Here is a 57,671-nt window from a genome sequence, read left to right as displayed (position 1 = left end):
GGGCTAAACCTGTAAGTGGTTTTGCTGGCAACAGGGTACAAAAGGAATTGGAGAACTCACTGGTTTTTGGCGTTGATCGTATGGGCGGTGGCCAGGTCATCTACATGTCCGACAATCCATTGTTCCGGGCATTTTGGGACAACGGAAAGCTGCTGTTTGCCAATGCTGTTTTCTTTGTCGGCCAATAAGTGATTATCAACTAACCTAAATAATATGAAAAAGCTATTATTCGTAGGACTTCTAGGGGTTATTACTGCCTGCTCGTCGGGTACCTCCAACACAAAGGAAGGTGCCGATACACTGAAAGCTCAGGTAAGCGGTCCTTCGGACTATGATCCGGAAGCAAAACTAAAAGAGCTCGGCATCGAGTTATCAACTCCTTCGGCACCGGTAGCCAACTATGTAAATGCCGTTCGTACTGGAAATCTAATTTTCCTTGCCGGCAAGGGCCCATCCAAACCCGATGGCAGCTACGTCACCGGGAAAGTGGGCGTTGATTTAACTATCGAACAAGGCTACGAGGCTGGAAGGCTTACAGCCATTAGCCAGCTTGCGGTATTGAAAGCAGAGCTTGGCGACTTAAGAAAAGTAAAACGTATTGTAAAAGTGTTGGGAATGGTGAACTGTGCACCTGACTTTGCCGATCAGCCAAAGGTGGTCAATGGCTACTCCGATCTGATGGTGGCAGTGTTTGGAGAAAGAGGGAAACATGCCCGTGCCGCTGTTGGGATGGGCTCACTGCCAAACAACATTGCTATTGAGGTGGAAATGATTGTTGAGGTCGAATAAAAACACCTCGTATAAAGAAAATGGAAACCCGGTGCTGTTGCTTCGGGTTTTCTTTTTTTATCGTGCTTGGGGTAGTAGCATCAACACCATTCGCCGATTCTTGGATGCCAATAGGGCCTGGCGAAAATTTATTCTTCCAATGGAGCTTGTTTTTGCAACCGATAGTGAACGGCTACGTCTATAGAACTGGGCAAATGATGTAATTAAAGCTAAGAACAACTATTTGGGAAGTGGCTGTTTTTTTTAGTTGCCAGGTTGGTGACAAGAAGAGATGGTTCCCCGTTTTATCTCAATACACCCAACTTTATGAACATCATCGGAAATTTGCTATGGATTATTTTTGGGGGAGGCATCTTCCTGTTTTTCGGCTACGTGATCGGTGGCATTGCCCTCTGTCTCACCATCGTAGGCATCCCATTTGGTTTTCAATGTTTTAAAATTGGCATTCTAGCCCTAAGTCCTTTTGGACAAAAAGTAGTGACGACCGAAAGTAACTCTGGCTGCCTGGCTGTGATCATGAATGTAATTTGGCTTCTCACCGGTGGTCTTTGTGTTGCAGTTACTCACCTGGTGTTTGGGCTGCTGATGTTCATTACCATTATTGGCATTCCCTTTGCAACGCAACATATGAAATTAGCTTCGCTGGCATTGACGCCATTTGGGAAAGACCTTAGGTAGCTTCTGTAGATTCCAGAAATCGTTAGTTTCTCATTTTTCGCAAGCCAGCCGAGTTGGTGATCTTGATATTGCTTCCTTTTATTTCGATGAGTTTTTCATCTTTGAAATCGGAGAGTGTTCTTATTACCGACTCCGGCGCAGTGCCAACAATATTGGCGAGATCCTCCCGGGGAATGTTCATGTTGAACTCCTCTCCTTCATTCTTTTCTTTGAACTTATCTTCCAGCATCACCAGAGCCTCAGCCACTCTTTTTCTGACCGAGTTGTAGGCAAGCTTCAGGATTCTTTCCTCCATTTCCACCAAATTGTTGGAAATCATTTTGATGAACCTGATGGAAACATCCCGGTTGCTGTTCAGCAGTTTGTAGAAGTCTTGTTTTGGGATAAGGCAAATCTCCGAGTCCTCCATGGCCATGGCCGACTCAGTGTAGTTAGAATTCTGCAAAAGATCGATGTATCCGATAAAATCACCCTCTTTAAAAAGGCCGGTAATGTATTCTTTGCCGTCGTCGTTGGTTTTGTATGTTTTAGCTTTTCCGCTATTGACAAAAAAGAGTCCGTGTGGAAGATTACCTTCGTAAAAGATTATTTCTTTCTTCTTAAATTTTCTGATGGTGCGGTCAGCCGACAAATGGCTCAATTCATTTAACGCCTTTGCGTCATTCATAAAATCTGCAATGCCATCCACATCATTGGAATACTCCTTTCTGGCAATCTGGTTTTTGCGAAGCCGTAGTTCTATGATATCCAGCAACTCCACATCGTCAAAAGGCTTGGTCAGATAGTCGTCGGCACCCATACTCATTCCTTTTCTGAAGTCTTCTTTTTCAGATTTTGCGGTAAGAAATATAAACGGGATGCCGGCCGTTTCAGGCAATTTGCCTAAAACACGTAGCACGCCATAACCGTCCAGCTCAGGCATCATGATATCACAAATAATCAGATGCGGCAATTCCTTCTTGGCCTTCTCAATACCCTCCTTGCCATTCGCTGCTGTTATCACTTCGTAATCAGAAAGCTCGAGAATTTCAGCGGTATTCTCCCGCATTTCCATATTGTCCTCTATCAGCAATACTTTAGTCATGGCTAGGTTGTGTTATTGGTATCGACACCTTGAATTCGGTGCCTTTGTTTTCTTCACTGCTAAATTCAATATGTCCGTTCATTAGTTCAATATATTTCTTGACAATATTGAGCCCCAAGCCTGTTCCCTGTATGTTGATGGCATTGTTGGCCCTGAAAAATCTGTCGAAAAGGTGCTGCTGATCTTTTGCCGGTATACCAATACCATCATCTTTGACCTTGAAGACAAGTTGGTTTTTTTTCGCTGTTAAACTAAGCCGGATACTCTTTCCCTCATCAGAATATTTTGATGCATTGTTAAGAAGGTTGATTAGCACGTTTTTGATCATCTGCTCGTCAGCATATACGTTTCCTACGACTGGAGAAGAAGGATCAACGACAATCTTCTGATCCTTCTTTAGTGTAGGACCGATTTGAGAAATTGTTTCCTCAATAAATTCTTCAAAATCAAAGATCGTTGGGTGAAAAGTAGTTTTACCCTCTTCCAACTTACCAAGAGAAAGAAAATCGTTGAGAATATAGGTCAGGTTGTTAACGGACGATTTAATCCTCATCACATGTTTCTCTATTTTGTCAGCAACTTCGGTTTCGCCAACATATCGGCCAATAAGCGATGCCGACGAGAGGATTGTACTGAGTGGCGTGCGAAATTCATGCGAAGCCGTGGTGACAAAGCGGCTTTTCAACTCATTGAGCTCTTTTTCCTTGTTCAGCGCATTAAGTATCTCTTTTTCTGCCTTTTTCCTTTCCGTTATATTTTTACAGACAACAAGCAGGTTCACAATCTTGTCATCATCATCGTAGAGAGGCACAGCGTTTACCTGGTATTCCCTGGCTCCGTCCGATACTGTCATTTCCATGTCGAGAGGCAGACCTGTAAGGGCCTGCTTCAGTCCTTTGATAAATTCGTCCTTTTGGTCTATGAAATTCATAGAGGTAGCATAAGAACCAACCCAATCTTCCTTCTGACCCATTGCAGGTTCATTTTCCATTCCGTCTATGAGAAGATATTTTAGGCTTTTGTCAAGCACACATAAAATCCCGTCTGGAAAATTCTTGGCAATTGTTTTGTATAGCTTCTGGCTCTCTCTCAACGCCCTTTCCACCTGGCGTCTTTCTTCAATCTCCTTTTGAAGTGATTCATTGGAATAGGAAAGTCCTTCATTTGCACGGGCAAGATCTCTTGTTCTTTCTATCACCCTTCTTTCCAGCTCCCGGTTGCTCGTTTCTAACTCTTCGGAATATTCTTTCAGCTTACTCTGCGAAAGTTTAAGTTCCGAAATGTCGTGAATGATCCCTGTGAAAATCATTTTTCCTTCAAATGGAGTTTCGGTAATGCTCAAATACAATGGAAACTGAGTGCCATTCTTTTTAAGCCCTTTCACCTCTCTCCCAATACCAATGATTTTTTTGTGACCTGTTCTGTGATAGTTATCCAGGTACTGATCATGCTGAGAGTGGTCTGGCTCAGGCATGAGCATCTTAATATTCTTACCCAAGACCTCTACAGGCTCATAGCCGAACAATCGGGCGGCCGCAGGGTTCATTGACTCAACCAGGCCTCTTTCATCTATCGTTATGATCCCGTCTATCGCATGATCGAAAACAGCACTAAGCCGGGCCTCGGATTCTCCTTTGGAGTAATTTAACATTGAAAACGGTTCGTGTGTGAAAAACGCTGTCTCTGGTAAATATAAAATGATTTGCGCAGACATGCTCGGCCACGAGGCCACAAGTGCATGAAATAAAAAAGCATCGAAAGTTAATCCCGATGCCTTTAGCTTATCGTTATTGCTGTTTGGTTAATTAAGCAGCTCGAAAATACCAGCTACGCCCTGTCCTCCGCCTACGCATGCGGTAACCATACCGTACTTTTTCTTCTGCCTTCTCAATTCATTGAAAATCTGAACCGACAGCTTTGCCCCTGTGCAGCCAAGTGGATGACCAAGTGCTACGGCTCCACCATTCACATTTAATTTCGACATGTCGAAATCCAGGTTTTTGGCAACAGCCAATGCTTGAGCGGCAAATGCCTCATTCAATTCAATCAAGTCAATGTCTGCCATTTTCAGGCCAGCTTGTTTCAGTGCCTTTGGCACTGCGGCCACTGGCCCAATCCCCATGATTCTTGGTTCCACACCGGCTGCTGTATACGCCAGCATTCTGGCGATAGGTTTCAGGTTGTATTCCTGCACCATTTTTTCTGACATCACCATCACGAAAGCTGCTCCATCAGAGGTTTGCGAAGAGTTACCTGCAGTAACCTTTCCGCCAACTCTAAAGACAGGTTTTAGTTTTGCGAGAACCTCCAGGCTGGTATCTTCTCTTGGCCCTTCGTCGGTATCAACCACAAAGCTTCTCGTTTTTTTCTTGCCGTCCTTGTCCACATATGTCTCGTGAACATTAATCGGAACTATCTCGTCTTTGAATTTTCCGTCCTTTATTGCCTTGATGGCTTTCTGATGAGAGTGATAAGAAAATTCGTCGGCGTCTTCCCGGCTGATGTTGTAGTCTTTTGATACTTCCTCGGCTGTTAAGCCCATGCTGATATAATAGTCTGGGTTTTCGTGGGCTATTTTCCAGTTGAGTGCGGTTTTATACCCCATCATTGGCACCATCGACATCGATTCGGTACCCCCCGCAATAATACACTCTGCTGTCCCTGCGTGAATTCTTGCCGCAGCAATGCTTATCGCCTCCAGGCCTGAGCCACAATACCGATTCACTATCATGCCGGGTACTTCCATCGGCAAAGCCAGCAGCGAAATCATTCTGCCCATTTGCATACCTTGCTCGGCTTCGGGTACCGCATTTCCCACGATAAGGTCGTCTACCCTTTTGGCATCAAATCCCGGAACCGAGGCAACCAGGTGTTTGATCACATCTGCTGCCAGGTCGTCGGGGCGGGTAAAGCGAAAGCCCCCTTTTTTCGACTTTCCAACTGCCGTTCTGTAGCCGGCCACTATATATGCATTCATAATTGTAGTACTTTATCTGGTTAACAAAACTTAGTTCCTCAAGGGTTTCCCTTTGAATAAAATGCTGTGAATTCTTTCCACCGTTTTCGGCTCGCCAGTCAGGCTGAGGAACGCCTCCCTTTCCAAATCAAGCAGGTATTGCTCCGACACTTCCGTCGGAGAAGAAAGATCTCCTCCGCTCATGATGTAGCCGAGCTTTCTGGCGATCAGGGCGTCGTGCTCTGAAATGTATCGTCCGTACAGCATTCCTGTTATTCCTGCTTCAAACAAAGCCAACGAAGATTGACCATGTACTTTGATGTCCTTTCTCTCCAGAGGCTGAGTATAACCAGCTTCCGAGAGCTCGATAGCTTTCATTTTTGCGTCGGCCAAAAGGCGGGCCCGGTTCAGCGTGATTTCGTCCGACGGTTTGATATAACCCAATGCCTTGCCTTCGTGTGCCGAGGTGGCCACTTTGGCTGTAGCGATGGTCATAAAATATTCCTGCAAATGATTCAGCTCCGGATCGCCAGGGGCATACGAGTCGCTGGCCCGAAGGGTCATTTCTTTGGTGCCACCTCCTGCCGGAATTAAGCCAACGCCAAATTCCACAAGCCCAATATAGGTTTCGGCGTGTGCCTGAATAGCGTCACAATGAAGTGAAAGCTCGCAGCCTCCACCCAGCGCCATGCCCGAAGGGGCTGAGATTACAGGCACGGAAGAAAAGCGGGCTCGCATCATGGTTGTTTGAAACTGACGAATCATCAAGTCGATTTCGTCAAATTCCTGGTCGGAGGCATACATGAACAGCATGGCCAGGTTGGCGCCAGCTGAAAAGTTGGCTCCCTCGTTGCCAATCACCAGGCCCCGGTGGTTTTCTTCTGCTTTCGCTATCGCCAAATTGATTCCCTCAATTACTTCCTGACCGAGAGCATTCATTTTTGTATGGAACTCAAGATCCAGAATGCCATCACCAATGTCATAAAGTGTTGCGCCAGCATTTGACCAAACTACCTTGTTTTCTTTAAAGGCATCAAGAATAATCAGCCCTTCCTTGCCAGGGATAGGTTTGTATGCTTTCGACGGAATGTCGTAGTAAAGCTTCTGGCCTTTTTCAAATTTATAGAAAGAGGCATTGCCGGCTGTCAGCATTTCATGAACCCACGGAGCTACTTCCATTCCAGAAGCTTTCATCTTTTCGGCAGTCGCCTTTACACCCACCAGATCCCATGTTTCAAAAGGACCAAGCTCCCAGGCAAAACCAGCGCAGACAGCCTGATCGATTTTGTAAAGCTCGTCAGCAATCTCCGGAATTCTCATGGAGCAATACCTGAACACGTCGTAGAAGGTTGCCCTGTAAAACTCACCGGCTTTGTCCGACGCATTGATCAACTTGGGCAAACGCTCTTTTACGCTTTCAATATCTTTTACTTCTTCAAGCGATTTAAATGACGCCTTTGTTCTTGGCCCATATTCGAATGTCTTGAGGTTCAGTTCGAGAATTTCCTTCTCGCCTTTTTCGCTCACTGTCTTTTTGAAGAAGCCCTGTTTGGTCTTATCTCCCCACCATTTTTTGTTGTAAAGCTCCTCTACAATTTTTGGCAGTTTAAACGTGTCCTTCGACTCGTCCTTAGGCAGACCCTGCAACAAATTTCTCGATACGTTAACTGTGGTGTCCAGGCCAACTACATCCATGGTTCGAAAAGTAGCCGATTTCGCCCGGCCGATAATCGGGCCAGTCATTCTATCAACTTCACCAACGGTGAGTCCCATTTTTTCCACCACATGCATACCCGACATCAGAGAATAGACACCAATTCGGTTGGCGATGAATGCTGGTGTGTCCTTGCATAGCACAGTTTCCTTACCAAGGTACAAATCCCCATAGTGCATCAGGAAGTCGACTACTTTTTGATCGGTTGCCGGGGTCGGAATAATTTCCAACAGCCTCAAATACCGAGGCGGGTTGAAAAAATGTGTGCCCGCAAAATGTTTCCTGAAATCCTCGGTTCTTCCTTCAGCCATTAGGTGGATTGGAATACCTGACGTGTTGGAAGTAACTAAGGTGCCAGGCTTACGAAATTTTTCCACCTGATCATACACCTTCTTCTTGATGTCGAGATTTTCAACCACAACCTCCATTACCCAATCACATTCGGCAATAGATTTCATGTCGTCGTCAAAATTCCCTGTTTTTACCAGGCTCGCTTTCCTGGAGTCAAAAAGGGGAGCTGGCTTTGAAAAAATTGCAGTTTGGAGGGCGGTGTTTACAATCCGGTTACGAACAAATGGATGCTCCATTGTTAAGCCTTTCTTTTTCTCATCATCCGAAAGTTCTTTCGGGACAATGTCTAAAAGCAGAACCTGAACACCAATGTTCGCAAAGTGACATGCGATCCTTGAGCCCATTACACCTGAGCCAAGAACTGCCACCTTTTTAATAACTCTGTTCATAAATTTTCTCTTCGTTAATGTAAGTATGGATCAGTTGTTTATCCTCTATGAGTTGATTAATCTGTGTGATGACGTCAAAGAATACCTTGAGCTTTTCAGGGTCGACCTGATCGATCACCATTTCGTTGAATGCTATAACTACCCTTTTTGAGAGAGTCTTCTGATATTTTCCCTTTTCAGTTAAAAATATCCGAACCGACCTGCCATCGTTGGGGTCAGGCATTTTGTAGATGAGCTCCCGCTCTTCCATATTTTTGAGCATCCTTGTGAGACTCCTTGCTTCCAGCCCCATAAGAGGAGCTATCTTGGTGGCCGGGGTGCCCTGTTCGCTTTCTATATTGAGCAACACAAATCCAATCGATGTGGTAATGCCATCATTTTGGCCTGCCTGGTTATACATCCTGGCAATGCTATGCCATGCTACTTTAATATTATAGTCAATGGTGTCTTCTCTCTTCATTCTTAAGGGATAACGGGAGTATATCAAATATAGCAAAATTTGTTATGCATGCATACTATTTTTGCCCGGCATTTGATCAATGTAGAAAAGTGTATTTATTGATTGAGGTCACCCCGAAGCTCCCGGAATCTTTTGCGGGCCTCGGCGGTGTAAATACTTCCCGGGTAGGTCGTAAGCAGTGCTTGAAAAGCTTCCATGGCAAGTTGCTTGTTCCCTAGTTGCTTGTCGATAATTTTGCCCTTTAGAAATAACGCATCATCTCCAAGGATATCTGTAGGGTAGCTGGCAAGTACCTTGTCAAGAAGTGCAATGGCTACTTCCGGATGCCCCAACTCCTGATTGATTTGTGCCATTTTGTACCAAACCTCATCTGTAATTCTGTGGTTAGGAAATTGGCTAAGCAACGAGTCAAACCCCTGTAGGGCTTCAATTTTCTTGTTTTGGAAAAGCATCAAATCAACAGCGGCAAATTTCTTCATTGCCCGCTCCGTGGTATCCATAAGTGTATTGTCCTGAATCAACAAGCTAAGGGCCATGGCGTCATTTGAGATTTCCCGGGAAGTCGCAAGTTTCAAGATATCGAGGTGGGCTTTCGCAAGTTCAAAATCACCATTATAGTAATTAAGCTTCGCATTCTTGAGTTTTGCTTCATAGCCAACCAGGCTTTCTTTGCTGTCTTTTTCCACCTGCGAATAGAGTAGCGTTGATTCCCACGGCTCTCCTATCAGGAGATAAATATCCCCAAGATCGAGTTTGCAACTGGAAACCAATTGCGGCTGAGCCCTCGGAAAATTGATAATGTCTTTTAGCGTAGAAATTGCCTGATCCTTTTCATCGAGATAAAAAGCATATAACAAAGCCTTGCTTCTGAGCGCTTCCAGGGTGTTGCTGTTCAGCCCCGAATCTTTGATAAGATTATCGTAATCGGCGATCAAAGTTCTGATGGCGGTGGTGTCAACCGGATAAGTGTTTTTAACTTTTCCTTCCCTGGCTTTTATCAACATCCTTCTTGCCAGCACATAATTGGAAGACGAAGGATATGTTTGAATAATCCATGAGAAAATATCTTCAGCATCTTCAAATGCTCCGTTGTCAATTGCAATAATACCAATTTCGAGCACTCTCGACCCCTCGCCTTTCTCCCGGCGATCAATAGCTCTTGCTTGTGTAAACGCACCAAAAAAGTTTTTCTGCTGAAGTTCTGTCCAGATAAGCAACTCGCCATAAATAATATCATTAGGACTCTTTTGCACCTTCTGGATAAGAATAGTTTCCAGCGCCTCCAAATCTTCCGGTTCTGTGAGGAGGTTCTGCAGAATATTCCTGACGTAGTTGATATTGTTGGGATTTTGAATGGCAAAGTTGAGATACTCTTCCATCATTTGCTCCCTGTTGTTGAGCAGGCGATAGATATTTGCCAACTCAATCGAATAAGCATACTGATTGCCAGACGATTGCCTTCCTGCCAGGTAAGTTTTGAGAGCATACTCTCTGAGTTGCTTCGAGATAAAAGTTTGGGCTGTAATCCGAAGCTTGTAGTTATCCCCTTTTATGCCTGCTATCACCGACTCAAATTGGCTATTGGCTTTATCGGTCTTCCCGGCCGCCTGATACACCATGCCCAGGTCAATCTTATAGATTAAGTTGCCCTCATCCCGCTTAATTTGTTTCTCTACGTAGTCTTCTGCTTCCTTGTAGTTTTCAAGGTTGATCAGGAGCGCCAGGTAATTATTATGAACAAAAGGGATATTTCTGAAATCCTTCACCAGGTCTTTATAAAGATCAAGGGCCTTATCAACATCGCCCTGGCCCAAATATTGATTGGCCAGATCTATTTTAGCGTTGTCCTGGGCAAAAATTAAAGCCGGCGCAACGAGGGTCAGTATGGCTATTATTATCAGTCGTTTAGTCATTTATCCACATTTTCTGTTTTCTAATATATATAACTAATTTTTTAAAAGATTAATTGAAGAGTATTATTAAGTCTGTGGATTTGTGGATAAGAAAATTAGCATAGGGTAATTGTTGATTCAACTGGAGTTTCAAACAATATGTTAACATTGAAACGGATGTGATTAGCAAATGGAGTGAGTTTGTTGATAGGTGGGGGTTTGGTTGTGTGGGTATCTTTTTTCCGTGACTGTGTTGGTAACCGGTAACTGAAATGTGTACAAAGCTGCTTGTTTGAAAATGGCCTTGATTGTTGCGCTCGACTTGGTTCTGGTTGTGGAGAACTTGGGCAGTTAAACACAGGCTAAGCTGAGTTTTCCACTAGAAGGTAAGCTCAATATTTTCCTGTGTCCAGTTTTGCCTAACGTTGAAGAATTCGGGATATATGTACACACTCTCAGGCTCTATTCGTTTAAGGCTGTTTCCGGTTGACCATACGCCGTCTTTATTATCATCGATTAGGACTCTGAAGGTGTAGTCGCCCGGAGGGACATTCTTGAATTCGAAACTGGGCGTGCCTGGTTGTGAGAAAACTACTTTGTATTTGTTGGTTACGAGTTGAAGAGTGTAGTGGGTTTGATCCGTGATAATATTGCCTCTTATTATTCCTCTTTCCTCGCTGTTTATAAACCTCAGTGGTATGTTTTCTGTGTATGAAGTGTCGCCATCTACTGAAAAAAAGGTTCCTTTTGGCAGTTTAACTCGGGTGTAGTTATCTTCTACTTTATCCAGTAAGTTTTTGATTTTGTTGTAGCGCTTAAAGTCGATCGATGACGTATCGGATTTTAAGGAGTCAGTTAGGTGCTCGTAACGAAGTTTTGCGTTGAGTACTATTTTCTTGTCAATTTGCGTGTTGACGGTTGCTCTGGTTTTGTGACTGTTCCATATGATGGTGTCTACCCTGATCGGGTGCTGAACAAGGGTGTCTATAGAAACTCTCATCGAGTCGGCGATGTAGTGTGTTGCCACCGGCTTAGTAAACGATAAAGTAAAGGTTGTTTTCTCAAGTATCTGTTCGTCTTTTGCAGGAACGGTGGTGAATGTGAATGGCGGTATGGTTCGCTTACTTGACGTAAACTTTAAGTAGGCGGTGTCTATGGTTTGATTGTAGGTACTGTCTATGGAGGTGATGGCTATCTGTAGGCTGTCTTTTTTTGGGTTGGAGACTGGATAGAATATTATGCCTCTGCCGTCTGTTGTAAGGTTGGCTTCAATTGTCCAGTTGGGAAGTTTCAATGAATCCAGAATTTGCACACTGAAATCTTTAAGTGGTTTATTGTAGCGGCTTTCGAAGTGGATTCCCGAAGTGCGGGAGTTGAGCTGGGCGAGCGGCCTTACATCGTTCCGGATAATGGGGATGACAAGGGAGTCAATATTTTGTGTTAGGGCCAGTGTGTCTGCAATGAATCCATGCGGCTCATCATTCGATTCACATAAGTTGTTTTTGTTCTTGTCCTGAAAGGCATAAATCCTGTAACTCCCGTTTTTAAGATTCTCTATGGAATAGGTTCCGTCCTCTGCTGTTTTTGCAAAGTAAAGAGGTCGTTTGTTAAATATGTCCGTTGTGTCTTTCGCTTGGTAGAGTGCCACGGTTATTTCTTTCAGAGGTTCCTGGGTCATCAGATCGATTATGCTACCGGTGATTGACAACGAGTCGATGTAGGTGGTGGTGCTAAATGCCAGTATGATATTTTCCGCATCGTTGTTTTCGGTGATGTCTGAAATAGTGCTGTTAAAATTTAACGTGTAGGTGGTGCTGTCAGCAAATGGGTTTTCGAACTCTAGTGTTATGCTTGTTTTTTTTATGAGTACATCAAATTTGTTTTGATCATCCGGGGTAATGATAAGTTTAGTTTTGATTTGGTCTTCCTTAATGAACTCATCAAAGACCAGGGTAATTTTCTGATCTTTAAAGTTGAGAGACTTGTTAATAGGATACGATTCCAGAAGAGTGGGAGGAATAGTGTCTTTTGCTCCTCCGGTTACGGGTTGTTGGCTGGCACATGAGGTGTAAAGGACAAATGCATATGCAGCAAGAAAAGCTGAAAGAAGTATATTTTTCATTTCTTTTGGAAAATGTAGATCATACTGCTGTATTGACTTGTCCTGGCTCCGTAAATATTTGATTTACAACCATTTATGATGGACTTGATGATTTTATTGCTGCTGTTGACGTGCGTTTCTGATAATAGGCTGATATAGAAGGAATCAAGATATAACGGTGCTTTTTTAACGAAAGAAAGTCTGTTTGATTTTAGCAGCATTTTGATATTTTCATCATCGAAATGAAATAGATGACGAGGTACATCGTAAGCAGCCCAGTGTTCTTTATAGTGTTGTGCATCCCAGCTCTTGGTGTTTGGAACCGCTACAACCAAATACCCGCTTTTGCTCAACAGCTTTTTTAGCTGTTTTATTGTGACGTTGAGTTCATGCACATGCTCAAGAACGTGCCACAAAGTGATTACTTCAAATTTTGCTTCTGCCTCTTTAACCGATGCCAGGTTTCGGTAGACTGATAGCTGTTTACTCATCGCTTTGGAAAGACCTACCTCCGATGGCTCTACTCCCCGGACCTGGTATTTGTTTGATTCCATGTATTGCATAAACTGGCCAACACCACAGCCGTAATCCAGAAGTCTGCTGCCAGGTTTTGCTAGTTTTTTGATCAATCGGAATTTGTACCACAACGTATAACGTTGAGCTAATGAATAGAGTCTACTCATTAGGCTACCGTCACTGTTATGCGATAGGTAGTTACTTGAGTCGTAGAACTGAGAGATGGTTTCTTTGTTGGGTCGTGGGTTGGTTATTAGCAGGCCACACGAAGTGCATGTAGAGATAGCAAAACTCTGTCGAGAAACAAGATGATCTTTGCAGATAAGGCTGTTTCTTAAATCGGTGTTTGAGCAAATGGGGCACTCGTCTATTCGTTCGTACATGTCCAATTACCTCCCCATGTATACCATTAGTATTGAGATATCTGCTGGGTTAACGCCGCTTATTCTGGAAGCCTGCCCTAACGTGTGTGGTTTTATTTTTAGTAGTTTTTCACGTGCCTCCGAAGAGAGGGCTGTTATTTTGTAGTAGTCAAAGAGTGGATCTATCCTGTGGTTTTCCAGTAAGTGAACTTTATCGGCTAGCTCTTTCTCTTTCACGATATAGGTTTCGTATTTGATTTCTATCTCGCTCTGCTCTATGGCTTCTTTTGTATATGGCTTTAACGCATCGGCGGTTTTGCTATGCAATTTGAGCAGTTCAGAAAGGCTAATTTGTGGCCGCTTTAAAAGTGTGTAAGCGGATGTTTTTTCCTTTATCGTAGCGGTATCTATCGTTGTGAGCTCTTCGTTGATTTCTTCTGGGGTGTATTTGAGTTGTTTCAGAACGGCATGTATTTGATTGCTCTGAGCAATTTTGTCCCTGGTTGCTGCGAGTCGTTGGGCGGACGCCAAACCTATGCCATGGCCTTTTTCGGTTAGTCTTATGTCGGCATTGTCTTGTCTCAGAAGTATTCGAAACTCCGCACGTGAGGTAAACATTCTGTATGGTTCTTCGGTGCCTTTATTGATAAGGTCGTCAATGAGTACACCAATATATGCTTCAGACCTGGTGAGTATCAGGGGATGTTTCTCGTTGTTTTTGAGGTGGGCGTTAATACCCGCCATAAGCCCCTGCGATGCCGCCTCTTCGTAGCCAGTGGTGCCGTTGATTTGTCCGGCAAAGTACAGATGCTGGATGAGCTTTGTTTCTAAGGTAAGATTGAGTTGTGTAGGTGGAAAGTAGTCGTATTCGATGGCATAGCCAGGCCTGAACATTCTGGCCTTCTCAAAGCCGGGTATTTTCCTTAGTGCCTTTATTTGTACGTCTTCTGGTAGCGAGGTGGAAAAGCCATTGACATATACCTCAACGGTGTTCCAGCCCTCTGGCTCAACAAATATCTGGTGCCGGTCTCTCTCAGAAAAGCGGTTGATCTTGTCTTCTATTGAAGGGCAATAGCGTGGCCCAATACCCTTTATCCGTCCGGCGAACATGGGTGACTTCTCAAAGCCAGTCTCAAGTATACTGTGTACTTCCGGGTTGGTGTAGGTGATATAGCAGCTGGCTTGTGTTGCTAAGGGAGTGGTTTCTTCGCTATACGAAAACTTGCCAGGTTCGGCATCTCCCTTTTGTTCCTCCATGGCGTCGTAGTTGAGGCTGCGGCCATCAACTCGGGGTGGCGTGCCAGTTTTCATTCTGCCGGACTCAAAACCAAGTGTTTGAAGCTGCTCGGTGATGCCCTTTGCCGCATGCTCGCCAGTGCGGCCCCCTCCAAACTTCTTTTCTCCTATGTGGATGACGCCGTTGAGGAAGGTCCCGTTTGTAAGGACAACAGCGCCTGATTCGATTTCTATTCCGAGGCTTGTTTTAACGCCAACAGCTTTTCCGTCTTTGACAAGCAACCCGACCACCATCTCTTGCCAAAAGTCTACGTTTGGATTGCGCTCTAACGTTAACCGCCATTCCTCTGCGAATCTCATTCTGTCGCTTTGAGCTCGTGGGCTCCACATTGCGGGTCCTTTCGACTTGTTGAGCATCCTGAACTGGATCATGGTCTTGTCGGTGATAATACCCGACATGCCACCCAGGGCATCTATTTCACGCACTATTTGTCCTTTGGCTACGCCACCCATCGCAGGGTTGCACGACATCTGTGCAATAGTGCCCATGTTCATAGTCACAAGCAGCACTTTGGAACCCATGGTGGCTGCAGCATGTGCGGCTTCACAGCCAGCATGTCCAGCCCCTACTACTATTACATCGTATTTAGGAAACATATATTTTGATGTTCCACGTGGAACGTCTAGGTATTGTTAGTGTTAGCAACAGAGTGAGAAGAAAGAATGTTCCACGTGGAACATTATTGATCCGGGAGCAAAGATAAACAAGCATCTTCTTTTTTTCTCATAAGCTCCCTTTCTGAACTTGCCTTGTCTTTGTAACCACACAAATGAAGAATGCCATGGATCATAACTCGATGTAGTTCGTTCTCAAAAGGAAGATTTAGTCGGGCGGCGTTTTCTTTGACACGGTCAATGCTGATGAATATATCACCTTCGATCTGTTCTTCTTCCTCTGAGTTATCAAAAGTAATGATGTCAGTAAGTGTATCGTGATTGAGATACTGCACGTTCATATTGTGCAAGTAGTCGTCGGAGCAGAATACATAGGAAACCTCTGCAAGGGTATGCTTCTCCAAGCGTATCACTTCTTTAATCCAGGAACGAACTTTGTTGGGAGAAGCTAGTTTGAAAGTTATCTCTTCACTAAAGAAGGTGATTTTCATCCTAGCCCAGGTAAAAGATCAGGTCTACCTTTTTGCCGCCTTCGTGGAACTTAACTTCGTCACACAGGTTCTTCATTAGGAAGATGCCTCTCCCTCCGGGCTTCTCGAGGTTTTCTGGCGCAGTGGGATCTGGCAGGTGGTGGTAGTCGAAGCCGATCCCTTCATCCTGAACTGTGAATTGAAGGTTTTCATTGAGTAATGACAGTTGCAGCAACACATTCTTGTGAGCGTCCTTTCCGTTCCCATGTAGTATGGCATTGTTTACGGCTTCGGTTACAGCAATCATGATATTGCCATAGATATCATCTTCAAGACTGAATCGTTCTTTAGCGTTGTCGATAAAACTCTCAACGATTCTAATATTCTCAGGAAGAGAAGGAATCTCGATTTTGATATTATCCATTTCTAAGCGGGTTAATTGCTGCCAATACGTTTAAAGTACTCATTTACCTCTTTTTTGTAATAAGGGTTCAATTTAGGAGGAACAGTTTTAAGCAATTCAATTTCCTTTTCTTTTAGCTGCTTATACTCCTCAAAAGCTGCCGGTATCTTTCTTTCGAAATCTTTTGCGGCCTCTCCTTCCCTCTCCTTGCTAAGTTCTCTTTCTCTTTCAGAGTTTTCTGCTTCTAAAAGCCGTGTTACGATGTCTTCTTGCCTCTCCTGGCTAATGTTGGCCAGTCGTTTGTTAACAAGATCTCTTTCGGTTTGTTCCATCTTTTTGATAGCATCTTCCAGGCCGCCCGGCCCACCTTCTTTGTCGCCACCCATCTTCTGTTGCATGGCTTCGAGCTCTCTTCTAATCATTTCTTGCTCGGCAGCAAGTTTAGCCAATTCTTCTGATAGTTGTCTGCCTGTTTTTCCGCTTTTTTTGAGATCGTTAATTTTCTTGCTGAGTTCACTCTGAAGGTCGCTCAGGCCCGGCATGTTTTTCTTTTGCCCTTTTTTGCCTTTCTGAGGTGAGCCCATAGCGTCAGCCATTTGTTGTTGCATTTGCTGAAGTACGTCGTCGAGCAATAAAGCGAGGTTGTTCATCGATGTCATAGAGAATTGCTGCTTGCTGATCGCCAGAGATTTGTTCCGGTCTTTAAGCGCATCAAGGCTTTGATCCATGTATTCATTGAGCGCACTCACCTCTCTTGTTACAAAGGAGGCAATTTGAAAAACTCTGTTGGCCAGTGCAAGGAGGCTGTCTTTAACGATAATGGCATCGTCCTTTATCTTTAATTGCTCCTGAGACAATTCAAGAAACCTCGGATCACTCTGATTTACTTCTTTGAAGTTGTTCATAAGCGTTTCCTGGCTGAATGAGAGCTTAACGAGGTTGTCTACTATGTCTCTGAGGTTGTCGAGGTTTTCCTCAAGCATTTCCATCTCCATGTTGCTTTGCATTTGTTGCATCTTTTCACCCATCTGCTTCATTTGCTGAGCACTTTTCTTTTGGTTGTCAGACGCCTTCTTCCTCTTCTGCTCTTCCAGATTAGAAATAGACTCCTCCTGGTTCTTCTCCACTTCTTCTTTCTCTTCACTGAAATCCGGCATGCTTTCAGGGTTGTTGAGCTCCTGGTTGAGCTCGTTTAACTCTTCCATGTCTTTTTGAAGCTCCTGAAACTCTTCTTTGATTTCTTCCTGCTCCTTAATGAGGTCTTCTTTAGAGTTGTCCGCATCTTCAGTCTTCTCGCTTAATTCCTCCTGCTTGTTGCTTGTTTCTTCCAAGTCCTGAACTATTTCCTCAAGCTTAAAGTCAAATTTCATCTTGTTGAAAAGCTCCAGGGCTCTTTCGAGCTCTTTTTCAAGGTTTTCTTCCTTGTTTTCTATCTGGTTCATCATTTTTTGAACCTCGCCAAGCTGCGACTTTTCCTCCAGCAGTTTTTTCAGTTCGTCGTAGAGTTTTTTAGTTTCATCATCAAGCAGTTCATCCATGAGCGACTGGAGCTTCTCCATTTGGTCTTTTAGCTTGGGGCTGCTTTCTGAAAAGCGTTCTCTACGCTCATTCAAATCTTTGTTCTGGTTCTTTAGCTTTTCTATGTTTTCGCTCAGCTCCTCTTTTTTTTCCAGCAGGTCTTGTATCAGCTTCTCGTCCTGCCAGTCCATCTTTTTCTTGGTCTTCAGGCGATTCTCTATTTCCTTTATCTGATCCTGAATTTCTTTCGCCTGGTCGAGGCTCTTGTCAATCTGTTTTTCGGCACCCTGAGCTTCCTTTGCCAACGACTCTTTTAACTCTTTTTTCGTCGGCACCTTCATGTAATAGAGGCCTGTGCGTGTCGATTTATGCCCATTAACCTCATCATTGTCAGTTACTTCTATGTAGTAGGCAAGCGTCTCTCCTTCCTTGAGGTTCATGCTGTCGATGCGCCACTGGTAATAAAAACCCTGAGAAGACTGCTTTTTGTCGAGAGGAAGTGGAAGCGTGCTGAATAGTGATTCTTCCTTAGCATTCTGAGTTTGGTACTTAATGGCTAGCTTGGTAAGGCCATAGTCGTCGCTCACCGACCCGCCCAGCACAATGAAGCTGAAAAGAGTGGTGTCCTGGAAGATTTCTGCGTGAATTTCAGGTGCCTTGTCTTTTATTACTTCAATTCGGTACCTGATTCTGTCTTTATTTTTGCTGAATTTGTTGGCTAGCTGTACTTCATAGTATTGTGGGTTGAAAAACGTCTTTTCTACATCAAATAGCTGATTGTCAGATATTTGTGATTTTACAGGCTCCTGGTCTTTGTCAAATTTTAGCCATAAGCTGTCGGCTTCTGTGGTGCTGAACTGCCAGTTGATCTGGCTTCCCTCAGGTACTTCCACATTGCCTATGTTTTCCAAAAGAACATCTTGTTTGCCGGTGTAAGAAGGGAAGTCAAGGAAGACGTTGAAGTTTTTAAGAAGAGGCCGATTGTGTAGCGTAATCTGATATTCAGCACTTGAGTACCCTGCCGCTTCGAACCTAAAGTTGGTCTTTACAAGCATTTTCGGAAAGGTAAACTCAAAGAGTCCTTCGTCGTTTTCGTTTAACTTGATTCGACGGCCATTATTTTCCAGGTACACATTTTCGGGGATGTTATCTCCTTCAATGCTCATTTTCAATTGAAAATCCTCATTGCGAAACCCGTCCAGGGACTCATTCAAGAGATTGAATGTAAACGGTGGCGGTGGGGTAAAGGTCTTATTGTATTGAATGATCCGGGCGGCACTTTCCGTAAATAGCTGAGGAATCAGCAGAAGCAATATTAGTGTGATACCTACAGGAATGGCTAAATACCTTAGAAAGCTAAGGTTGGCATTAATTCTTATCGCATTGACAAACTTTATCGTTGAGAGCTCCTGGCTTTTTTGGTCTATGCTGGCTAAAAGAAGACTTTCATCCTGATTGGTAATTTTTTGGAGCTGCAGTACATTCAGAAGTTTGTCTTTCACTTCGGGAAAAAACCGCCCGATCTGACGGGCTGCCTCGGCGTCATCAAGGTTTTTGCCTCCGGAGTAAATCTCCCACAGAGGCTTTATAATCCGAATCAGGAGTATGCCAGAAGTGAGAATGACAAAAGAAAACAACAAAAAGCCCCTGATCCACGTGCCGAAGCGAAAATTGAACTCTAATACGGTAAACGTCAAGAAAAGGCAAAGGCCTACAAGAAGGAAGTAGAGAACACCTTTAACCAGCTTGTCGGTATAGTATTTCTTTTTGTAATCATGAAGTTGCCTCTTGACGGCGTCAATTCCTGTATTCATTTTGGCCTCCTTCTTTTCATCCATTTGCAATTCGCAAAGGGTATGATACTAGTTATAACGAATATCGTGAAAAGAATGTAGTTAAAAACGGAAAATTGTTTGAATAGACTTGCTTTCGCTGTCGAAAGCAGCTAAAAAACCGTTATTTGATGCTAAGTCCAACGGGGCAATGGTCAGAATGAACCACTTGTGGCAAAATTTCGGCGTGTACCAAGTCTGCTGCCATCTCCTGAGTGGCGAGGTGGTAATCAATCCGCCATCCCTTGTTGTTTGCTCTGGCATTGGCTCTGAAGGTCCACCAGCTATACTGGTGAGGTGCTGCGTTGAATTGACGGAAAGAGTCCACAAAGCCGGTGTCTATGAATTCGGTAAGCCACTCACGTTCCTCCGGCAAAAAGCCAGAACTCTTTTTGTTGGACACAGGGTCGTGGATATCGATCGGCTTGTGGCAAATATTATAGTCCCCCGAAATAATGAGTTTAGGATGGTCGGCCTTTACTTTTTTTATGTAGTCAGTAAACTCACCCAACCATTGCATTTTGTAGTCCTGTCGCTCGTCACCGGAAGAACCCGAAGGGATATAAACACTCATGATAGAGTAGTCCTGGAAATCTGCCCTGATCACCCGACCCTCATAGTCCGACTGATCAATGCCGGATCCGTACTCCACATGTTTGGGTTTAATTTTTGACAGAATGGCAACACCACTATAGCCTTTTTTCACTGCGGGAAACCAGTAGCAGTGGTAGCCGAGGTTCTCGAACAACGAAACGGGAATTTGCTCTTTGTGGGCCTTAAGTTCCTGAAAACAAACGATTTGCGGATCTTTCTCCTTTAGCCACTGCGTTATTCCTTTGGAAACAGCCGACCGAATTCCGTTTACATTATATGATATAATTCCTGTCATTATAATATACTTTCTTTTTCAAAATACTCAATAACATGAATTTTTAGTAGCTTTTCTTGTTCTGTAGTGTCAAAATGTGGCAATTTTTTCATCATCTTCCAGTGAGGCCAGCCGTCCTCGTCTATGCCCTCCAGGGCGTAGAAGCCAGAGAAACTCAGTACTTTGCAGATAGCAATGTGCATTAAGTCCTGCTTTTGCTCTTTGGTAAAAGTCCTTCGCCCCTTGCCCAGTTCTTGTACACCTATCAGAAAAAGTACGGCGTTGAGGTCAGCCGGTTTTTTGCCAATCATTTTTTCTAGTTTGCCAAGTAGCGCCTGCCACTCCCTCTCGAGGTCCAGGTCTTTCTTAAACATTTTGCGGTGTTTGTTTTAATTCGTCCCAAAATTCTACGGCCCTTCTAAGGTGTGGAATTACTATCGTGCCCCCAATAAGTGTGGCTATGCCGAACACCTCGTCCATCTCCTTATCGGAGCAATCAAGTTCGTAACATTTGCCCAAATGATAGCGCACACAGTCATCGCACCTGAGCACCATGGAACAAGCAAGCCCCAGCATTTCTTTATTTTTTACATCAATGGCCCCTTCGCTAAAGGCATTGGTGTCCAGATTAAAGATTCTTTTAACAAGCTTGTTATCAGAAGAAAGAATGCGCTCATTCATCTTTTCTCTGTAGTTATTGAATTCGTCTACTTTACTCATACGTTCTATCTGTCTGCGTTTACGAAGGAGTCACAATTGTGCTCCGGGTATTTTTGAAAACGGGGAATACAGGTTGTGTTTGCGAGCACTTTTTTTTCTATATTTTACCCATGGCAAATATCGCAAATGAACTTTGGAATGATTTTGTTTCTTTGATATTTCCTGAAAACTGTATCTCATGCGGTGAGTTATTGGTTCGGGGAGAGGATCATTTGTGCACAGCTTGCCGTTATCAGCTGCCTGTTGTAGATGAAGCTATCCGAGACTCTCTTCTGACAAACAAGTTTGTGTACGAACCAAAGATAACCTTCGTCGACGCTTTTTTAACCTTCAAGAAATCAGGCATTACTCAGAAGCTTCTTCATCAACTAAAATACAAAGGAAACCGAGAGTTGGGTGTTATGCTCGGAGCCTGGTATGGCAACCAGCTAGTAGAGAGGCCAGATTTTTCGGCTTTTGATGTGATTGTTCCGGTGCCTCTGCACAAAAGAAAGCTGAGGATCAGAGGCTACAATCAAAGCATGGCAATTGCCGAAGGACTTTCCGTCTCCACACAAAAGCCAGTCGACGCTGAGCTACTAGTCCGGTCAAAATTTACCAGCACTCAAACCAAGAAGCAAAAAGTAGACCGCTGGCAGAATGTGGAAAACATTTTTGAGATTACCAGCCCAGAGAGTGTAAAAGGGAAAAAGGTACTGCTTGTTGACGATGTGCTTACTACCGGCTCGACACTTTCGTCTTGTGCCTCAGTGCTGATCGGTGCGGGGGTTAACGAGGTAGGAATTTGTGCTTTGGCAGTTTCCCACAAATAAAAAAAGCTCCGAACTTCGGAGCTTTCTTATATCGATAATTTTGTTTTGTCTTAGTAGTTGGTGCCGGCACGAATCATCGCACAACGGAAACCGATAGTAGAAGTTGACGAATCTTCTTCCAAGTATCTTCTGGTTCCCGGCGACATCCAGTAAGCTACGTCAGCCCATGAACCTCCTTTGTAAACTCTCACTCTGTCAGAAACAAGTGAGTTGAAGTTCTGAGTGTCATAACCTTTTTCGTCATCAAGGTAACCGTCACGACGAACAGGGTTCAGGTCGTCAAAGTCCTGGAACGAAAGCGGGCGGTAAACGTCCCATACCCATTCGTTAACATTTCCTGACATATTATAAAGACCGAATTCGTTCGGTGGATAATCGTAGATATAAGTTGTGATCATGGCGCCGTCGTTCAGCTTGCCGGCAATACCAGCGTAGTCACCACGACCTCTTTTGAAGTTAGCCAGGAAGTAACCCATTTTCTTTCCATAAGGATTACGCAATGAGTGACCATCCCATGGATACAGTCTGCGGTGAGTTTGGTTTTCGTCCAGCCACTGAACACCAATAAGTGCCTGAGCTGCATATTCCCACTCAGCCTCGGTTGGGAGACGGTAGTTAGGTAGCACAACACCACTTTCCAAAGGAATTCTTTCGCTTCCTGATTCTGCAAGAGTTACGTCCTCAAGACCGGCATCTTGCGCAAGCTTAAGGTTAACCACTGTGGTTCTCCAGTTGCAATAGTCATTGGCTTGCTTCCAGTTAACACCTACAACAGGGTAGTACCTGAAACCAGGGTAACGAAGGTAGTGATCTACATAAGGATCATTGTAAGCAAGGTCTCTGGCCCAAACAGTTGTGTCAGGCAGCGACGACTCATAAAATTCTCTTGATGAGTCAAGGCGAATGTAGTAGAGATACTCCAACCAGTGAATGTTGGCGATTTCAGTTTCGTCCATGTAGAACGAAGCAACTGTCACGGCTCTCTCAACATTGTCGTGTCTGTTCATCAAATCTTCCTCGAAAGACCCAAGAACGGTACGACCTCCTTCTATAAAAACTAGATTAGGACCCTCAGGCTGACCGGCATAGTCGCTCACCTGAAAACCACCCTCCTCGTTGTACTCCATTCCTGTCGCTGAGCTCAGGCTGCCTGGACTACTACTTGTTGGTGTGCTGGAACCGCAACCGCCTAGAAAAGCGGAGAACCCAACAGCCAAAGCAGAGGTACATAAGATGTTAACAAAATTTTTCATAACCTGTTTATTTGAACTTAAAAAGCTAATGTAGCCTAGATCGGGCATATTTAATAACGATCAGCTACAAATTTCAATTATAATAAGTTTTTTTCAAAAAAAGAGAGGACAATATAGGGATTTATCTAAATAATGTCTCTAACAGACGTTTTATTGTGCTACTGCCGCCTCATTTTCCTGTAGCATTTTTTTCAGGTAACCGATTGCAAGGTCTACTGACTTGACCTGCTCGAGGTTCAAAATGAGTCGGCCTTTGTGCTCCCTCATCCGGCTGATCTTAGGATTCTTTTGCACATACTCCAATACTTTGCCAAAGGTAGCTGACTTGAAATAGGCTTCATTTTCGCCCGAAACAAAGTAGCACTTCAGCACTTCTGCTTTTAATATGAGCTTCTCAATTCCGGCTTTTTTGGCCAGCCAGCGAAGTCGTACAGTTTTTATAAGCTCTTCTACTTCTTCGGGAATGGGGCCGAAACGATCTTTAACATCGGCGCTGAATTTGGCCAACCCTTCCTCCGACTCCACGCTGTCGAGGTGAGAATAAAGGCTGAGCCGCTCTGAAATATTGTTGACGTATGACTCGGGGATGAGAATTTCGAGGTCAGTTTCTATCACGCAATCGGTGGCCACTGCCTCAACCGCCTTCTTGAGGTCTTCCGCAAACAGGTCGCTGTAGTCCTCAATTTTTAGCTCCTGAATTGTTTCGTCGAGGATTTTGTGATACATCTCAAAGCCAAGGTCAGAGATAAAGCCGCTTTGCTCGCCTCCCAGCAAATCGCCCGCACCCCTGATATCCAGGTCTCTCATGGCCACTTTGAAGCCGTCGCCCAATTCGGAAAACTCTTCAAGTGTCACCAGTCGCTTACGGGCTTCGGCTGTCAAACCTGACGAAGCACCTGAAAGGAGTAGACAAAATGCCTTCTTGTTCGACCGTCCTACCCGTCCTCTCATTTGGTGTAGGTCGGAAAGCCCGAACATGTGCGCCCGGTTAATAATAATGGTATTGGCATTGGGGATATCAAGGCCACTTTCGATAATGTTGGTGGACACCAGCACGTCGAACTCACCCTCGATAAATCGCATCATTACTTTTTCCAGCTTGGCCCCGTCCATTTGTCCATGAGCAATGCCTATTCGTGCGTCGGGCACCAGCCTCAAAACGATACTGGCAATCTGATCAATATCACTGACCCTGTTGTGCACGAAAAACACCTGACCGCCTCTTCTCAACTCGAAACTAATGGCGTCTCTGATCACGCTTTCGTTAAACTCATGCAGCTCGGTAGTCACGGGCTGTCGGTTGGGTGGTGGTGTGGCAATAATGCTTAAGTCCCGTGCCCCCATCATGGAGAAGTGAAGTGTTCTCGGTATTGGGGTTGCCGTCAAGGTCAGGCTGTCAACGTTGACCTTCGATTCCTTGAGCTTTTCTTTGATTTTTACCCCGAACTTTTGCTCTTCGTCAATGACCAACAGTCCCAGGTCTTTAAATTCTACGTCTTTGTTCACAATCCGGTGCGTACCTATCAGAATGTCAATTTTTCCTTCTTTGACCCTCTGAAGTATATCCTTTATCTCCTTTGTGGTACGGAACCGGTTGATGTATTCTATATCCAGCGGAAAATTGGCAAGCCTTTCTTTGAACGTGCGGTAGTGCTGCATGGCCAGAATGGTGGTGGGCACAAGCACCGCCACCTGCTTTCCGTTGCTCGCCGTTTTAAAAGCTGCACGAATGGCTACCTCAGTTTTGCCAAAACCAACATCGCCGCACACCAGTCTGTCCATCGGGTGAGGCAGCTCCATGTCTTTTTTCACGTCGGCAGTAGCCAGCGCCTGGTCGGGCGTGTCCTGATAAATGAAGGATGACTCGAGTTCGGCCTGAAGAAAATTGTCGGGTGGGAAAGCATAACCGGGCGTCGCCTTTCTCTTGGCATAAAGACTGATCAGGTCTTTGGCAATGTCTTTTACCCGCTTCTTTACTTTCTTTTTCTTGATGTCCCAATCCTGAGTGCCGAGCTTGTTGATCGGCGGGGGCTGCCCCTCTTTGCCGGCATACCGGGAAATTTTATGCAGGGAATGCACACTTACGTACAGCAGGTCATTGTCCCGATACACAATCCGAAGCGCTTCCTGTTTTTTTCCACCTACATCCACTGTGTCCAGGCCTGCGAACCGGCCCACGCCGTAGTCGATATGCACCACGTAGTCGCCGGGCTGTAGCGACTTTAGTTCTTTGATTGTAAGGGCCTTTGACTTGCTATGCTTTTCCCTGGTTTTGTATTTGTGAAAGCGATCAAAAAGCTGATGATCCGTATAGCAAAGCAATTTTATCTGTTTATCGACAAAGCCTTCCCGAAGCCCCGCCAAAAAACCTTCGAACCGCATCGTGGGATCCAGTTCCTGAAAAATTGTGTCCAGGCGCTCGATTTGTTTTTCCGACTCGGCGGCGATAAAAAGGTTATATCCCTGCAACTGGCGCTGGTTGAGGTTCTCCACCATCATTTCGAAGTTCTTGTGAAATGGTGGTTGGGGCTCCGCTTCATATTGGAAGGTTGTAGCATTTTCCAGATAAAACCGGCTCCCAAACTCGATCATCGGGAAGGAGAAAATGTGAGACTTGATGGTCGCAGCATTTTCGAACAGGTCGGCGGGCTCCAGCACAATTTTCGTGTTGCCGCTTTCCTTCATCAGCACGTCAAAGCTTGCAGAAGCCTTGGTGAAGTAACTGTCGAGCTGATCGTAGAGTAGTTGCAGATCCTTTATCCAGAAACGGGTCTCTTTTGGCACAAACTCCAGGAACGACTGCCTTTTTTCCTGCAAAAGCCTGGTTTGCACATTGGGAATGATGCTGATGGAATTGACCGAATCTTGCGATAGCTGCGTGTTTGGGTCGAAAGTTCTGATGCTTTCTATTTCGTCCCCAAAAAGCTCCATGCGATAGGGCAGCTCCCCGGCGTAAGAATATATATCGATAATACCACCTCTTACTGCGTATTGACCGGCTTCATACACAAAGTCGGTTCGCTCAAAGTCGTAGGTCATGAGCAGTTCGGCGATGAAGTCTACATCTACCTTGTCGCCGACTTTGGCATTAAATGTATTTTCTGTTAGTGCCCTCTTGTTGATCACCTTTTCTGTGAGCGCTTCCGGATAGGTAACTATTATTTCTCCCTTGCCACTTCTGTGGTTGAGCTTGTTCAGCACGTCAGCTCGTAGAAGAATATTGGCATTTTCGGTCTCGTCAAACTGGTAAGGGCGCTTGTAGGAAGTGGGGAAAAAGAGTACTTCCCTTTCGCCAAACAAGTTTTGCATGTCGTTAAAAAAGTAGGCAGCTTCCTCTTTTTCGTGCATAACAAACACATGGCATTGCCTGTCCATCGAGAACACAGCAGCGGGCACAACGGCATCGAGACTACCAACAAGCCCTTTCACCTGAAAGGCCCCACCACCTTTTTGCTTGAAGCTTTCAGCCAGGGTCTTTACAAAACTATCTTGCTTATAAATTGACAGGAAGTCGGAAACTTTCAACTTAAGAACATTTTTTGGTGGGCAAAAGTACGGATATTATGGTGATGGAGCGTTATATAACGAATAACCGAAGGTCATTTTATGATTATTCATCGAAAAATGTTGAACCAAGGCTCAAACAAAATGTTTAAATACAAATTACGGAGCTAGCATGGCAAATTCCTATAAGAAAACAAAGGCACCGACCAGTTCATTCCCGCTCAACGAGCTGGAAAAAATGCACCCCTATAAAATGCTGTTGCTGATAGGGATTTTTGGGAGTATTCTGATCTTCTTTTTCCTGTTAATGGTCTATACTGCGTCCGGTACATTGGTCGACAAAACAGCTAAAATTGAGTTTCCGAAGGCATTTGTCATCAGCACACTTATCTTGTTTGGATCCAGCTTCACTATCAGTCGGGCGATAGAATATTTTGAGAAGGAGAAAACAAAGCAGCTAAAGAAGTCGCTGCTGTTTACTCTTGTGCTTGCCTTTGCTTTTTCATTCTCGCAGTTTTTTGGGTGGAATGAGCTAATGAATCAGGAAGCCAGCAATGCGGTGAGAGGAGCCATCGTCTATTTATATGCCCTTTCGGGCCTTCATATTTTGCACATGAGTGCCGGCATTATCTACCTGGCCTATTGTTATGTCCTGCTCATCCGAAAGTTGAGTAACCCTGTTCACTCGTTGCTTTATTTCACCAACCCATTTCGGAAGCTTCAGCTCGGCCTGTTAGTCACCTACTGGCATTTCATGGACGGTCTCTGGATGTTCCTCTTCCTGTTTTTCTTGTTTTTTCTCTAGAAGAGCCCTTTTGGCACAGATATTGAAATGAACCTACAAGAATATTTGTTGCGCTTCGTTCAGCTATCAGGAGAACCAAAAGCAGAAATATTTGTTAATAATACTGAATCACAATTCCATAGTGGTTTCATAGATAGGTTAGGTTGGTGATTGGGCATGTACCTCTGGGGCATGCCCTTTCTTTTTTTAACAGTAATTTATTCCAGTACCTGACATCCTAAAGGTGCTTGTTTCTATTTTTGTGGAGTTCAACTACCGATACCATGAAAAGAAAATTTCTTCCTCTCACTCTTCTCCTGATGCTAACATTTTCAGCTCAGGCGGTAAACACCACATCGAATGTGCTGTTGTGGGGCCAAACAGGCCACAGGGTCGTTGGACTTGTGGCGGAGCGTCATCTTACCAAAAAGGCAAAAGCCAACATCGAAAAAATACTTGGTGGAGAAAGCTTGGCCATGGTGAGTAACTATATGGATTTTATTAAATCCGACCCAACCTACAAGCACATGGATCCCTGGCACTACTGTACGATTCCCGAAAGCCAAACTTACGAACAGACCGGCACCCCCCAGGAAGGAGATGTGATAGCTACCATTGAAAGACTAAAAAAGGAATTGAAAAGCAAGCAATTTACAGATGGGGACGAGGCGTTTGCCATTAAAATGCTGGCGCATCTGGTGGGCGATATTCATCAGCCGCTACATGTGGGTAACGGAAACGACCGGGGTGGCAACGATGTGAAACTGAAATACTTTTGGGAGAACTCTAATTTGCACAGGGTGTGGGACAGCGACATAATTGATGGTCAGCAGCTGAGTTATACTGAATTTGCCGACTGGGTGGATATTGAAAACAAGGCAACAGTAGCTGCTTGGCAAAAAAATGTAACGACGGATTGGGCTTATGAATCGATGGGCCTGAGAAAGCAGGTATATAACTTGCCAGAGGACTTGTCGCTTTCTTACAGATACAACTTTGATAATATTGATGCCGTAAAATTGAGGCTGGTGCAGGCGGGGGTGCGATTAGCGGGGCTGCTGAATGAGATTTATGGGTAATTGGTTGTACCTTAATGTATGGATAAAAAGAAGCTGACGGCCGTCTTCAAAAAATTGGAAGACAAGCTCAACGAGAAGGAGTTCGATTTGGAAGCATGGAAGGCGTCTGCCGTTTCTTTGTTCTCGAGAACATTTGGGGCGACGGATCCAAAAATAAAGCAAATCCACGACCTCAAAATTGACTACAGCAGCTGGGCGCTCCGGGATGCACCCTCTACCTATCACCCACTGGACTCGTGCAAGAAACTGGGCAGAGAGGTAGTACTTTCTGCTATCGATGAAATAGAGCTATTTGGCTTGCCCGAGCAAAAAGACCTCCGCAAGCTGCTTGGCGAGGTGTACTCTGAAGCAGAAGTAAAGCAAATCGTGGCGTTGGCTGGTGTGGAGAAAAAAGAGCCAGAGCTGAAAAAACTGCTGGATAAGGCAGGCAATCAAAAAAATGTGGCTTTGATCATGAAATTATTGAGTGAGGAAGCTTTAGACTAGGGAAAAAACTCCTCGTTGATAAACGGCACCAAAGCCAAAGTCATGGCATGAGCGTAATACTGCGTTCTGTCGATTTGCCCATGAGTCAACAGGCCCACCGCTCCATCTTTTTGTTTTGAATTACTTCTCCCAAAAACCTGGTCGTCGGCTACGCCCAGCTCCAGCCCTTGCCGAACGAGCTGCGCTACTTTGTCGGGCAGCGGAAAAGTAGCTGTTCGTGCTCTCGATGTATGGTCAGGTGAAAGAATGACGATCCAGGCAAAAGCTTCCATCAGGCCGGCGGCATCTGAAATGCCGCCTTCTATGCCCACCCAAAAATGTCCTTTTGGGTGACTTGCCTTTGCATTCGTAGCTCTGTTAAATGCGCCCCGGTAGGTTTCCTCATCTGTCATGGGTTGGTCGGCAACTTTAGAAGATGCATCGACTCCTTCGAAGCTAAAAACGTCTCCGGGGAATGACTTTTCGAAAGCATTTTTCACACACTGCACTTTTACCGGGTTTCGGCTACCGATAATCACTGTTTTCTCCATGCTGGTAATTATACTAAATTAATGTCGGCTCCTAATCTTTCCTTTTTATCAAAGGGATTGCAATATTGGATGCAAAACTCACCAAGCCCATTCTCCGATGATGCTCCAAAAATACTTCAAGTTCGCTGTTCGTGTGTTGGTAGCTCTTTGTCTCAACGCCGACGTTTCGCATGCTCAAGCCGTGCTGCTCAAGCCAGACCGGGTTTTTGACGGCGAAAAAATGCTGACAGCCGGAACGGTAGTGCTTGTGGAAAACGGCAAGGTGGCCTACGTAGGGCCAGAGAGTGGCACAAAACCGGGAAGAGGCGCAAAGACGGTAACACTGCCTGGCCAAACCCTACTTCCGGGGTTGATAGAAGGACACTCCCATGTTTTGCTGCATCCATACAACGAAGTGTCGTGGAACGACCAGGTGCTGAAAGAGTCAATAGCGGAGCGAGTGGCCAGAGGTACTGTGCACCTTCAAAAATCGTTGGAGGCGGGCATCACCACCATGCGGGATTTGGGCAGCGAAGGTGCTGGCTATGCCGATGTTGGCCTGCGAACGGCATTGGAAAAAGGCGTTATTCAGGGCCCCACTTTATTGGTAGCTGGCCCGGCGATTGTGGCCACTGGCAGCTATGGGCCAAAAGGCTTTCACGATGGAGTAAATGTACCACTAGGAGCAGAAACCGCCGATGGCCATGACGATTTGATAAAAGTGGTGCGTGACCAGATTGGCAAGGGCGCTGACCTGATCAAAGTGTACGCCGACTACAGGTGGGGGTTGAACAGCTCAGCCGCCCCTACTTTTACTTTGGGTGAGTTGAAGCTGATAGTAGAAGTGGCTGAAAGCAGCGGTAGACAGGTAGTAGCACATGCATCCACCAAAGAAGGCATGAGAAGAGCGATTTTGGCGGGTGTAAAAACGATAGAGCACGGCGATGATCTTGACGAAGAAATAGTAAAACTGATGAAGGAACATGGCGTGGCCCTTTGCCCAACTTTGGGGGCTGTTGAGGCCATTGCTTCCTATGGTGGCTGGAAGAAAGGAACGGATGCAGATACCGACAGAATCGAGAAGAAGAAGGCTTCAATGACTTTGGCACTTACTTCAGGCATCGACATCCTTTTTGGTGGTGATGTGGGTGTTTTCTCGCATGGCAATAATGTGTATGAGCTTGAGCTAATGAACGAATATGGCATGAGTGCTATTGCTTGTTTGCAGTCGGCCACGTCGCTCAATGCCAAGGTATTTGGTATAGACGACAAGGTTGGAAAAATTCAAAATGGCCTTGTGGCGGATCTTGTTGCCGTAGAAGGTGACCCAGCTAAAAACATCAGCGACTTAAGAAAAGTAAAGCTTGTGGTTCAGGGAGGGAAAGTGATGGTGGAAAAATAGGCGTTGCGCTCCAATATCTTTTAGAACAGATCACCCATAGCGGGTACTCCCTTATTCCCTAGACCGGTTCCCTTGAAGAGTTGTGAATTTTCATTGAGCGCATAGCGACAACTTTGCTTAACGATTCTATCGTCTGAAAATACGAATTCCCAGCCAAATAAGAGGCAAAAGCGCCAGCAGGGAAATCGATGCAAAGTAAAGGCTATCGAAGCTGCTCTGATAGTCAATAGCCATAAAAATTGCCCTGGCCACCTGATGTATGCCAAGGAACAGTGTAACACCAACGATGAGCAGGCCAGCTAAGTTGGAAAACGCACCGTTGGTGTGATGAACCATGAGTCTGTTATTGTTAAGCACTAGCAGGAGTCCCGTAGCTGCCACCGGAAGCAATACGCCATTGATGGCCTGTGCTAGCAGGATAATGGGTACGGGGCGTAAACCGAGCAACCCAAACACCAGGCCAACGATGAGTATGCTGCCCCACACGAGCCTGTAGTTTGTTCCTGTGGCTTCCCAATTCTTTTCTCCCTTCCCCCAAATGCTTTGTGCGGTAATGGCTGAAGCTAGCGGAGCGGTAATGGTGCTGGTGAACCCGGCGGCAAATAAGCCTATGGCAAACAGGTATTTGCCGGGAAGGCCCACTGCTTTTTCCAGCACCGTTGCCATTCCTTCGAAGGAAAAAGGAAGCGGCGACAAAGTGCCAGAGAGCAACACAGCCATGGAGACAATGCCACCCAGGCCAATCGCAACAATGAGGCCTAACCTCATTTCCCCTAGTTGCTGACCTTTGCCCAAGCCAGAGCCCAAAAACAGGTTGTAGGGCACAATAGTAGTGCCCACCAGGCCAATAACCAACAAAATATCGTCGGCGGGAATTTGTGGAATCAAAAGACCTCTGGCAATAGCCACAGGTGATTCGTCAATGAAAAAGGAAGTATAAAGAAAGGCCACTCCCATTACCGCTACCAAGACTCCCACCGACTTGGCTATCGAACCTGCAGAGCCTCCCCACAAAAGAACGGCAGCAATACCGGTTATGGCCAAAGTAAAAACCCATGGAGGCAGAGGAAACAACAGCCCCGCCCCTGAAATAGCCCCGACAATATTGCCCGCCTCGTAGGCAGCACAACCAAAAATCACGGCTCCGCCGAGTAGCCACTTCATCCATGGCTGATTGCCAAAAGTCAGTGTGATAGCTTCCCCTATGGTAAGCCCAGAGGCAATGGTAATGCGGGCGGCCCCTTCCTGTAGCACCATACAGGCCAAGGTGGAAAACAGCAAGGCCCAAAGAAGAGACACGCCGTGGGATGCCCCCGCCAGCGACGCCGTGGTAATTGTTCCCGGGCCGATGAAGGCTGCCGAAATAACAGACCAGAAGAGAATGTTAAGGAGCTTCTTTTTCAAAAGAGAGGTATAGATAGATCAGCCCCAATATATGGCATACAGGTCTATTTATAAATGCTATTGATGAGATGCGGGGGACTGGCGTGGATTTTTGCGGCAATTGACTAACCAAGGTGGCTTTACCTGCAGGGTGAAGGCTATAGCCGAACGAAGCGGAGGGGATTTCTGGATGGGTTATTCCTGATGTCGTATTTTGATCTTGTCAGGATCCTGCCTCATGCTAAAGACATCAGTCACATATACTACATCGTCTTTTTGCAGGTAAATGATCTTGTAATTGCCTTCAAGTATAAACCTGTGCCCCTGATTGAGCGGACGAAGCTCTTCAACTATTCGGCCTCTGTTTGCTAGATTCGATAAGGTTTCTGCCCTAAGAAGGATATTTTCTACTATTCTGTTGGCAATATTTTCCGGGTAACTGCAATAGATCTTTCGGAGGCTTTCCTCTGCTGGATCGGCAAACTCTACTTTCATCCTACCAATCTTTCACATTGTCCCTCACCTTATCAATACTTTTTGTTCTGCCATCTTTGATGGCTTTGTTTGAAGCTTCGGCCCTCGATATCAGGTCGGCTTGCGTGATAATATTTTCATCGTCATCGTAGCCAACGACTTGTTCCTGATAGGAACTTTGTAGTACATCTTTGACCTTGCGGATGATGGCCGCATCTTGTAACCTGGCCAGCTGTTCTATCAGAAGAAGCTTTTCTGCTTGTAAGTCCATTTGTATCGAATTTCTGTCTTTAAAGGTAACGATTTAATTCTTTGTTTGATTTCCCACAACGGACGATATTGATAAAATTCAACTTTCGGGCCTTTCCTAAAATTCAGTAAAACCCTGCAGGTGACGCAATTTTAGGGGGAGCTTACACCAGCACCAGAGCTGACTGCTGACGTTCCCTACCAGCTGCGTTTAGCCAAAAGCGCCCGTGCCAAGGCTAAGAAGTTTTGCCCTGAAGGCTCCCTGGTGATTTTACAAACACAAAAGGAACGAAGAGACCGCTACGCCCGCTACCTGGCTGAGGTGCTCCACGAGGGAAAAAACTCGGATCATTCTGTATTTCTGGGGGAATTAACTTTTGGCATGGGTATTTTGTGCTTGCATAAAAAGCAAAAGGTCCAAGCGAGACGCATTGAACCAGTTTTGCTTTTTTATTGCCACCTATTTGCTGAATCGAATAACGTTCGTTTTGAGTTTTACCCCCCAGATTTTCCGATTGATCCAAAAACTCTTTCTGATTACTTGCCCGAGATTAGCGTTACAAAGCCGTGGAAATAGGAAGCTAAAAGCTTCAGGAAAAATAGCTGCAAGTTAAGCGATAGCGTAACTTGCAGCATGGAGTTTCTTTTTCAAAAGAGACGTGTGAATAGATCATCCCAATATATGAGAGATAGATCTATTTATAAACCCTGTCGATGAGCTGCCTACTTTTTGAAAGCACTCAACTCCACGTAGCTGTTCAAATTACCTTTTTCATCGTACGATTCGCTTTTTACCATGCCTGCCCCTTCACTCAGATAGTCTACACTGGAAGAGTTCATCGTTCTTTTCATGCCCATGATCGACATGGTAGACTCTGAGTCGTAGGTCATTTTGAAGCAATCGTAAGTGCCGGCGGCTGTGGTTATTTTCTCTTTACCCACCACTTTCCGGTTCTTAATGGACACGGTGGTGTTGGTGGCCATGGCTTTCATGGCTGGATTATCTGAAATGACTTTAACCACAAATGTGAGATCTTTCAGCGACTGGCCGGCCTTCAGATCAGATGGAATCGTGAGCTGATCGCCCTCAAAAACAATCTGAACATCCTCCATGCCTTCCATCCCTTGCGGCATAAAATTTCTCATGTCCATTTTGAAAACACCGTCTTCGCAAATCATCTCGATTTCATTGTTGCTCAGCTCTTTCTTTTTATCGTACATGGTCACCCGGGCCTTGATGGTTTGGTTGTTGCCAGAGCCGGTCACGGACAGAATCTCTGTCTTGTCTTGAGAAACTTCTTTCCCTTTTTTATTGAAATAGGTTCTTTCTATCACCGCCCCCTCATTGTAGTTGAAATAGGGGTTGCATTGGCTAAATGCCTGTTGAGAAAAAATAAGAAGGCCAACTGCGAAAAATGATTTGAGTAGCTGCATGGGGAATAGTGTTTTGCATTATTTTCCATAAAAATAGTACAAAAGCGATAGACTGTCAATGCTACTCAAGCAGCTGTAACTGCCTAGGAACCCCACCCGCCGCCGCCCGGCGTTTCAATGACAATGGCATCACCTGCTTGCAAATCCATTTCGTCAACACCCTTGAGGTCAACGACTGAACCATTGCTTTTTTCAACAAACTGCTTTCCTGTTGCTCCAGGTTTGCCTCCTTTCATGCCATAAGGCACCTCTACCCTGTGCTGAGTGAGGAGGGTGAGCTCAACGGCCTCGGTAAAGCGAAGTTTTCTCACAATGCCGTCGCCGCCCTTCCATTTGCCGGGCCCGCCCGAACCTTTTCTGATAGAAAATTCTTCCACCTGCACCGGATACCTCCATTCCATGATCTCGGGGTCGGTAATGCGGGTATTGGTCATGTGATGGTGAATGGCGTCGGCGCCGTGAAAGCCTGGCCCGGCACCAGTACCGCCGCAGATGGTTTCGTAGTAGCCGAAGCTTTTGTTGCCAAACAGGAGGTTGTTCATCGTGCCCTGGCTACAGGCGGAGAGTTTCAACGCTTTGATCAGGGTGTCTACCAAGCGCTGGCTTACTTCTGTGTTTCCTCCAACCACCGCTGGGCACTGCGAAGAGTCGGCTGGAAAAGGCGGGTTGAGTAAGCCTTCGGGGAGAATAATTTCCACTTGCTTCATGATGCCCTCATTGAGTGGAATGTTTTCCGAGATAAGGAGGCGAAGTACATAAATCACCGCACTGCGTACAATGGCGGGCGTCGCATTCAGATTGCCCGGATGCACCCTTGACGAACCAGTAAAGTCAACGGTTAGCTTGTCATTTGTCCTCTGTAGTTTTACTTTCAATGGGCTTCCATCGTCCAGTTTTTCTGTAGCTTCAAACTCGTTGCCCGGAAGCTTTTGCAATTGCACCCAGAGCTTTTCGTTGGAATAGTCTTTGAGCCGCTGCATATAATGCAGCACTTTTTCGGCTCCTTCTTTCTGGCAGAGCGAAAGCAAGGCACTTTGGCCAGCCTTAATTGACGACAGTGCCGCATTCAAATCGGCCATATTCTCTGCCACGGCCCTGGTGGGGTGGCTGTGCGCTGTAAGCACCTTTTCTATATCTGACCATCGTGCTTCTCCCTTTTGGATCAATAGCATGGGGTTGATGACAACTCCCTCTTCGGCCAAATTCTTTGCATCGGGCGGCATTGAGCCTGGTCTTTTGCCTCCCAGCTCCGCATGATGGGCCCGATTGGCCACATAGCCCAATAGTTTCGTTCCCTCAAAAGCAGGTGCAATCAACGTAATGTCGGGCAGGTGTGAGCCACCGAAACCGGGGTGATTGGTGACTGCCACATCGCCTGCGCCAAGAGGCAGCACTTCCAGCACCTTGCGCACGCATAGTCCCAGCCCGCCCAAATGCACTGGGATGTGGGGTGCATTGACCACCAGATCCCCTTTTGGATCAAGAAGGGCGCAGGAAAAATCGAGGCGTTCTTTGATGTTCACAGAAAACGCCGTACGCATGAGCAGTGTACCCATTTCTTCGGCAATGCCCCGAAACCTATTGGTAAACAGCTCGAGTGCTACGGTTTCATGTACCTCGTTGAGGCCCGAAGAGGAGGAGGCTTCTGTCAAATCTAAAATGGCATTGAGCTCGTGCCCTACGTTGGCTTGCCAGCCCGGGGCGATCCATGTAGTGGAGGTTTTTGAAGCCAGGAGGGCGGGGCCTTCAATTTTTGCTCCCGGAGACAAGGATTCCCAGTCGTAGAGTTGGGCCGGTAGTTGTTTACCCTGGTGCGTTATTTCTTTGGTTCGTTGCGGTTGTGCAGCATGTACTTTGACGGGCAGGAGCCCAGCGTCTTTGCTTATTTTCAATGCAGAAACTTTCACCTTTATCGACTCCACCTCTATGGCCCGGTTTTCTACCCAATGACCAAACAGCTCTTCATACTTGCTCTTGAAGGCAGCATGCAGGCCACTATATTTTTCAGCTTCAACTTCTATCACAGCATCTTGCCCTGAAAAGCGCAGATAGGCGGCCACAAATGTGGTCTCTGTCTCTAGGATTCCCTCCTTTCTGAGCATCGAACTGGCATCGTCGGCTGCCGTGGCGACGATTATTTCGAAATCATTCTTCAAATCATCGAGCGGTTTCAATACTTGTTGAGTGGCCATTCGCTCCTCAACGGCCTTGCCAATGCCGTAGGCACTCAGCAGTCCGGCATCGAAAGGCACAATGATTTTTTTCATCCCCAGCAATTCAGCAATGGCACAGGCATGCTGTCCACCAGCCCCACCAAAGGCCAGAAGCGCATGCTCGGCTGGGTCGTATCCTTTTCTTGTGGAGATGTTTCTAATGGCCTCTGCCATCCGCTCGTTGGCAATTTGCAGGTAGCCTTCGAGCAGGCTGTTGCCTTCCAGTCGCTCCCCGGTTTGGTTGTTTATTTCGTTGAGCTGCTCTTCCAGCCTTTTCGCCGACTCCCCTTTTTGTACAGGAATGCCAAACTTTTCCTCATCCACCCTACCTAGCAGTAGATTGACGTCTGTTACGGTAAGGGGTCCGACGGCACCGTAGCAGGCCGGCCCAGGTTGGGCACCGGCACTTTCGGGGCCCACGGCTAGCTTATGGCCATCAAACGAGCAGATGGAACCGCCACCTGCTGCCACGGTTTCCACAGCCACCGAAGGAGAGGCGATTTTTGCCTGGCCCACTTCACATTCGAAGCAGTAGTCGGGTTTACCAGCATACCGGCTCACGTCGGTGCTGGTGCCGCCCATGTCGAGGGTCAGGATGTTTTTCTCACCACATACTTTTGCAATTTCGGCAGCACCCACCACTCCTCCAGCCGGGCCACTGAGCAAGCTGTCTTTTGCATGAAAATCGTTGGCGCTGATGAGGCCACCCGCACTGCTCATCACTTTCAGTGAACTGCCGCTGGAGAGCTTATTGGAAACACCCGTTAGGTAAGAGGAGAGAATGGGGTTCAGGTAAGCGTCGGCCACTGCTGTTTCGGCCCTGGGGAGCAACTTGATGGCAGGGAAAAGCTGCGACGAAACGGATACATACGTTAATCCGGCTTTTTCACACAAATCGAGCACTTCTAATTCATGAGCTGGGTTCTTGAACGAATTGAGCAAAGAGATGGCGACCGACAGAATGCCCTTTTCTTTTATTTTTTCAATAGCCTGTTCGACCTCACCAGAATTTAAAGTGATCAACACGTTTCCTTCGGCATCTATTCTTTCATTTATCTCAAAAACATTCGAGTAAAGCGGCTCAGGTTTTTCGATTTTCAAGGCAAAGATATCGGGCCGCTGTTGTGTGCCGATACGAATCAGGTCTTTGAGGCCTTTTGTTACCAGCCAGGCAGTGTTTGCTCCCTTTCTTTCCAGCAGAGCGTTTGTTCCCCGGGTAGTGCCCAGCCGCATGTCCATGGGAGGAAGTGCGTTGTCTAAAGCCGTTTCGGTAATTAACCTGGCTGCCAGCACGGGGGCTTCTTCGCCGCCATCCAGTTCGAAATCACAGGGAAATAAGAGCTTGTTAGGAATGGGACTTGTTAGGGTGAATTTGAAGTTGTTGGGATCAAAACTGGCAATGGAGTTATCGGGTAAGTCTTGGCCGAGAAACTTTATTTTATAATCGTTTAGAATACGTTTATTGACAGCGAACGAAGTATCTACTTGAAAAGCGTTTTCAGCCACCTGCTCAATGGCCTTTCCCCTCAGCTTGCTGCTGCTGAGCACTTTCACTCTTTTTATCTCGCCTTCGGGTGTTTCTGCCAGGCAGTCGGTAAAGGTGCCGCCGGTATCCACCCAAATCTTCCACTTCTTGTTCATGGCTGTTTTCTTGCGACGCAAACTAAGTAACGGAACCTATTTCTCAAATTCATCATTGATTGGAGGAGTTGTTTTAGTATTGTGACTTTGAAAGCAATAACAATAATATGTGCCTGATCACCTTTGCCTGGAAGCACCACCCCAACTATCAGCTGATTTTGGTGGCCAACAGGGACGAATTTTACGAGCGGCCCACTGCTCCTCTTGGGTATTGGAACGACAATCCCGCTATACTCGGAGGCCGTGACTTGAAAGAAGGAGGTACGTGGATGGGCATGCATCGATCGGGGCGACTGACAGCCATCACCAACCACCGTGACCTGGAAAATATCAAAGCCTCGGCTCCATCGAGAGGGAATCTCACGAAGGACTTTCTTGCTGGCAGCCAATCCTCGCCGTCGTTTTATGAGGGTGTGAAAGGGCATCTTGATCTTTTCAATGGATTCAACTTGCTGACTCTTGAAAATAATGAGCTATACTATTTCAATAATATTCAGAAGGAGCTAATACTGGTAAAGCCTGGTATATATGGGCTTTCCAACGCTTTTCTCGATACACCTTGGCCAAAAGTGCAAAAGGCAAAGCGCTACTTTGAAGCCACTTTGAAAAAGGATCATCCCAGCGCTACCGAAATGATCGAATGGATGGGCGATGGGGAGCTGGCGCCGGATGAGCAGTTACCCGCTACCGGGGTTTCAGCTGACTGGGAAAAACAGCTGTCGGCTATGTGCATTCAGACTGAAAGTTATGGTACCTGCTGCACTACAGTTATTACGGTTGATAACAATGGTCGTGTGGAATACACGGAAAAGACTTATCCCAAAGGCAATAGAAAGTCGGGCATCATTACCGTTCAGTTTCCTAACTAGTATTATTTTGAAAACGCCCTAAATGTTAGCAATTTTGCGGTTCCATTAACCCCCTAATAATTGTAAAATGGTCACACTTGAAGATACTTACGGAATAGTCGAAGCTATTGAAAAGCTTGGGATTGAAAATAAAAATGCCGGATCCTCAACCGGCAAAAGCTGGATTGCCTCCGGTGGAGAGGTGATAGAAAGCTTTTCTCCGGCCGATGGAGAATTGATTGCCTCTGTAGAGTCTGCGACTGCTGTCACCTATGAGCAGGTGATAAAAAAGGCTGAGGAGGCTTTCAAAAGTTGGAGACTTGTGCCAGCACCTCAGCGTGGAGAAGTTGTAAGGCAAATCGGTGACGAGCTGAGAGAAAATAAGGAGCATCTGGGTAAGCTTGTTTCCTATGAAATGGGCAAGTCGCTACAGGAAGGTTATGGCGAAGTGCAGGAAATGATCGACATCTGCGATTTTGCTGTGGGCCTTTCTCGTCAGTTGTATGGCTTGAGTATGCATTCCGAAAGACCTGGCCACCGCATGTATGAGCAGTGGCATCCAATGGGCATTGTGGGTATCATTTCTGCTTTTAACTTTCCTGTTGCCGTTTGGAGCTGGAACACTATGTTGGCCTGGGTATGTGGCGATGTTTGTGTTTGGAAACCCTCAGAGAAAACACCAATAACAGCCGTTGCCTGTCAGAAGATAGCTGCGAAAGTGTTCGAAAGAAATAATTTACCAGAGGGTATCAGCGGCCTCGTTATTGGCGACTATAAAATTGGTGAGCTTCTCTCCAACGACACAAGAGTGCCATTGGTTTCTGCCACCGGCTCTACCCGCATGGGCAAGAAAGTCAGTGAAGCTGTAGGCAAAAGGCTGGGCAGGTCTCTGCTGGAGCTGGGCGGTAATAATGCCATCATTGTTTCGCAGCATGCTAATTTGGACGTGGCAATTATCGCAGCCGTGTTTGGTGCTGTGGGCACCGCAGGGCAAAGATGCACCACTACCAGAAGGCTTATTGTGCACGACAGCATTTTTGATGAAATGAAGGCTCGGTTGACTAAAGCGTACTCTCAACTGAAAATAGGGAATCCGCTGAGTGAGAAAAACCATGTCGGCCCGCTTATAGATAAACTGGCGGTTGAAAATTACCTCAACGCCATTAAGGAAGTAGAAAAAGAAGGAGGCAAAACCATCGTTGAAGGTGGCGTGCTTTTAGGCGCTGGCTACGAGTCGGGTTGCTATGTTAAGCCAGCCATTTTTGAAGTAAAGAACACTTTCAAAATTGTTCAGCACGAAACCTTTGCTCCAATCTTGTATTTGATTAAATACTCAGGTGGTGTAGCTGATGCCATCACTCTTCAAAACGGTGTGCCTCAGGGCCTTTCTTCAGCCATTCTCACAGATAATCTGCTGGAGGCAGAACAGTTTTTGTCGCAGGCAGGGAGTGATTGCGGTATCGCAAATGTCAACATTGGCACCTCTGGTGCTGAAATTGGGGGAGCGTTTGGAGGGGAAAAAGAAACAGGTGGAGGAAGGGAGTCGGGTTCCGATGCATGGAAAGCCTATATGCGCCGCCAGACCAACACAATCAACTACAGCGCAAAATTACCTTTGGCTCAGGGGATAAAATTTGATCTTTAGCAGTGTATTTTAGCAAAAAATTAGTAACATTTGGTGTCTTAGCCCTTTTACCCGAGGCTGTGACACCAACTAATAACTTAATATGGCAGTGACTGTAGCACCAAGGTTCAAAGCAGTGATGCTTATTGACGACAATGAGATCGATAATTTGATCAATCAAAAGATGATTGAAGCATCGACATTATCTGAAAATATTTATGTGCACACCGGTGCCAAGAGCGCCATTGAGTTTTTAAGAAATATAGAAAAGCTTGGTGCGGCAGGACATTCCATTCTTCCTCAAATCATTTTTCTCGACATCGATATGCCGCTGATGGATGGGTTCCAATTTTTGGATGAGTTTGAAAAATTCAGAGTGGAGACGAAGGATATTTGCAATATCGTTATGCTTACTTCTTCAATTAACCCTCAGGACGTCAACAAATCGAAGAAGTACAACTACGTTAAAAAATACATCAACAAGCCCCTAACCCAGGACACGCTCGAGAAGATAAAGTTTTAAACCACCGACACAGAACTGAGGTCGTTTATGAATTTTTCATCCATTCGAATGAGCGTGGTTGGCGCATAAACTGAAATATTGGATGAATTGAATTTCCTTGCCAACACCGAAATTTTATCTGCCTTCTGTTTTTTTGCTTCGCTGGTAGCTACCTTCAGAATCTTGTTGAAGACTACGACGTGGTCAATGTTTTCTTTGCCCATAAGCCTCACCTGTCTTTGAACGCTATTCATTAGTTGACTGAATAAATCATAGTCGCCCATCATACAGTACTGCAGGGCTAGCACCGATTTGATTTCAAGCTGGGCAAGCGGGTATTTTTTAAGGCTTACCTCGTTAAGGAAATTGTTGATCCACTTAGCAGCCTCGTCATAGTTGCCAGCATAGTAGCAACTCAGGGCCCTGTAAGTGACATAGGTAATATAAGCAGGTACATTGAGAGGATTTGGTTCGTATTCTGAAAACTGAAGCTGGTTCTCCTCTTCTAACGTTTCCTCTACTTTCAAACGGATACTTCTTCTCAGCTTTGTGATGAGCAATTGGGAAGAAAAAGTGAAAGTGGGATAGTTCATCAAAAGAGTAGCTACTGCATCGTTCACTTCATCAAAGAACTCTTCTGATTTTTTATAAAGCTGGTAATGTGTATAGTACTCCAATTTTAGGTAGTCGAACAAAAGAGATAAATGGTGGTAGATAGAATCGAGCGTATACACTGAAAAGTAGCTCTCCACTTTTTTGAGAATGTCCTCAATCGCCTCCTCATCCTGATTAAGTTCACTTTCTTTGTCGTCCACAAAAAGTCTGTGAAAGATATTTACCGCCGACTTGTACACATATAGCCTGTGCGAATCATGAAGTGCACTCACATTGGTAAGCTCCCTGAGCAAGTAACTCAACCCGAGCTTTGAAGTTTCATCTCCTGTGAGGTAATAGTCGCCATAATTTTTAAAATAGTCTGCCAAAATATCTTCAGCCTTGTCGGTGGCAAGCATAAAGGCTACATGTTTGTTATAGAGCTGGGAGTAGCTAAACTGCTCTGGCGAGTGCATGTGTAAGCGCTTGAGGTATTTGTAAACTACTGTTAGCTCTGACGACAAATCGTAGTCTATCAGCTCTTTCTCCAATTTTTTTAGCGTGGCAAGGGCAATGGCTCGTTTCTTGGTGAACACGACGTCGTTCACGTTGGCTACCTTTTTAAGAATATCAGTACGGGGGTTTTCCATTTGCTCCACCAGATACTCTTCAATTTTCTGGTTTAGCCGTGAGCGCAGCGTATAGTACGCATTGGGGTTGACTCCCAGCTCCTCCATGATCTTGTTGTCGCCAAGGCTTCGCTCTCTTATGCCCTTGAGCAACGACGCTGATTTTTCAGCAGCGCTTTCGTTCAAGCTGTTATAAATGGCCTGATAGTCTTTATCGGAGAGTTGTTTAATAATGTTCTTGAGCTTTGCCATCTCTTATGTGTTTCTGGAAATTAAAATACCCATTTTTCAATTGTTTAGCTATAAGCTTCAATTTTATTAGCGGTAGAGCCGTTAAAAACTATTAAATGAAGCGAATTCTCGTTCTAAAAAACGGAACAGAAGTAATAGCTGGGATAATTGTGAATACAATTAGACAGGAAGATGGACAAAAAAAGGAAGACTTGCGCCTTCCTTTTGAGTTAAATATTGAAGTGGAGCATATCGGAGTCGAACCGATGACCTCTTGCATGCCATGCAAGCGCTCTAGCCAGCTGAGCTAATGCCCCATTAAAACACCAAAGAAGCAACGTTGAACCGCAACGAGCAGGCTCACATTGAAGTCTTGAATTGGGGACTGCAAAAATAGGAAAGAAATTGTATTCTCAAAAAGGTCGGCGGGCTTGCACTATCCTTTTCCAATAATAGTCGGATTTTAGGTTCGTTTCCATCACGCCAAGTTTTGTTGAGGCGTGAATAAAGCGGATGTCGGTTTTGCCTCTAACGTCGGTTACCATACCAACGTGAGTGATTTTTCTTTTCCTTTTGCCCATGGCAAAGAAAATGAGATCCCCTTCTTCAAGGTCATTCAGGGAAACTTTTCTGCCCATTTTACTTTGCGCATTGGATGTTCTGGGCACCTGGATGCTTGCCGACTCGAACGAACGGAGAATTAGTCCTGAGCAGTCGATACCACTCCGGGTGGTGCCACCGTATTTGTAGGGAGTGCCTGTGTATGATCTGGCAGATTGAATAATAACGTCGACCTTTTTTGCCCTGGATTTTTTGGAGCCGGCACAGCCGGAGAGAATAAGAATGGAAAAAATGAAAAGAACAAAAGAGGGTCTTAACTTGGACATATTTATCTGACGAATTTTCAGAACCGTTGAATTACTTTAAAATTACACAAACATTTGAAAAGAGGCTCAAATAATGTGCGGGATAACAGGAATTAAGGCATTTAATGAGATCGGAAGGATCAATATGATTCACCTGGCCGCCGCAACTGAATCGCTCGCCAAAAGAGGGCCCGACAATCAGGGGCTCTTTTACGACCATTTTGTCGGGATGGGGCACCGTCGTTTGAGTATTATCGATGTTTCTGAAAACGCCCACCAGCCGATGTCGGATGCCTCAGGCAGATATCAAATCATATTTAATGGTGAGATTTTTAACTACAAGCAGCTAAAAAAAGGTCTGCAAGAAAAAGGGGCGTCATTCCAAACAGAAAGCGACACCGAAGTGCTTCTTCAGTTGTATATATTATTAGGCAAAAAAGCACTGAATCATCTCAACGGATTCTTTGCTTTCGCCATATTTGACGCAGCTGACGGCTCGCTATTTATCGCCAGAGACCGCCTGGGTATCAAGCCGCTTTATTACTACTACGACGAGGACAAGCTGATTTTTGCCTCAGAAATGAAGGCCATTATGCGCTATGGTATTCAGAAAGAGCTATCATTCGAATCGTTGCTTACGTATCTTCAGCTTAATTACATCCCTGCTCCGTTGACGATTCTCAAAGGAGTTCATAAGTTATTACCGGGGCATTTCATCGAGTGTAAAAAGAATGAGGTGACGGTTGAGCAGTGGTACAAGGTTCCATTCGAGGCAAGTAGAACTGTTGGGCGTCAAGGCTATTCCGACAAGCAAAAGGAATTGAGAGAGCTTCTGACCAGTGTCGTAAAACAGAGGCTGGTGGCGGACGTTCCTCTTGGCACATTTCTTAGCGGAGGCACCGACTCTTCCATCATAGCGGGCATTGCGTCGAAGCTGCACCCTGGCATTCATTCCTTCTCCATTGGATACAAGGACGACCCTTTTTTTGATGAAACTGAGTACGCTGAGTTGGTGGCCAGGCATTTCAACACTCAGCACCATGTTTTCAAGCTGTCAAACGATGACCTGCTTAATCATTTGGATGGCATGATCAGTTATATCGACGAGCCATTTGCAGACTCGTCGGCATTGCCGGTGTACATACTTAGTGAAGAGACCAGAAAGCACGTAACAGTGGCGCTTTCCGGTGATGGGGCAGACGAGCTTTTTGGTGGCTACAACAAGCACCTGGCCTGGCAAAAAAGCGTTGACTCGAGTTTTTCGAATGTCATGGCAAAGCGCCTACTCCCACTGTGGAAAAGTCTCCCTGCGTCAAGGTCGTCGGCTTTAGGAAACAAGGTAAGGCAGCTGAGTAAATACGGGGAAGGGCTTAAGCTATCTGCCGAAGACAGGTATTGGCGGTGGGCCAGTTATATGGCGGAAAACCGGGCGCTAGAGTACTTAAGCCCTTCTGCAAAGGAGGGTCTTGGCATGGACATGTACCGTGACCACAAGGCCGGATGGTTGCTGCCACTTAAGCGCTCAGATTCGCTAAACAGCTTTCTTTTGGCAGATACCCAGCTGGTGTTGCCCGATGACATGCTGACGAAGGTTGACCGGATGTCGATGGCGAATGCGCTGGAGGTAAGAGTGCCATTTTTGGATCATAGAGTGGTGGAGTTTGCTTTTGGGCTGCCCGAAAGTTTTAAGATTCACAATAGCACTAGGAAAAGAATTTTGCAGGATGCATTTAAAGAATTTCTTCCTCAGAAGCTTTACAATCGTCCCAAAAAAGGCTTTGAAGTGCCCCTGCTAAAATGGATGCAAAACGAGATGAAAAGCACGCTGGACAGCATTGTTTTTAATGAAGAAAAGTTAAACGAGCAGGGAATTTTCTGCCCTCAGCAGCTAGCTTTGCTTAGGCAACATCTGCACAGCAACAACCCGGGCGATGCGCATGCTACCACGTGGGCCTTATATGTTTTTCAGAAATGGTGGGAGAACTACTTCAAGTAAGAGTCAATCAAGCATCAGTGCCTGACTGCCAGAAAGCGGGGTCTTTGCCCACTTTGCGAATGGCTTCCAAAAAGAACTTTGCGTCCTCAACATTCCACGATTGCGGTGAGTCGCCCCAAAGAGACCTGAAGCCGTCAATGGTGATATAATTCCTCCAGGCATTTTTCTTCCAGAAGTCTAGCAAGTTGGCGATGGAAGAAATATAGTCTTTGGTGAACATGCCAGTAGGGGCATTGCAGATAAAGCTTTCGAGGAAATAGGATGGAGTTCTGTTCTCGTCCATATGGCCCATCTGCACCAGCCGGTCTCTGATGTTTTTGAAAACCCTCACCGTGGCAAGAAACTGACCTTGAGAGCCGCTTTCCTTCACTGCCTCGTAAGCATTGTGCTGCTTTGGAAAATTAATGATGAGCTCTTTCCCTTTTTTCGTGTAAAACGCCACACCCAGTTTTTCTACTTCATCTCTTCCGTGCTTGATAAACAGCTTGTATTTGAAGCATACCAGCACATTGACGGGGAGGCGATTAGGAGAGCCAATGATATGAATGACATTGTCGCCATCCTGCACCGACCCTTCGCCAAAAGCATTTTGCATGCTTTCCAGTATGTTTTCTCTGAAGCTTTTATAGGTGAGGTCTTTTCCTGCAAAAGGGTCTTCGTTGCTTTTGCTGGAGCCTGTTATTGAGGTCAGCTCAATCGCTACGTCAACCGGGGTATTGTATTGAGTATTGGTGCCATTGAGGTGAGAGCCATGGAGGTAGTAGGCTACTCTGACAGATTTTGGGAATCTTTTATAGCCAGCCAGGGCGTTCTTAACTACTGCAATTGTTTCATCAAGTTTTTCTGCCTTTATGCGGCTGGACCATTTTTCTAAAAGATCCTTTTGAGACGCCATAATCTTTACTGCGATTAGTATTTCAACAATATGTTACCCTTCAATGAAGGCACTATAAAAAATATGCTTGACATTAACAGGCTAACAAGATTACACAATTTTTAGCTTTTTTCGGCAACTGCTCCTTGTTTTCAATTGACCTGCCAAATGAAAAAAGGGAGCGACTAACTCCCTTTTTCTATTCATCAGGCTTCCGCCAGTGTTTCTGAAAACTCTGAAATTGGAATGCAGCTACAGAAAAGGTTTCTGTCTCCATAAGCATTGTCAATCCTGCTTACACTTGGCCAGAACTTACTGCTTTTCACGTATTCAAGAGGAAATACTGCCTTTTCCCTACTGTACGGTAGCTGCCATACTTCGGCCAGTGCTACTTTCTGAGTGTGTGGGGCATTTTTCAGCACGTTGATCTCACGATCCGCCAGGCCTTTTTCCACTTCCCTTACTTCTTCCCTTATGCTGAGCATTGCACTACAGAACCTGTCCAATTCAATAATTGACTCACTCTCTGTTGGCTCAATCATCATAGTGCCGGGCACGGGGAACGACATGGTAGGCGCATGGAAACCATAGTCCATCAGCCTTTTTGCCAGGTCTTCCACTTCCACTCCAAACTGCTTAAACTCTCTGCAGTCCACAATCATCTCATGAGCGCACCGGCCATTCTTTCCGGTATAAAGAATTTTATAATCCCCTTTCAGTCGTTCCTTGATGTAGTTGGCGTTAAGAATTGCCATTTTCGTTGCATTGGTCAATCCCTCACTTCCCATCATAGCGATGTAAGCGTACGATATCGTGAGGATGCTGGCGCTACCGTAGGGCGCAGATGAGATGGAGGTAATCGCTTTGTCTCCGCCTGCCTTCACCACCGGGTTGCCTGGAAGGAAGGGAGCCAGGTGAGCCCCAACACCAATCGGGCCCATGCCGGGTCCGCCGCCGCCGTGAGGAATGCAGAATGTTTTGTGGAGGTTGAGATGGCAAACGTCAGCGCCAATGCGTGCCGGGCTGGTCAAACCAACCTGGGCATTCATGTTAGCGCCGTCCATGTACACCTGTCCACCATTTTGATGGATAATGTCACAGACATCTATGATTTCCTCTTCAAACACACCGTGAGTGGACGGATAAGTAACCATCAGCGCCGACAGATTGTCTTTGTGTTTTTCGGCTTTGGTTTGAAGGTCGTTGAGGTCGATATTTCCTTTTTCGTCGCAAGCTACGATCACCACTTGCATACCTGCCATTACTGCACTGGCTGGGTTGGTGCCATGCGCTGACGAGGGAATAAGCGCCACGTTGCGGTGGTTGTCACCCCTGTTCTGATGATAAGCCCTTATTACCATTAAACCGGCATACTCGCCCTGTGCGCCGGAATTTGGCTGCAAAGAAACTGCCGCAAAGCCAGTGATCTCTTTTAGCCAGTCCGAAAGCTCGTTTACCAGCTGCTGATAGCCTTTTACCTGATTTGCCGGAGCAAAAGGGTGAATGTTCCCAAACTCGGCCCACGTTACCGGAATCATTTCCGATGTGGCATTGAGCTTCATTGTGCACGAGCCAAGGGAAATCATAGAATGCACCAGAGAAAGATCCTTGTTTTCAAGCCATTTCATGTAGCGAAGCAGCTCGTGCTCCGTGTGGTGCACATTGAAAATCTGATGAGTCAGATAGTCGCTTTTGCGTTCCAAAGCCGAAGAGAAGCTCACGTCCACATTGCCCGACTGGCCCTCCAGATCAAATCCTGAAGTTGGTTTGCCTGCTATTTCGCTAAAGATGGAAAATACTACTTTCAGGTCTTCCAACTGCGTGGTCTCATCCAGAGAGATACCAACATGATCGGAAGAGAAGTACCTAAGATTTACACCTTTAGATTCCGCAACGGATTTAATGGCTTCTTTTTTACCTGCTACCTCTACTTTAAGTGTATCAAAAAACTCGGCATTCAGCTGCTTGAAACCAAGGTGAGCCAGACCAGCATTCAGTAGTCTCGCCAAACCATTAACTCTTGCGGCAATTTCTCTCAAGCCATGGGGGCCGTGATACACGGCATACATGCCAGCCATAACGGCCAGAAGCACCTGTGCCGTGCAAATATTGGAAGTAGCTTTTTCTCTTCTAATGTGTTGCTCTCTGGTTTGCAGCGCCATGCGGTAGGCTTTGTTGCCTTCCTTATCAACTGACACTCCGATGATTCTTCCGGGTATCTGTCTTTTGTATTCGTCTTTTGTAGCAAAGAAGGCTGCATGCGGCCCGCCGTAACCCATTGGTACGCCAAAGCGCTGGCTGTTACCGACTACCACGTCAGCACCCATTTCTCCCGGAGAAGTCAACAGGGTGAGGCTCAAAAGGTCAGCAGCTACAGCAATCATGAGGTCGCTCTCCTTAGCTGAGGCTATAAAAGGCTTCAGGTCTTTTACCTCGCCGTTGGCATCCGGATACTGAAGCAAAGCACCGTAGAACGAAGTGTCGGTGACGTCGAAAGAAGAAAAAGGAGCAATAACCAGCTCGATGTTTAAAGGCTCAGCCCTTGTGACAAGTAGGTCAATGGTTTGTGGAAAGGTGTTTTCATCCACAAAGAATTTGTGAGCGTCTTTTCTCGATTTTTTCCTTAGCTCATGCAGCATAGTCATGGCTTCGGCGGCGGCTGTGCCTTCGTCGAGTAAGGAGGCGTTGGCGATTTCCATGCCTGTCAAATCAGATACCACGGTTTGGAAGTTGATAAGTGCTTCCAAACGTCCCTGAGCGATCTCTGCCTGGTAGGGGGTGTAGGCTGTGTACCAGCCCGGGTTTTCCAAAATGTTTCTCTGAATAACGGCAGGCACCACGCAGTTGTAGTAACCCATCCCGATATAGCTCTTGAACACCTTGTTACCTGCTGCAAGTTGCTTGAACTCGTTCAGGAACTGATATTCATTTCTTGGCGTCGGAAGTTGCAGCGGCCGCTCCAGCCGTATCTTTTTTGGAACAGTTTGGTCAATTAATTCATCAATAGACGATACTCCAACAGTTTGAAGCATTGTGGCTAGCTCTTGGTCATCTTTACCGTGATGGCGACTCTCAAAACTAACCCTTTGGTTAACGTTGATCTTCATTAAGTTACCCCCTGAAAATGTGTAGTGATATGAACCTTATTTCTGACTGCAAAGGTATAATTTAATGTGAAGATATTTTGTTCCGGTTTTCAAATAAAATGTGGAATTGGTGTGGGAGGTTTACACGAAAAGAATAAAATTGCCCCGGTTAACCCAAAGCAATCATGATTCAGAAACTTTCATTACTTGTGCTCGCCGTGGTTATTAGCTGTGCAGCGTTTGCTCAGGATAAAAAGGCGATAAAAACCTCGAAGACCATCACAAAGGAAGACCTTTATGCCCGTCTCGAAGTGTTAACTTCCGACAGCCTGGAAGGTAGGGAAACTGCCACAGAAGGTCAGCGAAAAGCCGCTGCTTTTATTGCAGGCCAGTTCAAGCAGTACGGACTACAGCCAATTGTGCCTGAAGCTGGTTCAAAATCTTACTTTCAGCGTTTCCCTCTGCAAAAATCTCAATGGACCGATGTTTACGTGAGGGCAGGTGGCACCAAACTGGAGAACGGAACCGATATGTTATATTTTGGGGCTGCCAGTACTGCTGAAGAAGTAACCGCTGAAGTCGTTTTTATCGGAGATTTGGCACAGGCGGCTGGCGTCATCCAGAGTGGGGCTTTTAAGAATAAAATTGTTGCTGTGCGAGCAGAGGACGCCAGGTCATGGCGAGCCATAAGCATGCAGTTTGCAGACGCAGGCATTAAAGGCTTTGTTGTTTTTGGTGGCGAGTCGGATACTCAGTTCAAGGCGGCCGTTGATCGGTACAAAAATTACATTACTGCCCCACGACTAGGCCTCAGTAGCGAAGGTCGTAGCAGTAGTGAAGGCCCTTTTGTTTTTATTGTTTCGCCCGATGCCGCAAAGGGGTTCTTTGGCCTATCTATTGAAGACCTGATGGAGGGTACCTCAGGCGCAGAGCAACCGATGGCTAGTATCAGCTTTAAGGCAGAAAGAACCACCGAGGAGGTGATAACTGAGAATGTGCTTGGGTTTCTGGAAGGGACTGACAAGAAAGACGAGGTGCTGGTGGTAACGGCCCACTACGACCACCTTGGAAAAAGAGATGGTGTTATCTACCATGGCGCTGACGATGACGGATCGGGCACGAGTGCAGTGTTGGAAATAGCCCAGGCATTTAGCGAGGCAAAAAAGAAAGGAAATGGCCCCCGGAGAAGCATTTTATTTATGACGGTCACGGGAGAGGAGAAAGGCCTTCTAGGGTCGGAATACTATACTGATCATCCGGCGCTGCCGCTCAGCCAAACCGTTGTCAATTTGAACATCGACATGATAGGCAGGGTAGATGATGCTCATTTAGACAATGAGAATTATATCTATGTGATCGGTTCGGACAAGTTGTCGCAAGACCTGCATCTGCTTTCTGAAAAGGCCAATAAAGATTACACCAACCTTGCGCTGGACTATACCTATAATGATGAGAACGATCCGAACAGGTTCTATTATCGCTCCGACCACTACAACTTCGCCAAGAACAACGTGCCGATCATTTTCTATTTTAATGGTGTGCACGCTGATTACCACCGTCCCACAGACACGATCGAGAAAATAGCGTTCGACAAGATGACCGCTGTCACAAAGCTGGTTTTCTTTACAGCCTGGGAAGTGGCGAACAGGGAGGAGCGGATTAAGCTGGACTAGCCAAATCACAAGAAACCGGTGCGAAATGAATGCAAAAGGCCCTTGAACTTCAGTTCAAGGGCCTTTTTAGTGTGGTCTAGAAACAACTTGAGGGATCGGCAAAGCCACATCCCCCAAGATCTTTTCAACCAGCTATGGAAAGAAAGACTTATCCATCTTTCTGTATCAAATGTATGCTTTTCACCTCAAACAAAATTTTCGATTAGATGAACCCCCCAAATTCTTCGATGAATTCTGTAGATTCACAGATCAACGTTTTTTCCTTTTGTTCTTTTTGGGTGTTGGCTTCTTAAATTGACCTTTCGGATGCTTCTTGTCATGAAAGGCACCTTTGAAATCCGGGTCATCTTTTCTCTTCTGATGATCCACTTCCCTGGCCATGTCCTGCTGCTCTTCGAAAGGGGTCTCCTCAATGATCAAATCTTTCGGCAAACGGTGGACGGGAATCTGTTTTCGGATAAGATCCTCTATTTTGCGAAGGTGATATTCTTCAGCAGGGTTAACAAAAGTCCAGGCTGAGCCTGCCTTGTAAATTCGCCCTGTTCGTCCTATCCTGTGCACATAATCTTCATACAGCACAGGCACATCAAAATTGATAACATGGCTCACCATGCTCACGTCGAGGCCTCGTGAGCTCACATCCGTAGCTACCAGGATTTTGCTGTCGCCAGCTTTAAAGGCCTCAAAAGCGTTGATTCTGGCATTCTGGTCTTTGTTGCCATGAATCACCTTTACAGATGGATTGATTTTTCGGTGTATAAATTTATAAAGGTTGTTGGCAGTGTCTTTTGTTTTGGTGAATATAATGACCTTGTCAACTGCCTCCGTTTGATGCAGGAACCAGTTGAGCATGTGAATCTTCGTCTTGAAGTTAGGTATGAGATACACCCGCTGTTCAATTGTTTCGAGCGTACTCGACTGAGGGGCTACTTCAACTGTCTGAGGAAACTCCAGAAACTCCTCTGAGAGCTTCACTACTTTTTCGGGCATGGTGGCAGAAAACAACATGTTTTGCCTCTTGACGGGAATCACCTCCAGTATCTTCCTTATCTGCGGCATAAAGCCCATGTCCATCATTCGGTCTGCTTCATCCAGCACGAGCGTCTTAATTTGGCGTGGATGGATAGCCTCTGCGTGATAAAGCTCGGTGAACCGACCGGGGGTGGCTACTATCAAGTCCACTCCTTTTTTTAATTCTTCGATCTGAAGCTTTGGCCCTTTTCCCCCATAGAGGCCCACTACCCGAAGGTCGGTGTAGGTAGCCAGCTTTCGGGCGTTCTCCTCGATTTGCATCACGAGCTCCCGGGTGGGCGCCAGAATGAGTGCCCTCGGGTCGTTGCCTTGCGCATACTTGATTTTCAAAAGAATGGGAATCAGGTAGGCCGCTGTTTTGCCCGTGCCCGTCTGCGCTATTCCGAAGAGGTCGTGGCCTGCGTTCGCCACAGGAATGGCCTTGGCCTGAATAGGAGTCGGCGATTTATAACCCAGATCGGCGATAGCGTTCAGGAGTTGCTTATTCAGCTTGAACGATTCGAAGCCGGCCGACTCCTCCATAAAATTTTTGTTATCTATCATGCCAGAGCCCCCTGTTTGGGTATATAAATGTAAATTTGCATATCAAATAGTCCATCCTATGAAGACGAAGCTGATTGTAAATGCAAATATAGTGAACGAAGGCAAGGTACGTGCCGCAGATGTGTTGGTGAAGGGGCAGTATATCGAAAAGATAGGTTCGCACTTGACTGATGACGCCGACGAGGTGATAGATGCCGACGGCAAATACCTGTTGCCAGGGGTAATCGATGACCAGGTGCATTTTCGTGAGCCGGGCCTCACACACAAAGCCACCATTTACACAGAGGCGAGGGCTGCCGTGGCCGGAGGCGTAACGTCTTTTATGGAAATGCCCAACACAGTGCCCAACGCATTAACTCAGCAGCTGCTGGAGGATAAATATGAAATTGCCCGGCAAACATCTCTGGCCAACTACTCTTTTTTCATGGGAGCCAGCAACGACAACCTGGAGGAAGTACTAAAAACGAATCACCGGAATGTGTGTGGCATCAAGGTGTTTATGGGTTCTTCCACTGGTAATATGTTGGTAGACAATACGCAGGTGCTGGAAGGGCTTTTTAGCAAGGTAGACATGCTCATAGCAACTCACTGCGAAGACGAAGCCACTATCAGAGCTAACACCGAAATATTCAGGAATAAGTATGGTGAAGATGTGCCTATCGAATGCCACCCTCTCATTCGGAGTGAAGAAGCTTGCTATCTCTCGTCATCCATGGCAGTGGGCTTGGCAAAGAAGCACGGCACCAAGCTTCACATTCTGCATATTTCAACCGGAAAGGAAACAGCGCTGTTCGACAGTTCAATTCCTCTGGCAAAAAAAAGGATAACGGCTGAGGCATGTGTTCACCACCTTTGGTTTTCGGATGAGGACTATGCGAGCAAAGGGACACTTATTAAGTGGAACCCGGCCGTTAAAAAAGGAAGCGACAGGGAACAGATATGGAAAGCCCTGCTGGAAGACAGAATAGACGTGGTGGCTACTGATCATGCGCCCCACACCTGGGAAGAGAAACAAAATAGCTATTTCAAGGCGCCTTCCGGGGGGCCGTTGATTCAACATTCGCTCGTGGCGATGCTTGAAAAACAGCGGGAGGGCAAAATAAGTATGGAACGGCTGGTGGAAAAAATGTGCCACAACCCAGCTATTTTATTTCAAATTGAAAAGAGGGGCTTTATCAGAGAGGGCTATTTTGCTGATTTGGTGATTGCCGATACAAGCTCAACCTGGATGGTGGAGAAATCAAATATCCTGGCGAAATGTGGGTGGTCGCCTTTTGAAGGGCAAATTTTTCATTCAAAAATTGACACTGTCCTTGTTTCGGGGCACAGAGCCTATCACAAAGGCCAATTGGATGAAACTAAAAAAGGTGAAAGATTATTATTTACAAGGGACTAAGTGCTTTGCAAAATTGATGAATGCCATTAACTTTGCAGTCCCAAAATTACATGGTGGTTGTAGCTCAGCTGGTTAGAGCGCCTGATTGTGGTTCAGGAGGTCGCCGGTTCGAACCCGGTCTTCCACCCTTGTGAAATGAAGAAGCCCTCGCAGAGGGCTTTTTTTATGCCCCATATTTTCCCAACGAGTTAAGTATGGATCAATCTGTATTTCTGAGGGTTGGATATTTCGTGTAGGGTTAAGTAAAAAAGCAAAACTGGTTCAATGCGTCCCGCTTGGACCTTTTGCTTTTTTATGACCACTCGTGGCATTGCGGTTAAAGGTTAATCCCCCAGATTTTCCGCCTGATCCTTAAGTATCATTTTTCCTTTCCAGTTTCAATGATTTACTTGACATGACCTTAACCCGTTGTGCGATGAAAACATTGATCTTTTCTTTTCTCCTCAGTTTTTTATCAATCTCTTTAGTTGCTCAGCCGCCAGCATGGAACATTCAACGGGAAGTGGTAAAAATTCCCATGAGGGACGGCGTCAACCTGGAGGCTATTTTGTATAAGCCAGCAGGAGAAGGTAGATTTCCCGCTATTGTGTATAGGACACCCTATGGCAAGGACGAATACGACGGTTACGCCATGTTTCCCCTTGCTGCGGCAAAAGAAGGGTTTGCTGTTTTTCTGGTGGACGTCAGGGGTCGTTTCGGGAGCGAGGGAGAATTCAAAGCGTATCATCAGGAGCGGCCCGACGGCTACGATTTAATAGAATGGGTGGGTAAGCAGCCCTATGTAAACGGAAGAGTGGGAACCTATGGGGGCTCCTACCCGGGCATTGTTCAGTGGCTGGCCCTGTCCGAAGCGCCGGAGGCACTCAAAGCGGCAGCACCCGACATGACGCCGATCAATAGTCACTATTTTTATTACTTTGGTGGTGCTTTTTCTCTTGTTTGGCTCGACTGGTTTATGCCTTTCATTGTCCCTGACCTTCGTAAAAGAGCCAATGACGCCTCTGGCCCCTGGCTTGATAGCGAGGCTTATGACGACTGGGTAAAAGAAAGAGAAAGCTGGTACAAGAACAGGCCGTTGTCCGGCATGCCGCTGCTGAAAAAATATGCGCCTTATTACTACGACTGGTTGTCTCACCCCGACAAGTCAGACTGGTGGGACTTTGCCTCGGTAGAAAAAGACTTTGAGAGAATGCAGGCACCTGCCTTGCTACTCAGTGGCTGGTACGATGCTGCCTATGGGCCCCTCGGCGCTATTCAGGCTTTTCAGGAAATGAAAACAAAGGCCGCCACCCCCTTGGCGAGAGAAAACACCACACTGATTCTTGGCCCATGGAACCACACGTCGGTAACCGTGAGGAAGACAAATTTTGGGGAAATCAGTTTTGGACCGTCGGCTGGCTTTGACTTCGACAGGGTTTTGATCGACTGGTTCACCATTCACTTAAAAGAAGAGGAGGCTCCCATGCCTGACCCTTTAAGTGTTTTTGTGATGGGCGCTAATGAATGGAAAACGTTTAGCGACTGGCCCGTACCCAATATCGAAAGCACCACGTTTTATTTGGTCGCCGGTGCCAACAACAAAAGTGGTGAACTTGTATTGCAGCCGTCAAAAAGGGCGAAAGCCATGTCTTACACCTTTGATCCAAATAATCCCGTGTATGATAAAAGTTTCGAAAAAAGCTATCCCTTCGACCAAAGAGCAATCGAAGCCCGGGAGGATGTGTTGGTGTTTACCTCCGAAGTTTTGCAGGAGGACATCGAAGTAATCGGCCTGGTGGAGGCTGCGTTGGCGGTTAGCTCATCGGCTAAAGACACTGATTTTCATATAGTGCTTTGCGATGTCTATCCCGACGGCAAGTCAATTAACCTGAGCGGACTGGATGCGGGCTATTTAAGGATGCGCTACCGGGAAGGGTTTGAGAAGCAGGTGTTGATGGAGCCGGAGAAGGTTTACCCAATATCTATCGACAACATGGCGACGGCTAATTTGTTCAAGGCGGGACACCGCATCAGGCTGTACATTACCAGTAGCAGCTTTCCGCATTACGACCCGAACCCGAACACAGGAACTAATATTGCCACAGAAGCAAATCTGATTCCGGCTGTCAATAAAGTCTATGTGGGTGGTAAGAATGCTTCGAAATTGATCCTGCCAATAGTGAAAAAGTAGCGGCTGCGCTTTTATTTTACTCTAAGCTGAAAGCCGACGCTGTGATGGTTCTCAATTTGAACATTCGGATCGTGTCGGAGATACTTTCTCAAACGTGATACAAATACGTCAAGGCTTCTTCCGGCAAAATAGTCGTCGTCGCCCCAGAGCTGTAAAAGAATTTCGTCTCTTTTCACCAGCTGATTCTTGCGACTCACCAACATGAAAAGCAAGTCGTTTTCTCTTCGGGTTAGCTTGGTCTCACCGTCTTTGAATCGCAAGCGCAACGTATCGGTGTCGAGTGTATACTCGCCAATGCCTAGCTGCTGAGAAGTTGGCCTTTCTTCGGTAGGCGTGGTTCTTTTAACAAACACAGCGACACGAAAAAGCAACTCCTCCATACTGAATGGCTTGGTGATGTAGTCGTCTGCTCCAATGGAGAAGCCCTTCAGCTTGTCTTCCTGAAGCGAGCGGGCTGTGATGAAAAGGATTGGAACGGATGAATTGGTCGCCCGGATGCTTTTTGCCAATGTGAACCCGTCTACTTTTGGCAGCATAATGTCCAGAAGGCAAAGGTCGAAAGTGTTGGCTTTAAGAAATTGCTGAGCATCCAGTCCATTTGTGGCATGAACCACCTCGTAGCCACCCTGCTCCAGATTGTCCTTTAGCACGAAGCCCAGGCTTGGGTCATCCTCTACTAATAGCAGTTTTGGCCTATTTTTCATGAACTGCTGGGATTTTGATTCGAAAAGTTGTTCCCCTACCGGGTGTTGAACTTACTGTAATGTCACCGTTATGGGCTTTGACTATTTGCTTTACGTAAAACAGGCCCAACCCGAAACCTGAAACGTCCTGCACATCCCCATTTGGCACCCGGTAAAATTTCTTGAAAACGTGTTTCAACGATGGAGCAGGAATACCCCTCCCCTCGTCTTTAAATAAAAGAAGTACGTCGTGGTCAGTGTCGGTAACATCAAGTGTGATGACTGGGGCACCCTCGGAATACTTGATGGAGTTGTCGAGCAAATTGCCCAGCACATTTTGAAAGTGGAGGGCGTCGGCTTTTATCTTACTGTCATTGCAATCGCATTTGAGCTGCCATTTGCCGTTAACGGTTTGCACTTTTTCGCCGGCAGTTTGGTCAAACTCCTTTAGCAGGTCGGCTACCGACTGTACCTCCATGTGCAATTGCAGCTTGTTTTTTTCTACCAACGCTATTTGTAGCACCTCTTCCACATGGCTTTGCAATCTGTCGGCCTCTTTTTCGATCAAAGAAGCGTATTTGTGAAGCCGTTCTTTAGAGTCCTTTTCATTGGCCGACCGGATTACTTCTGCCGATAGCTTAATAGTCGACAAGGGAGTCTTGAACTCATGCGTCATGTTGTTGATAA

45 protein-coding genes and 2 tRNA genes (2 of these 47 running past the window's edge) are annotated in these 57,671 nt (G+C 45.9%); 16 read left to right on the top strand and 31 right to left on the bottom strand.

Going from position 1 to position 57,671, the window contains the following annotated elements:
* The 3 genes from RIF36_RS28025 to RIF36_RS28015 form a co-directional block, all read left to right on the top strand.
* A protein-coding gene (locus tag RIF36_RS28025) for a M14 family zinc carboxypeptidase (RefSeq protein ID WP_350121923.1) crosses the window boundary here: on the top strand, positions 1–188 show its end. The gene continues 2,329 nt to the left of window position 1, outside the view; the window shows 188 of its 2,517 coding nt (coding positions 2,330–2,517); its start codon lies beyond the left edge, outside the window; the stop codon is at positions 186–188.
* A gap of 25 nt (positions 189–213) precedes the next feature.
* Positions 214–789 carry a RidA family protein gene (locus tag RIF36_RS28020; RefSeq protein WP_350121925.1) on the top strand — a complete coding sequence of 192 codons (576 nt, stop codon included), beginning with the start codon at positions 214–216 and terminating at the stop codon, positions 787–789.
* 306 nt (positions 790–1,095) lie between these two features.
* Positions 1,096–1,467 (top strand): YccF domain-containing protein, encoded by a 372-nt coding sequence (locus RIF36_RS28015; protein WP_152001430.1) that lies wholly within the window; start codon positions 1,096–1,098, stop codon positions 1,465–1,467.
* A 22-nt stretch (positions 1,468–1,489) separates the two neighbouring features.
* Here RIF36_RS28015 and RIF36_RS28010 read toward each other — a convergent pair whose 3' ends face one another.
* From RIF36_RS28010 to RIF36_RS27940, 15 genes are all read right to left on the bottom strand, one after another.
* Positions 1,490–2,551 (bottom strand): response regulator, encoded by a 1,062-nt coding sequence (locus RIF36_RS28010; RefSeq protein ID WP_350121927.1) that lies wholly within the window; start codon positions 2,549–2,551, stop codon positions 1,490–1,492.
* The gene (locus RIF36_RS28005) at positions 2,544–4,202 is read right to left on the bottom strand and encodes a PAS domain S-box protein (RefSeq protein ID WP_350121929.1); all 1,659 of its coding nucleotides are present in this window, start codon (positions 4,200–4,202) and stop codon (positions 2,544–2,546) included. The genes RIF36_RS28010 and RIF36_RS28005 overlap by 8 nt, the downstream gene beginning before the upstream one ends.
* 150 nt (positions 4,203–4,352) lie before the next feature.
* Positions 4,353–5,528 carry an acetyl-CoA C-acyltransferase gene (locus RIF36_RS28000; RefSeq protein ID WP_350121931.1) on the bottom strand — a complete coding sequence of 392 codons (1,176 nt, stop codon included), beginning with the start codon at positions 5,526–5,528 and terminating at the stop codon, positions 4,353–4,355.
* 30 nt (positions 5,529–5,558) lie between these two features.
* Positions 5,559–7,961: a 3-hydroxyacyl-CoA dehydrogenase/enoyl-CoA hydratase family protein gene (locus RIF36_RS27995; protein ID WP_350121933.1), complete on the bottom strand. Its 2,403-nt coding sequence runs from the start codon at positions 7,959–7,961 to the stop codon at positions 5,559–5,561.
* Positions 7,945–8,421: a MarR family winged helix-turn-helix transcriptional regulator gene (locus tag RIF36_RS27990; RefSeq protein ID WP_350096954.1), complete on the bottom strand. Its 477-nt coding sequence runs from the start codon at positions 8,419–8,421 to the stop codon at positions 7,945–7,947. The genes RIF36_RS27995 and RIF36_RS27990 overlap by 17 nt, the downstream gene beginning before the upstream one ends.
* Before the next feature lie 95 nt (positions 8,422–8,516).
* Positions 8,517–10,334, bottom strand: coding sequence for a tetratricopeptide repeat protein (locus tag RIF36_RS27985; protein ID WP_350121935.1), 1,818 nt, complete (start codon positions 10,332–10,334; stop codon positions 8,517–8,519).
* A gap of 358 nt (positions 10,335–10,692) precedes the next feature.
* Positions 10,693–12,435 (bottom strand): Ig-like domain-containing domain, encoded by a 1,743-nt coding sequence (locus tag RIF36_RS27980; RefSeq protein ID WP_350121936.1) that lies wholly within the window; start codon positions 12,433–12,435, stop codon positions 10,693–10,695.
* Entirely contained in the window at positions 12,432–13,097 is a 666-nt protein-coding gene (locus RIF36_RS27975) for a class I SAM-dependent methyltransferase (RefSeq protein ID WP_350072486.1), read from the bottom strand. The genes RIF36_RS27980 and RIF36_RS27975 overlap by 4 nt, the downstream gene beginning before the upstream one ends.
* Positions 13,098–13,319: 222 nt before the next feature.
* Complete coding sequence (mnmG, locus tag RIF36_RS27970) at positions 13,320–15,185, bottom strand: tRNA uridine-5-carboxymethylaminomethyl(34) synthesis enzyme MnmG (protein WP_350072487.1); 1,866 nt, start codon at positions 15,183–15,185, stop codon at positions 13,320–13,322.
* 83 nt (positions 15,186–15,268) lie between these two features.
* The gene (gene ybeY / locus RIF36_RS27965) at positions 15,269–15,694 is read right to left on the bottom strand and encodes an rRNA maturation RNase YbeY (RefSeq protein ID WP_152001418.1); all 426 of its coding nucleotides are present in this window, start codon (positions 15,692–15,694) and stop codon (positions 15,269–15,271) included.
* A gap of 1 nt (position 15,695) precedes the next feature.
* Positions 15,696–16,097 (bottom strand): ATP-binding protein, encoded by a 402-nt coding sequence (locus RIF36_RS27960; protein WP_152001417.1) that lies wholly within the window; start codon positions 16,095–16,097, stop codon positions 15,696–15,698.
* 11 nt (positions 16,098–16,108) lie between these two features.
* Entirely contained in the window at positions 16,109–19,408 is a 3,300-nt protein-coding gene (locus RIF36_RS27955) for a DUF4175 family protein (protein ID WP_350149717.1), read from the bottom strand.
* Between the two features lie 142 nt (positions 19,409–19,550).
* Positions 19,551–20,315 (bottom strand): exodeoxyribonuclease III, encoded by a 765-nt coding sequence (locus RIF36_RS27950; RefSeq protein WP_350072491.1) that lies wholly within the window; start codon positions 20,313–20,315, stop codon positions 19,551–19,553.
* A complete protein-coding gene (locus RIF36_RS27945) occupies positions 20,315–20,668 on the bottom strand; it encodes a hypothetical protein (RefSeq protein WP_350072493.1) in 354 nt (117 codons plus the stop codon). The genes RIF36_RS27950 and RIF36_RS27945 overlap by 1 nt, the downstream gene beginning before the upstream one ends.
* On the bottom strand, positions 20,661–21,014 hold the full coding sequence (locus tag RIF36_RS27940; RefSeq protein ID WP_350072495.1) for a carboxymuconolactone decarboxylase family protein: 354 nt from the start codon (positions 21,012–21,014) through the stop codon (positions 20,661–20,663). The genes RIF36_RS27945 and RIF36_RS27940 overlap by 8 nt, the downstream gene beginning before the upstream one ends.
* 110 nt (positions 21,015–21,124) lie before the next feature.
* On the opposite strand from RIF36_RS27940, the gene RIF36_RS27935 reads away from it, so the two are divergent.
* Positions 21,125–21,826, top strand: coding sequence for a ComF family protein (locus tag RIF36_RS27935; protein ID WP_350072497.1), 702 nt, complete (start codon positions 21,125–21,127; stop codon positions 21,824–21,826).
* Positions 21,827–21,876: 50 nt separating this feature from the next.
* On the opposite strand, the gene gldJ is transcribed toward RIF36_RS27935, so the two are convergent.
* Together gldJ and mfd are read right to left on the bottom strand one after the other, a co-directional pair.
* Positions 21,877–23,079 (bottom strand): gliding motility lipoprotein GldJ, encoded by a 1,203-nt coding sequence (gene gldJ / locus RIF36_RS27930; RefSeq protein WP_152001412.1) that lies wholly within the window; start codon positions 23,077–23,079, stop codon positions 21,877–21,879.
* A 150-nt stretch (positions 23,080–23,229) separates the two neighbouring features.
* Positions 23,230–26,604 (bottom strand): transcription-repair coupling factor, encoded by a 3,375-nt coding sequence (mfd, locus tag RIF36_RS27925; protein WP_350072499.1) that lies wholly within the window; start codon positions 26,602–26,604, stop codon positions 23,230–23,232.
* A gap of 151 nt (positions 26,605–26,755) precedes the next feature.
* Between mfd and RIF36_RS27920 the strand changes: the two genes are divergently transcribed.
* From RIF36_RS27920 to RIF36_RS27910, 3 genes are all read left to right on the top strand, one after another.
* Positions 26,756–27,388 carry a cytochrome c oxidase subunit 3 gene (locus tag RIF36_RS27920; protein ID WP_350121939.1) on the top strand — a complete coding sequence of 211 codons (633 nt, stop codon included), beginning with the start codon at positions 26,756–26,758 and terminating at the stop codon, positions 27,386–27,388.
* A 263-nt stretch (positions 27,389–27,651) separates the two neighbouring features.
* Positions 27,652–28,446 carry a S1/P1 nuclease gene (locus tag RIF36_RS27915; protein ID WP_350121941.1) on the top strand — a complete coding sequence of 265 codons (795 nt, stop codon included), beginning with the start codon at positions 27,652–27,654 and terminating at the stop codon, positions 28,444–28,446.
* Positions 28,447–28,464: 18 nt separating this feature from the next.
* Positions 28,465–28,932, top strand: coding sequence for a hypothetical protein (locus RIF36_RS27910; RefSeq protein ID WP_350072505.1), 468 nt, complete (start codon positions 28,465–28,467; stop codon positions 28,930–28,932).
* On the opposite strand, the gene yjjX is transcribed toward RIF36_RS27910, so the two are convergent.
* Entirely contained in the window at positions 28,929–29,462 is a 534-nt protein-coding gene (gene yjjX, locus RIF36_RS27905) for an inosine/xanthosine triphosphatase (protein WP_350121943.1), read from the bottom strand. The genes RIF36_RS27910 and yjjX overlap by 4 nt on opposite strands.
* Positions 29,463–29,559: 97 nt before the next feature.
* Here yjjX and RIF36_RS27900 point away from each other — a divergent pair, with 97 nt between their 5' ends.
* Positions 29,560–30,843, top strand: a complete 1,284-nt coding sequence (locus RIF36_RS27900) for a metal-dependent hydrolase family protein (RefSeq protein ID WP_350072509.1) — start codon at positions 29,560–29,562, stop codon at positions 30,841–30,843.
* A gap of 126 nt (positions 30,844–30,969) precedes the next feature.
* Here RIF36_RS27900 and RIF36_RS27895 read toward each other — a convergent pair whose 3' ends face one another.
* From RIF36_RS27895 to RIF36_RS27875, 5 genes are all read right to left on the bottom strand, one after another.
* Positions 30,970–32,247, bottom strand: a complete 1,278-nt coding sequence (locus RIF36_RS27895; protein ID WP_350072511.1) for an NRAMP family divalent metal transporter — start codon at positions 32,245–32,247, stop codon at positions 30,970–30,972.
* A gap of 174 nt (positions 32,248–32,421) precedes the next feature.
* The gene (locus RIF36_RS27890) at positions 32,422–32,721 is read right to left on the bottom strand and encodes a type II toxin-antitoxin system RelE/ParE family toxin (protein ID WP_350072513.1); all 300 of its coding nucleotides are present in this window, start codon (positions 32,719–32,721) and stop codon (positions 32,422–32,424) included.
* 1 nt (position 32,722) lies between these two features.
* Complete coding sequence (locus RIF36_RS27885; RefSeq protein WP_350072515.1) at positions 32,723–32,971, bottom strand: hypothetical protein; 249 nt, start codon at positions 32,969–32,971, stop codon at positions 32,723–32,725.
* A gap of 701 nt (positions 32,972–33,672) precedes the next feature.
* Positions 33,673–34,383, bottom strand: coding sequence for a TapB family protein (locus RIF36_RS27880; protein ID WP_350072517.1), 711 nt, complete (start codon positions 34,381–34,383; stop codon positions 33,673–33,675).
* A gap of 83 nt (positions 34,384–34,466) precedes the next feature.
* Complete coding sequence (locus RIF36_RS27875) at positions 34,467–38,237, bottom strand: hydantoinase B/oxoprolinase family protein (protein ID WP_350121944.1); 3,771 nt, start codon at positions 38,235–38,237, stop codon at positions 34,467–34,469.
* A gap of 107 nt (positions 38,238–38,344) precedes the next feature.
* On the opposite strand from RIF36_RS27875, the gene RIF36_RS27870 reads away from it, so the two are divergent.
* The 3 genes from RIF36_RS27870 to RIF36_RS27860 all read left to right on the top strand — a co-directional run bounded on the left by RIF36_RS27870 (position 38,345) and on the right by RIF36_RS27860 (position 41,232).
* Positions 38,345–39,106, top strand: coding sequence for an NRDE family protein (locus tag RIF36_RS27870; RefSeq protein WP_350072521.1), 762 nt, complete (start codon positions 38,345–38,347; stop codon positions 39,104–39,106).
* 67 nt (positions 39,107–39,173) lie between these two features.
* Positions 39,174–40,730: an L-piperidine-6-carboxylate dehydrogenase gene (gene amaB, locus RIF36_RS27865; protein WP_350121946.1), complete on the top strand. Its 1,557-nt coding sequence runs from the start codon at positions 39,174–39,176 to the stop codon at positions 40,728–40,730.
* 82 nt (positions 40,731–40,812) lie between these two features.
* Entirely contained in the window at positions 40,813–41,232 is a 420-nt protein-coding gene (locus tag RIF36_RS27860; RefSeq protein ID WP_226940619.1) for a response regulator, read from the top strand.
* On the opposite strand, the gene RIF36_RS27855 is transcribed toward RIF36_RS27860, so the two are convergent.
* The 3 genes from RIF36_RS27855 to RIF36_RS27845 all read right to left on the bottom strand — a co-directional run bounded on the left by RIF36_RS27855 (position 41,229) and on the right by RIF36_RS27845 (position 43,552).
* Entirely contained in the window at positions 41,229–42,686 is a 1,458-nt protein-coding gene (locus RIF36_RS27855) for a hypothetical protein (RefSeq protein WP_350121948.1), read from the bottom strand. The two genes, RIF36_RS27860 and RIF36_RS27855, sit on opposite strands and share 4 nt — an antisense overlap.
* Positions 42,687–42,908: 222 nt before the next feature.
* Positions 42,909–42,982: transfer RNA gene (locus RIF36_RS27850), tRNA-Ala, on the bottom strand.
* Between the two features lie 96 nt (positions 42,983–43,078).
* Positions 43,079–43,552 carry a C40 family peptidase gene (locus RIF36_RS27845; RefSeq protein WP_152001400.1) on the bottom strand — a complete coding sequence of 158 codons (474 nt, stop codon included), beginning with the start codon at positions 43,550–43,552 and terminating at the stop codon, positions 43,079–43,081.
* A 73-nt stretch (positions 43,553–43,625) separates the two neighbouring features.
* Here RIF36_RS27845 and asnB point away from each other — a divergent pair, with 73 nt between their 5' ends.
* On the top strand, positions 43,626–45,527 hold the full coding sequence (asnB, locus tag RIF36_RS27840; RefSeq protein WP_350121950.1) for an asparagine synthase (glutamine-hydrolyzing): 1,902 nt from the start codon (positions 43,626–43,628) through the stop codon (positions 45,525–45,527).
* A gap of 7 nt (positions 45,528–45,534) precedes the next feature.
* On the opposite strand, the gene RIF36_RS27835 is transcribed toward asnB, so the two are convergent.
* Complete coding sequence (locus RIF36_RS27835; protein ID WP_350121952.1) at positions 45,535–46,422, bottom strand: nucleotidyltransferase-like protein; 888 nt, start codon at positions 46,420–46,422, stop codon at positions 45,535–45,537.
* 185 nt (positions 46,423–46,607) lie between these two features.
* Positions 46,608–49,508, bottom strand: coding sequence for an aminomethyl-transferring glycine dehydrogenase (gene gcvP, locus RIF36_RS27830; protein WP_350121954.1), 2,901 nt, complete (start codon positions 49,506–49,508; stop codon positions 46,608–46,610).
* A gap of 164 nt (positions 49,509–49,672) precedes the next feature.
* Here gcvP and RIF36_RS27825 point away from each other — a divergent pair, with 164 nt between their 5' ends.
* On the top strand, positions 49,673–51,160 hold the full coding sequence (locus tag RIF36_RS27825; protein WP_350121956.1) for a M28 family peptidase: 1,488 nt from the start codon (positions 49,673–49,675) through the stop codon (positions 51,158–51,160).
* 249 nt (positions 51,161–51,409) lie between these two features.
* Here the strand turns inward: RIF36_RS27825 and RIF36_RS27820 are convergent, their stop codons facing one another.
* Entirely contained in the window at positions 51,410–52,735 is a 1,326-nt protein-coding gene (locus RIF36_RS27820; RefSeq protein WP_350121958.1) for a DEAD/DEAH box helicase, read from the bottom strand.
* Between the two features lie 58 nt (positions 52,736–52,793).
* Here RIF36_RS27820 and RIF36_RS27815 point away from each other — a divergent pair, with 58 nt between their 5' ends.
* From RIF36_RS27815 to RIF36_RS27805, 3 genes are all read left to right on the top strand, one after another.
* The gene (locus RIF36_RS27815; protein WP_350121960.1) at positions 52,794–54,131 is read left to right on the top strand and encodes a dihydroorotase; all 1,338 of its coding nucleotides are present in this window, start codon (positions 52,794–52,796) and stop codon (positions 54,129–54,131) included.
* Between the two features lie 52 nt (positions 54,132–54,183).
* Positions 54,184–54,259, top strand: a tRNA-His gene (locus RIF36_RS27810).
* A 287-nt stretch (positions 54,260–54,546) separates the two neighbouring features.
* Positions 54,547–56,301: a CocE/NonD family hydrolase gene (locus RIF36_RS27805; protein ID WP_350121962.1), complete on the top strand. Its 1,755-nt coding sequence runs from the start codon at positions 54,547–54,549 to the stop codon at positions 56,299–56,301.
* A gap of 11 nt (positions 56,302–56,312) precedes the next feature.
* On the opposite strand, the gene RIF36_RS27800 is transcribed toward RIF36_RS27805, so the two are convergent.
* Together RIF36_RS27800 and RIF36_RS27795 are read right to left on the bottom strand one after the other, a co-directional pair.
* Positions 56,313–57,005: a response regulator transcription factor gene (locus tag RIF36_RS27800; RefSeq protein ID WP_350121964.1), complete on the bottom strand. Its 693-nt coding sequence runs from the start codon at positions 57,003–57,005 to the stop codon at positions 56,313–56,315.
* Positions 56,995–57,671, bottom strand: the 3' portion of a protein-coding gene (locus RIF36_RS27795) for a sensor histidine kinase (RefSeq protein WP_350091897.1). It continues 592 nt past the right edge of the window; the window shows 677 of its 1,269 coding nt (coding positions 593–1,269); its start codon lies beyond the right edge, outside the window; its stop codon occupies positions 56,995–56,997. Before RIF36_RS27795 ends, RIF36_RS27800 begins: the two co-directional genes overlap by 11 nt.

The sequence above is a fragment of the Imperialibacter sp. genome (assembly GCF_040222815.1).
In the GTDB taxonomy this organism is placed as follows: Bacteria; Bacteroidota; Bacteroidia; order Cytophagales; family Cyclobacteriaceae; genus Imperialibacter.
Note: the sequence above shows the minus strand (reverse complement) of the source record. Positions and strands in the feature narration are given on the sequence as shown.

What these genes read in the sequence shown, in the direction of transcription:
- RIF36_RS27995 (WP_350121933.1), bottom strand. Translation starts at nt 7,961, where the DNA reads ATGAACAGAGTTATTAAAAAGGTGGCAGTTCTTGGCTCAGGTGTAATG.
- RIF36_RS27890 (WP_350072513.1), bottom strand. Translation starts at nt 32,721, where the DNA reads ATGAAAGTAGAGTTTGCCGATCCAGCAGAGGAAAGCCTCCGAAAGATC.
- gcvP (WP_350121954.1), bottom strand. Translation starts at nt 49,508, where the DNA reads ATGAAGATCAACGTTAACCAAAGGGTTAGTTTTGAGAGTCGCCATCAC.
- RIF36_RS27845 (WP_152001400.1), bottom strand. Translation starts at nt 43,552, where the DNA reads ATGTCCAAGTTAAGACCCTCTTTTGTTCTTTTCATTTTTTCCATTCTT.
- RIF36_RS27805 (WP_350121962.1), top strand. Translation starts at nt 54,547, where the DNA reads ATGAAAACATTGATCTTTTCTTTTCTCCTCAGTTTTTTATCAATCTCT.
- RIF36_RS27820 (WP_350121958.1), bottom strand. Translation starts at nt 52,735, where the DNA reads ATGATAGATAACAAAAATTTTATGGAGGAGTCGGCCGGCTTCGAATCG.
- RIF36_RS28000 (WP_350121931.1), bottom strand. Translation starts at nt 5,528, where the DNA reads ATGAATGCATATATAGTGGCCGGCTACAGAACGGCAGTTGGAAAGTCG.
- RIF36_RS27855 (WP_350121948.1), bottom strand. Translation starts at nt 42,686, where the DNA reads ATGGCAAAGCTCAAGAACATTATTAAACAACTCTCCGATAAAGACTAT.
- RIF36_RS27900 (WP_350072509.1), top strand. Translation starts at nt 29,560, where the DNA reads ATGATGCTCCAAAAATACTTCAAGTTCGCTGTTCGTGTGTTGGTAGCT.
- RIF36_RS27860 (WP_226940619.1), top strand. Translation starts at nt 40,813, where the DNA reads ATGGCAGTGACTGTAGCACCAAGGTTCAAAGCAGTGATGCTTATTGAC.
- RIF36_RS27975 (WP_350072486.1), bottom strand. Translation starts at nt 13,097, where the DNA reads ATGAGTAGACTCTATTCATTAGCTCAACGTTATACGTTGTGGTACAAA.
- RIF36_RS27880 (WP_350072517.1), bottom strand. Translation starts at nt 34,383, where the DNA reads ATGCAGCTACTCAAATCATTTTTCGCAGTTGGCCTTCTTATTTTTTCT.
- RIF36_RS27950 (WP_350072491.1), bottom strand. Translation starts at nt 20,315, where the DNA reads ATGACAGGAATTATATCATATAATGTAAACGGAATTCGGTCGGCTGTT.
- amaB (WP_350121946.1), top strand. Translation starts at nt 39,174, where the DNA reads ATGGTCACACTTGAAGATACTTACGGAATAGTCGAAGCTATTGAAAAG.
- ybeY (WP_152001418.1), bottom strand. Translation starts at nt 15,694, where the DNA reads ATGAAAATCACCTTCTTTAGTGAAGAGATAACTTTCAAACTAGCTTCT.
- RIF36_RS27875 (WP_350121944.1), bottom strand. Translation starts at nt 38,237, where the DNA reads ATGAACAAGAAGTGGAAGATTTGGGTGGATACCGGCGGCACCTTTACC.
- RIF36_RS28015 (WP_152001430.1), top strand. Translation starts at nt 1,096, where the DNA reads ATGAACATCATCGGAAATTTGCTATGGATTATTTTTGGGGGAGGCATC.
- RIF36_RS27990 (WP_350096954.1), bottom strand. Translation starts at nt 8,421, where the DNA reads ATGAAGAGAGAAGACACCATTGACTATAATATTAAAGTAGCATGGCAT.
- RIF36_RS28020 (WP_350121925.1), top strand. Translation starts at nt 214, where the DNA reads ATGAAAAAGCTATTATTCGTAGGACTTCTAGGGGTTATTACTGCCTGC.
- RIF36_RS27945 (WP_350072493.1), bottom strand. Translation starts at nt 20,668, where the DNA reads ATGTTTAAGAAAGACCTGGACCTCGAGAGGGAGTGGCAGGCGCTACTT.
- RIF36_RS27940 (WP_350072495.1), bottom strand. Translation starts at nt 21,014, where the DNA reads ATGAGTAAAGTAGACGAATTCAATAACTACAGAGAAAAGATGAATGAG.
- RIF36_RS27835 (WP_350121952.1), bottom strand. Translation starts at nt 46,422, where the DNA reads ATGGCGTCTCAAAAGGATCTTTTAGAAAAATGGTCCAGCCGCATAAAG.
- RIF36_RS27870 (WP_350072521.1), top strand. Translation starts at nt 38,345, where the DNA reads ATGTGCCTGATCACCTTTGCCTGGAAGCACCACCCCAACTATCAGCTG.
- gldJ (WP_152001412.1), bottom strand. Translation starts at nt 23,079, where the DNA reads ATGAAAAATTTTGTTAACATCTTATGTACCTCTGCTTTGGCTGTTGGG.
- yjjX (WP_350121943.1), bottom strand. Translation starts at nt 29,462, where the DNA reads ATGGAGAAAACAGTGATTATCGGTAGCCGAAACCCGGTAAAAGTGCAG.
- RIF36_RS27985 (WP_350121935.1), bottom strand. Translation starts at nt 10,334, where the DNA reads ATGACTAAACGACTGATAATAATAGCCATACTGACCCTCGTTGCGCCG.
- mnmG (WP_350072487.1), bottom strand. Translation starts at nt 15,185, where the DNA reads ATGTTTCCTAAATACGATGTAATAGTAGTAGGGGCTGGACATGCTGGC.
- RIF36_RS27920 (WP_350121939.1), top strand. Translation starts at nt 26,756, where the DNA reads ATGGCAAATTCCTATAAGAAAACAAAGGCACCGACCAGTTCATTCCCG.
- RIF36_RS27935 (WP_350072497.1), top strand. Translation starts at nt 21,125, where the DNA reads ATGGCAAATATCGCAAATGAACTTTGGAATGATTTTGTTTCTTTGATA.
- RIF36_RS27825 (WP_350121956.1), top strand. Translation starts at nt 49,673, where the DNA reads ATGATTCAGAAACTTTCATTACTTGTGCTCGCCGTGGTTATTAGCTGT.
- RIF36_RS27960 (WP_152001417.1), bottom strand. Translation starts at nt 16,097, where the DNA reads ATGGATAATATCAAAATCGAGATTCCTTCTCTTCCTGAGAATATTAGA.
- RIF36_RS28005 (WP_350121929.1), bottom strand. Translation starts at nt 4,202, where the DNA reads ATGTTAAATTACTCCAAAGGAGAATCCGAGGCCCGGCTTAGTGCTGTT.
- RIF36_RS27815 (WP_350121960.1), top strand. Translation starts at nt 52,794, where the DNA reads ATGAAGACGAAGCTGATTGTAAATGCAAATATAGTGAACGAAGGCAAG.
- asnB (WP_350121950.1), top strand. Translation starts at nt 43,626, where the DNA reads ATGTGCGGGATAACAGGAATTAAGGCATTTAATGAGATCGGAAGGATC.
- RIF36_RS27980 (WP_350121936.1), bottom strand. Translation starts at nt 12,435, where the DNA reads ATGAAAAATATACTTCTTTCAGCTTTTCTTGCTGCATATGCATTTGTC.
- RIF36_RS27910 (WP_350072505.1), top strand. Translation starts at nt 28,465, where the DNA reads ATGGATAAAAAGAAGCTGACGGCCGTCTTCAAAAAATTGGAAGACAAG.
- RIF36_RS28010 (WP_350121927.1), bottom strand. Translation starts at nt 2,551, where the DNA reads ATGACTAAAGTATTGCTGATAGAGGACAATATGGAAATGCGGGAGAAT.
- RIF36_RS27885 (WP_350072515.1), bottom strand. Translation starts at nt 32,971, where the DNA reads ATGGACTTACAAGCAGAAAAGCTTCTTCTGATAGAACAGCTGGCCAGG.
- RIF36_RS27955 (WP_350149717.1), bottom strand. Translation starts at nt 19,408, where the DNA reads ATGAATACAGGAATTGACGCCGTCAAGAGGCAACTTCATGATTACAAA.
- RIF36_RS27800 (WP_350121964.1), bottom strand. Translation starts at nt 57,005, where the DNA reads ATGAAAAATAGGCCAAAACTGCTATTAGTAGAGGATGACCCAAGCCTG.
- RIF36_RS27915 (WP_350121941.1), top strand. Translation starts at nt 27,652, where the DNA reads ATGAAAAGAAAATTTCTTCCTCTCACTCTTCTCCTGATGCTAACATTT.